Source organism: Bradyrhizobium betae (assembly GCF_004123905.1).
GTDB classification, from domain to species: Bacteria; Pseudomonadota; Alphaproteobacteria; order Rhizobiales; family Xanthobacteraceae; genus Bradyrhizobium; species Bradyrhizobium betae_A.
On the sequence record NZ_MZXW01000042.1, the window covers coordinates 1 to 56,107 of the forward strand.

The following is a 56,107-nucleotide window of genomic DNA, read 5'->3' on the forward strand; positions in this document are numbered from 1 at the left end:
CGTCGCTGATCCATTACCGACACCTCGTTCCAGGGCATGGACGGCCTCCCGAATCGACCAATCCAGCCCAGTTTGATGTGTCAGCTATGTCTCCGAACACCTGTCAGTGATCTGTCCGGTCTAAACACTTGACCGGGCGATCCAGTACGCCGAGACGGCAGTGATTGAGCCGATGGGCCGCGGCGTACTGGATGCCCCGCTTTCGCGGGGCATGACAGCGGAGGTTGGGGCTGCTTTCCGCAAGCCTCGTGCTAATAATTGATCCTCAGCCCCACACCGCCATGAATCGTGTTCCCCACCGGCTGCGGGCCCAGCGTGCCGTTGGCGAACAGATCCACGATCCAGCCCTTCTGCACGCGGAAGCCGAGGCGGCCGCCATATTCGAACCAGCCCTGGTTGCCCATGGTCGGCACCACCGTGCCGTCGCCGGTGACGGTGGCGACGATGCCGCTATGGCCAGCGAAGGACTGCACCCAGCCGCCATTGATATTGGTCTCGATGTTGCTGCCGAACAGATGCGTCCACTGCCCGCCGATCTTGACCAGGCTGGTGCGGTCGGTGCCGGTCGCAATATTGGCGTCGAATGGATTGAATGCGACCGCGCCGTCCGAATAGCCGGAGACGCGCTGCCAGAGCTGCCAGACCTCGATGGACGCTGCGACCTCGTCGCGCGGTGACACGCGGCTCATCCAGCCGGCGCGGCCGTAGACCGCGTAGTTCGAGGCGTTGGTCGAGCCCGTGACGCTGACCGGGCCGAGGCTGGTGTTGTAGCTGCGGGTGTAGCGCGCCTTCTCCCACGGCGTCAGGATGGTGCCGATGTCGAAGAACGGGCGCGACGAGCCCCAGTCCGTGAAGTCGTAGCGCAGCGCGAAGGCGCCGATCGGCGCGCTGGTGATGTGATAGCCGCCCTCGTTGTATTGGGTGTAGGCGATGCCGGCGAGCAGCGACAGATTGTTGGTGAGCTCCTTGCGGCCGTGGATGCCGGCCGAGAACGAGCCGGCCGAGCCGAACGCGCTGATGCAGTCGCTGCAATTGACCTGCTCGTTGACGCCGAGCAGCACCGTGCCGAGCACTCGGTTGGTGATCATCTGGTTGAAGCGCTGGCCCGCGAGGCCGCCGATCGAATTGCCGCTGGAATCCGCGCCGGTCGGGCCCGTCGGTGGAGGCGGTGGATACGGGCTCGGCGAGGGCGACAGGTAGGGGCTCGGCGAAGGAGAGGGCGCTGGCGTGGGTGTCGGTGTCGGCGACGGCGAATAGGTCGGTGACGGGTAAGGCGATGGAGAATAGGTCGGCGACGGATTGGGCGTCGGCCCACCGCACTCGGACTCGCACGTCGCCGCTTGGGCCGCGGTCGGACGGGCGTTGAAGGTAGCAAGCGCAAGCGCAGCCGTCGCGGTCAGTGCGACGGTGAGGACGACTCGCTTGAAGTGAAGTTTCGCCATCGTCACCGCCCGCACAGCATGCCGTCGTCATGAACGGCGGGCGTGGCGGTCGGCGAGGCATCGGCATATTGGTTGACCGAGCACAGCCCGGCACTTGCGGCGCAGTTGGCGGCAAACGTCCAGGGCGGCGTATTGGTCTTGGTGATAGAGACCTTGCCGCCGGTCGAGGTGATCACGGCGGTGTCGCCGGGCTGGGTCAGCTGCACGCACTGGAAGCTCGTCGTGCAGACGCTGGCGGCACCGTCCTGAAGCACGACGACGGAGCGTCCGCGCTGGGAGAGGATGTCGAGCGTGGTGCCACGCACGCCGATGGTTGCGAGCGGCGTCGTGATCTTGTAGGCGGCCTTCTCGGAATGTCCGGTGACGAAACGGAATGCGCCTGTGGTCATGCGGATCGCGACGTCGCGATAGCTGTGCTCGTCGTTGAAGACGGTGCGGTCGAGCTTCAGCGTGGCGCCGGGGCCGAGCGACAGGTTGGTGCTGTCGGCCATGACGAAGCGCGCCGCGCTGTCGGCGCCGGTGCGCACGGTCTCGTCGCGCAGCATGCTGTCGCCGACATTGATCGGCGTGGTGGTCGCGGCCACGCGCGCCACGTCGTTCTGGATCAATACGGCTTCGCCGACGCGTGTCTGCGCCTGCGCGCCTGCACACAATGCGGTCGACAACAGAGTTGGGAAGAGCCAGAAACGCAAATTCATGTCGCAACCGATCGATGTGTCCCTGATCGCGCACGCTTCTGATGTGGTGAATTTATCACAAGCGGTGCGGTACGTGCGCTATGCTTAGTGACAGTTGCGGCAGAATGCGTTCAATGAAAAGTACCGTCTTTGTTTTTCTCCGCGGTGAAGCCAATTTGCCACGCAAAATAGCCCCACAGCAGTCGCTCGAATTGCCTGCGGTTCCGAAGGTGTCGCGGAGCGCAGTGATTGCTGTCGCAATCTTCCTGATCGCGCATCTGGCGCTGCTGATCGGTCTCACCACGCCGGAGAAGTTCGTCTTCGACGAGGTGCATTATGTGCCGGCGGCGCGGCAGATGCTGTCGCCATCGATGTCGCAGCCAATGCTCAATCCGATGCATCCCCCACTGGCCAAGGAGCTGATCGCGACATCGATCGTGGCCTTCGGCGACAACGCGCTCGGCTGGCGCTATCCGGCAACGCTGTTCGGCGCGCTCGCGATCGTCGCGATCTATCTGTGCGGGCTTGCGCTGTTCGCCGCGCAAGGGCCCGCGATCGCGGCGGCGCTGATCGCTGCGTTCAACCAGATGCTATACGTGCAGGCGCGCATCGCGATGCTCGACATCTTTGCGCTGGGCTTTGGCCTGCTCGCGATTGCCGCCTTCATGCATGGATTTCGGAAACAACGCCCGCATGCGTTGTTCGCGCTCGCGGGAGCGCTATTCGGTCTCGCCGCGGCCTGCAAATGGAGCGGCCTGTTTCCACTGGGAGTTTGCATCGCCATCGTCGCGTTGATCCGCCTGATGCAGGGCTGGCGCACGCTATTCGCCGACGCGAAGCCGGACGATTGGTATCGGCCGGATCTCTGGCCCGACCTTCGCGCGGCTCATGTCGCGCTGTGCTTTGCCGTGCTGCCGGCGCTGACATACCTCGCCAGCTTCGTTCCGCTCTATGGATTGTCGCTGCCGGATCTGATCGAGGCGCAGCGCCGGATCTTTGCCGACAACACGACGACTGCGATCGCCGGCCATACCTATATGAGCTCGTGGCCGTCCTGGCCGCTGCTCGCGCGTCCGGTGTGGTTCCTGTTCGACAAAATTGCGGAGGACAACGTCTCGGCGGTCGTCTTCCTCGGCAATCCGCTGGTCGCGTGGCCGGCGCTGCTCGCGCTCGCCGTGGTGCTGCGCGACGTCGTCGTCGCGCGCCGCTGGGATGCGTTCCTGATCGGGGCGTTCTATTTCGGCTCGTGGCTCGCCTGGGCCCTGCTGCCGCGCACGCTTGGCTTCATCTATTACTATCTGCCGGCCGCAACCGTTGCGTCGCTTGCGCTGGTCTATGTGCTGCGACGAGCGGGGCTGCCGCGCTGGCTGCTGTGGGCCTATGTCGGCTTGGCTGCGATCGGCTTCGCGCTGATGCTGCCGATCTCGGCAGCCTTCATCGGCGTGTCGATGCAGAATTTCAACCGGCTGATGCTGTTCCAGAGCTGGATATGACATCGCCGCCTGCCGAGGGAGCGGCAGGCGGCGTGTGTCGTATGGCGATCACGCGAAGATCATTTCGACGCGGTCCTGGTGTCCATGTTCACGACCTGGACGCGGCGGTTGATCGGGTCGGCGCCGTTGGCGGTGTCCTTCAGCTTGGTCTTGCCGTAGCCGACCGTGACGAGATCGGTGCCGGTGAGACCGTAGTTCTGCACCAGGTACTTCTTGATGGTGTCGGCGCGACGCTCGGAGAGGCCTTGGTTGTACTCTTCGGTGCCGACCGCATCGGTGTGGCCGGCGACCACGAAGGTCGAGCCCTTCAGCGCCGGATCGGACAGCGCCTTGCCGAGCGCCTGCACCGACGATACCGAGGTCTTGGCGATGTCGGCCGAGTTGTAGTCGAACTGGATCTCCAGATCGATCTTCGGCTTGGTCGCAGCTAACTCGGCGATCTGCTCGCGCTCGCCCATCGAGAGCGACCGGGTCGAGCGGTTACGCACGGTGTTCAGGAACGTCGCCTCCTTGGCCTGCGCGGTCGGATCGGCCTGCGGACCGACGGACAGGCCCCGAGTCGCGGGCTTCGGCTTCAGCGCGTCCAGGATCTGGCCTGCGGAGACATTGTTGTCGCCGGCCAAGGCCAAGCTCGCCGTCATCGACAGCGCGGCCGTCAGAGTAATCGCCTTCAGTGCAAAGAACTTATTGAAACGGGTCATTGTCATATCCTCGCTGTTACGCCTGATGGCGATTTGATGCTGCGAGCCTAGGGCAGGTTCAAAGGCCCTGATGTGATCCTGGTCACGGTGGCGACGGTGGTGACTGGGCTCAATCCAGCGCATTTCGCCGCGGTTTGGCCGCCCAGCCGGCCCGTAGGGCTTCAGCAGGGATGTGGCCGAATCGGTATCGTCGAGTCTTTTTTGCGGCCAGTTCGATCTGCCGCGATCCCAACGTGATCTAGATCACATTCAGTGTCTGTGGAGGAGATCACACTGGGCGCATCGGTGGTTCTGGATCCGGGGAGAAAGACCATGCGTTTCCTGCTCGCGGCCATGTCCCTCGCGGCCTTCGTCTTCAGCGGCAACGCGGCGCTCGCCGACAAGCGCGTCGCCTTCGTGGTCGGCAACGCTGCCTACAAGAATGTCCCGCAGCTCCCGAATCCCGCGATCGACGCCAAATCGATGGCGCGGGTGCTGCGCAATGTCGGCTTCGATGTGGTCGAGGGTGCGAACCTCACCCGCGACGCCATGACGGCGAAGCTGCTCGAATTCGGCAAGAAGAGCGAAGGTGCCGACGTGGCGCTGTTCTTTTATGCCGGCCACGGCATCGCGGTGAACGGCACCAACTATCTGCTGCCTGTGGACGCCGATCTTAAATCCGAGATGGACGTCAAGCTGGGCGCGGCGATCAATGTCGATCTCACGCTCGAGCAGACCATGGCGGATGCCAAGGTGAAGCTCGTGTTCCTCGATGCCTGCCGCGACAATCCCTTCGCCGCAAAAATCCGTTCGGCCAAGGCGACGCGGTCCGTCAACGTCGCAAGCGGCCTTGCCGAGATGAAGTCGGGCGAGGGCACGCTGATCGCGTTCGCGACCGGTCCCGGCCAGACCGCGCTCGACGGCGAGGCCGGCACCAACAGCCCGTTTACCCGCGCCCTCCTTGCCAACATCGCGTCTCCCGGCCTCGAGATCCAGCAGGCGATGACCAAGGTCCGGGCCCAGGTCAATGACGAGACCAACAAGGCGCAGCTGCCTTGGGGCCACACCAATCTGACCGGCACGGTCTATCTCAATCCGTCCGCCGCGCCGGCGCCGGATGCCGCGGGACCTGCGACCTTTGCCCAGGCCGGCGAAGTCGAGCTCGAGTTCTGGCGCTCGATCAAGGACACCAACAAGGTCGAGGAGCTCAACGCCTACCTCACCAACTATCCGAACGGCACCTTCAAGCCGCTGGCGCTCGCCCGCATTGCCGCGCTCCAGGACGGGCCCTCGACGACGACGCGCAATCTCACCGGCGGAGTCGATCCCGCCACTTTCACGGACGCGGCCGACCAGGTCTCCGAGGACCAGATTGGCCTCGACAAGAACCAGCGCCGCGATGTGCAGCGCCGCCTCACCGGCCTCGGCTTCGATATCAAGGCGACCGGCAAGTTCGACGAGGAGACCCGCTCCGTGATGAAGCGCTGGCAGGCGGCGCGCGGCTATCCCGCGACCGGCTATCTCAACAAGCTCCAGCACAAGGCAATGCAGTCCGAGATCGTCTCCAGCCGCATTGCCACCTCTGACGAGCCCGAGGACGAACCCGCGCGCCGCCGCTCCTCCGGCGGTGGCCGCCGCGCTCACGGTGGTGGCGGCGGTATGGCCGGGCCCGGCGCGGTGTTCGGTCACATGATGGGCGGACTGTTTGGCCGCCGCTGAAATCGGAACCATCGCAAACGATGAGGCGGTCGTTGGGGCCGCCTCATCGCTTCAGAAACCAATGCACATCGATCGTCGCAAAGCCGTCGCCGCATGGCCTGCCTGCGAACAAGCTTTCGGCCAGATGCGCGCCTAGCAGGAGTTCTCGCCACCAATCGTAGACAAGGGGAGCCGAGTTCCGTCCAGTGCCGAGGCCAAGTGACTATCAGCGTGAGTTCTATCGCAATGGCCCGCCGGATCGGACCGTCTCTCTGAACGCCATGCCCATCTATATCGGCGCGGCGATGATCGCTGTGGCGATCCTGCTGTCGACGCTGATCACGGGGCTGACCTCCCGCTATGTCGGCCTCGACGGGCCGACCGACGAGAACATGTGGCTGGTCGACCGTCTCACCGGCAGCGTCTATCGCTGCCAGTCCGAGGGGCGCGGCAAGGCCTCGTGCGAGCCTGATGTCGCCACCGGCAGTGTTGGCGACCGGCCCAAGGCACCGAAGGACGGCCGCTAGGCTCATCCGCTTCGCACCGCAGCAAGAAAAATTTCTTCTCCGCGAAACATTCTCTCTGGAAAAACGTACTAACGCATACCGGCATGGCGCCGGTTTGGTTTTTACGGAGGAGACTTTTCGATGAAGATCTTGCTCACGGCCGCAGCCTTTGTCGCGTTCACCCTTTCGCTGTCCCCTGCATCCGCCGCGATGATGGCGTGCACCAAGGACAACATGATGAAATCCGCTGCCATGATGGGCGGAACGGCCGACACGCCGGCCAAGGTCGCGGCCAACAAGGAAATGGCCATGGCCAACACCGACATGAGCAACGGCAAGATGAAGAGCGCCTGCATGCACTACATGAAGTCGCAAAAGGCCATGTCGATGAAGTAGGCGCGCGGCGCCCATCATCCGGCCGCGCTGTCAGCAGCTGGCAGCGCGGCTTTTTCTTTTGTTGTCTCCGGTCCGCTTCTTTCTCCCGACGCGAATCCCGCTACATTGCATTCCGCAATGTCACGCGCGCCCAAACCGCTTCCGATCACCACGACACAGGCCCGGCAGATCTGGCTCCACGCCCAGAGGCTGGACGAGCGCGCACCGTTCGGGGAGGGCGCGCACGCCGTGGCGGATGCGATCGCCCATCTCGGCTATGTGCAGATCGACACCATCAACGTGATCGAGCGCAGCCACCACCACATCCTGTTCAGCCGCATCCCGTCGTACCGCCGTGCCGATCTGCGCCAGGCCCAGAGCGTCGACAGGAGCGTGTTCGAATACTGGACCCACGCGCTCTCTTATGTGCCGGCCAGTGACTTCCGCTTCTTCCTCCCTGCGATGCGTGAGCACCGCCGCGAGGGGCACAAATGGTACGCCTCGGTGAAGCCTGCCGACACGCGCAAGGTGATGCGGCGGCTGCGCGCCGGCCCGCTGACGATCCGGGATATCGAGGATGACGTGCTCACCGAGAGAGAGCACCTTTGGCAGAGCCGAAAGCCCTCGAAGCGCGCCTTGCAGCTCGCCTTCTACACGGGCGTCGCGACCGTCAGCGAGCGCCAGGGCATGCTCAAGACCTATGACCTGATGACGCGCCATTTCGGCTGGGACAAGCTGCCGAAGCCGGCATCGAGCAAGGACATCACGGCCTATCTGCTCGACCGCGCGCTGCGTTCGCAGGGCGTGGTGAGCCTGGATTCGATTTGCCACCTGGATGCACCGAGCAAGAAGGCGGTGACCGGCCTGGTTGCCTCGCGTGTCCGCCGCGGCGAGCTCGTGCCCGTTGCGATCGAAGGCGCCGGCAAGCAGGAGCATTGGGCTGCGCCCGCGGCGTTGGAGATGCATGAGGTGTCGCCCGATCTGGTCCACATCCTCTCGCCGTTCGATCCCCTGATCATCCAGCGCAAGCGCACCAATCTCATCTTCGGCTACAATCATTTGTTCGAAGCCTATGTGCCGAAGGCCAAGCGCAAGCTCGGCTATTTCGCGCTTCCGGTGCTGGTCGGCGACGAGATCGTCGCCGCGCTCGATCTGAAGACCGACCGGCAGGCAAAGAAGCTGTTGATGCAGAAATGGACCTGGGTCGGGCAGGGCAAGAAAACGGCTGGGCGCAAGGAGCTCAAACAGAAGATCGAGGACGAGCTCGACCGCTTCGAGCGGTTTCAATTGGCGGACTGAGCGTCATCGTCGACCTGCCTGCGGCCCGCCTTCGAGTTCGCCCGCGCCTCGCGCGGCAACATGCGCGTATCGGTCCAGCACTTCGTCGGCCGAATAGCTAGCACGTTGCGCAAACTCCTCCCGCAGGCCCAGCCGCGCCGAGACCTTCAAGCGCTCCGCCGTGGCGGTGGCCATCAGGGGATCGAGGCCCAATTCCCGCAAGCCCGCGGCCACGCCGTCCATTTCCACGGCGCGGCGCTCGGCGTGCAGCACGTCGGAGCGGACGCACATGTCCAGGAATTTGCTGAACTTGGTGGCATCCATCGATGTGCAGAGCCCGCGCATGGTTTCGTCGCGCACGCCGGCGAGAGTCGCGGCGGTCAGTGCTTCCACCAGCAGGGCCTCCATGCCCTTCGTCACCACGCTCCGCAGCATCTTCACGGCGGCTGCCGTTCCGGCTTCGGGTCCCGCCAGCTCGATACGGAAGCCGAGTGGCCTGAAGATGTCCGCGAAGCGCTCGGCGCCGCTGCCGGACGTGTAGAGCGTGACCGCGGCGCCGTAGAGATCGACCGATCCCATCAGGTTCGCATCCGCGAACACGCCGCCGCGCGCCTCGACGGCTTCCGCAACACGCTTCTTCGCGCGCGGCGTCGCCGCGTTGATGTCCACGACGAGAGAGCCGGGACGCACGATCCTGGATATGGCCTCGCCGGTCTCGGCTGCGACGGCAACGACGACCGCGGAAAATATCACGTCCGCGTCGGCCAGATCGTCCAGCCGTTCGACGAGCGTAACGCCGCACCCTGCTGCCAGCGCGCGAAAGGCCTCGGAGTAGGGTGGAGCGTTGGTCTTGCCCTGACAGAAGGCGGCCATCGGTGCCCCTGTCTGAGCCGCGAGACGCGACGCGAAGCATCGCGCGGCCTCGCCAAATCCAACAAAAGCGATTTTGGGTTGTGGCATGGCTGAGATGTCTCCGGACCTGTCCGATGAGGAGGCGGTGCGCCCTGCCACATACTGGCAAGTCCAGCGCCGGAGTCAATGAACCGGTTCATCATAACGCGATCTCTGGCCGAATGGTCTCGCGCATATGCTCAATTAATAGCCAAAAATTAGTGAGAGCGCTTGCTCGAAGCGATGAACCGGTTCATAAAGGGGCATGTCGTTACAGTCACGGCGCCCGCAAACCGTAAAAGTCAGGGACGTCGCCCGGGAAGCCGGCGTCGCGGTTGGCACGGTGTCCCGCGTGCTCAATGACCATCCCACGGTGACCCGCGAGCTGCGCGAGCGCGTCGAACGGGCCATGGCCGATCTCGGCTATGAGGTCGACGTCACGGCGCAGAGCATGCGTGCGGGACGGTCGCGGCTGGTGGCCTGCGCCATTCGCGATTTCGACATCCCGCGCTTCGCGCTGTTCATCAAGGAGGCCGAGGCGGTGTTGCGTGAGGCCGGCTATACCTTGCTTCTGGCGAGCACGACCAATCGCCCGGACGTGGAGATCTCCCTGCTGCGTGCCTTCCGCAGGCGCCGGGTCGACGGCGTGATGATGACGCTGAGCGATGAGGAGCACCGCGACGTGCGTCAGGCGCTGTCGGAGGCTCCGATGCCGGTCCTGCTCATCGACAGGGACTGCGTCGGAGCGCTCGATCGCGTCACCGCCGATCATCGCCAGGGCGCGCGTCTTGCGACGGGGCATCTGCTTGGTCTCGGACACCGTCGGATCGCCATGCTCGTTGGCGATACCAAGGCCTTTCCGTCGCGAAGCCGCCTCGAAGGATTTCGCGAGGCTCATGCAGCGGCGGGCATCGCGCCCGATTCGCGGCTTGTGCGGGACAACGTGCTCTCGAGCGAAGACGCCTACCGGGCGACGGCGTCGCTCATGGGGGGAACGAATACCCCGACGGCTCTCTTCGTCGCGGCGATGGACATGCTTGGCGGCTGCCTGAGAGCGCTGCGGACGATGGGCCTTGCCGTCGGAGACCGGCTCTCGGTGGTCGCCGGGAGCGACTCGGATCTTGCCGAGTTGCATACACCGCCCATTACGTCGATCGAGTGGGATCTGGCGGCCATGGGCCGCCACGCCGCGATCATGCTTTTGGAGCGAATGCGGGGAGACGAGATCGAGCGCGGCCGTGGTCTCACAGTGCCCACGGAGTTGATCATTCGCGGGTCGAGCCGGCCTCCTGCGAATTGAGCTTGCCGCGCCGGCGCGAGATCGGATTTCTCGCAACGCGATCGTCCAGCCAGACGCCGAACGCAATCCCGACCGCGTAAGCCACCAGATTCCACAGCGAGAAGATGCGCCCGAGCAGCAGTGCGCCGGCCGTGGTGAGCCGGAATGCATCGAGCCATGGCGTGTGCACGAGCCGGGAAAGCTCGACCACGACGGCGATGGCCATCGCGATAGCTGCAATCTGCGCCCGCGACAGCCGCGGCAGCAAAACCCCGACCAGCAAGAACACCATCGTCGCCCACAGCAGCGAGCCGCCATACTTCACCACGAAGGCGGGGAGCCCGAGCGGAAAGCCGTACCAGCGCAAGCCCAGTCCGGAGGCGATCACGACCAGCGCGAGTGCGGCGCGGATCAATGAACGCTGCCGCAGCGCAATGGGGTTGACCGGCTGCGCCCCGTGCATCGCTTGCTCCATTGACTCTTTGCCCGTGATGCTGAAAACCCCGGATCAGCTCACAAAAGCAACAACCCGGGGGGAAGCCATGAGCCAGACCACGACCTATGCCGGTTCCACCGGCGCTGCCAAGTCGGAAATCGAGACCTCGACCATTCGCGCCATCTCCTGGCGCCTGATTCCGTTTCTGGTGCTGGCCTACTTCTTCTCCTATCTCGACCGCGTCAATCTCGGCTTCGCCGCGCTGACCATGAACGCGGAGCTGAAGTTCACGCCGCTGATCTTCTCCTGGGGCGCCGGCATCTTCTTCATCGGCTATTTCATCTTCGAGGTGCCGAGCAATCTGGCGCTGGAGAAGTTCGGCGCGAGCCGCTGGATCGCCCGCATCATGGTGACCTGGGGCATCATCTCGGCGCTGATGGCGATGGTGAGCGGTGTCACCAGCTTCTACGTCCTGCGCTTCCTGCTCGGCGTCGCTGAGGCCGGCTTCTTCCCCGGCATCATCCTTTATCTGACCTATTGGTACCCGGCCGAGTATCGCGCCCGCTTCCTTGCCGCCTTTGCCATCGCCGTGCCGATTTCGACCGTGATCGGCGCGCCGATCTCGGGCCTGTTGCTCGGGCTCGACGGTGCCATGGGCCTGAAGGGCTGGCAGTGGCTGTTCATTCTCGAGGGCATCCCCTCGGTGCTGCTCGGCATCGTCACCTGGTTCTATCTCACCGACAGGCCCGAGAAGGCCGACTGGCTCTCGGCTGAGCAGAAGGCCTGGCTCAAGGCGAAGCTCGACGCCGAGATCGCGGCCAAGCAGGCCGTCAAGCATCTGTCGCTCGGCGAAGCGCTGTCCTCGCCGAAGGTGATCATGCTGAGCCTGGTCTATTTCGGTTTCGTCGGCGCGCTCTACGGCATGCAATTCTGGCTGCCGCAGATCGTCAAGGCGTTCGGTCTCACCAATGCGCAGACCGGCTTCGTCACCGCGATCCCCTATGTGTTCGGCACCATCGCGATGATCCTGTGGGCGCGGCACTCGGACGCCACGCGCGAGCGCGTGATGCATGTCGGTGCGCCCATGATCCTGATCGCCATCGCGCTCGCCATCTCAAGCTATCTCACCGACCCCACCATGACGATGGTGGCGCTGACCTTCGCCGCCATCGGCGTGTTCTGCGTCTTCGGCGTGTTCTGGACCCTGCCGACCGCCTGGCTGTCGGGCACCGCGGCGGCAGGCGCCATCGCGCTGATCAACTCGATCGGCAATCTCGCCGGTTTCGGTGGTCCCTATCTGATCGGCTGGGTCAAGGAAGCCACCGGCCAGACCTCGACCGGCTTGCTCGTGCTCGCCGTGCTGCCCCTGATCGCCAGCATTTTGGTCTTCGTCGGCGGCCACGAGACCAAGCACGAGTTTGTGGGCCGGTAAGGAAGCTTTGTGGATGGGCAAAGGCGCGCTCTTCCGCGCCGTGCCCACCATCATCTCCCGGGCCAACGTGGTGGGTACGTTGCGCTTGCCCGCACTACAATCACACCTTCCCGAGGCCTTCCTCGCAATCCTTACCACCCCTTAACGATCACGCTTTCCTGATGACTGACGAATATTGACTTTCATCAGTGATTAGTCGACATTCCTCTCATTGCAGCGGCAGGAGTGTCCTTCGATGTTCGTTCGGTCAGTTTTATCGAGCTATTCCAGGCTCTTTGCAGGTGTCTCACTTGCGTTGATGGCAGCCTCCCTGGCCGGGTGCAATGATACCGTGGCGCAAAAGGCCGAGCCGCCGCGGCCGGTTCTGGTCGCAACCGCGCATTATGATGCCGAGACGCCGGAGCGCAGCTTCGTCGGCACCGTCAGGCCCCGGATCGAGAGTGATCTCGGTTTCCGCGTCGCCGGCAAAGTTGCAAAACGCCTTGTGGAAGTCGGCCAGACCGTCGAAATCGGCCAGCCGCTCGCGACCCTCGACGAGGTCGATCTGAAGCTCCAGGCCGAACAGTCCGTCGCCGAGCAGACCGCCGCGACTGGCGTGCTGGCCCAGGCGGCCGCCGCCGAGCAGCGCGCCAAGGATCTGAAGGCCAAGGGCTGGACCACGGATGCGGCTATGGATTCGAGCCGCGCCGCCGCCGATGAGGCCCGCGCGCGCCTGGACCGTGCCGTCCGCTCGGTCGAGCTCACCAAAAATTCCCTTTCCTACGCGACGCTCAACGCCGACGCCCGTGGCGTCGTCACCGCAACGCTGATCGAGCCCGGCCAGGTGGTTGCCGCAGGCCAAACCTCGATCCGCGTCGCCCGCTTTGCCGAAAAGGAAGCGGTCGTCGCGATCCCTGAGACGCTGGTCGGACGTGCCAAATCGGGCGCCGCCAGCGTCACTCTTTGGTCCGAGCCGGACAAGAAGTACACGGCCAAGCTGCGCGAGATCGCGCCGACGGCAGATCCGGCCACACGCACCTATCTCGCAAAGTTCTCTTTGCCCGAGGCCGACGACAAGGTTGCGCTCGGCATGACCGCGACGCTGACGCTGTCGGACGCCGCGACCGAGCGCGTCGCGCGGCTGCCGCTGTCGGCGCTGTTCAACGAAGGCGGCAAGCCCTCCTTCTACGTCGTCGACGACAACGGCGGTATCACGCTGAAGCCGGTGACGGTGAAGTCCTACGAGAGCAACGACGTCGTCATCACCAGCGGTGTGGAAGAGGGCGCCAAGATTGTCGCCCTCGGTGTGCAGAAGCTCGATCCGGGCCAACGGGTGCGGATCGTCTCGTCGCTGTCCTTCTAAGTTTACGAGTTCGTCGTTGCGAGGAGAGTTTCGGCCCAAGCGCAAATGCTGGGGCTGAAGCGGCGAAGCGATCCAGAACCTGCCCAGCCCCCTGGGTTGCTTCGCTGCCTCGCGACGACGGTTTGAACAGAATGGCTGTCGTTTTTAACAACTGGATCGTCTTTCGGAGAGTGCGATGAAGCGCTTCAACCTTTCGGCCTGGGCTGTCAGCCATCCGACGCTGGTCCTGTTCCTGATGCTTGTGCTCGGCGTCGCCGGCTTCTTCTCCTATCAGAAGCTCGGCCGCGCCGAGGATCCGTTCTTCACGGTGAAGGTGGTCAACGTCTCCGTGCTGTGGCCGGGCGCGACCGCACAGGAAATGCAGGCGCAGGTCGCCGACCCCATCGAGAAGAAGATCCAGGAGCTGCCCTATTTCGAGAAGGTGCAGACCTATTCGAAGCCCGGTTTCACCGCGCTCCAGGTCACCTTCCGCGACTCGACGCCGCCGAAGGACGTGCCCTATCTCTTCTACCTGCTGCGCAAGAAGCTCGCGGACGTGCAGGGCCAGCTGCCCTCCGGCATCCTGGGACCCGTCGTCAATGACGAGTTCTCCGACGTCGATTCCATCCTCTACATGATGACCGGCGACGGCGCCGACTATGCCCAGCTCAAGAAGGTGTCCGAAGGATTCCGTCAGCGCCTGTTGAAGGTGCCGGGCGTGACCAAGGTCGACGTCTACGGCAATCAGGACGAGCGCATCTTCGTCGAATTCAGCCACGCCAAGCTCGCCACCCTCGGCATCACGCCGCAGGCGCTGTTCGATTCGCTCGCCAAGCAGAACAACGTGACGGCGGCCGGCACGGTCGAGACCTCGTCGCAGCGCGTGCCGCTGCGCGTCACCGGCGCGCTCGACGGCGCCAAGGCCGTCGCCGAGACGCCGGTCGAGAGCAACGGCCGCGTGTTCCGTCTCGGCGATATCGCGACCGTCACCCACGGCTATGTCGATCCGCCGAGCTTCGTCGTGCGCCAGGAAGGCAAGGCCGCGATCGGCATCGGTGTCGTCACCGCCAAGGGCGCCAACATCCTCGATCTCGGCAAGGAGGTCGAGAAGGCGACCGCCGAATTCATGAAGGCGGTGCCGCAGGGCGTCGACGTCAAGCTGATTGCCGATCAGCCCAAGGTGGTCGAGCACGCCGTCGGCGAGTTCGTGCACTCCTTCATGGAAGCGCTCGTCATCGTGCTGTTCGTCTCGTTCCTGGCACTCGGCTGGCGCACCGGCATCGTGGTCGCGCTGTCCGTGCCGCTGGTGCTCGGCATCGTCTTCATCGTCATGAACGTGATGTCGCTCGACCTGCACCGCATCACACTCGGTGCGTTGATCATCGCGCTCGGCCTGCTCGTCGACGACGCCATCATCGCGGTCGAGATGATGGTGGTGAAGATGGAGCAGGGCTGGGACCGCATGCGTGCGGCGTCCTTTGCCTGGGAATCAACTGCGTTTCCGATGCTCACGGGAACGCTGGTCACGGCCGCTGGCTTCCTCCCCATCGGCTTTGCCAATTCCGCGGTCGGCGAATATGCCGGCAGCATCTTCTGGATCGTGGCGATCGCGCTGGTTGCGTCCTGGTTCGTGGCCGTGATCTTCACGCCCTATATCGGCGTGATGCTGCTGCCCAACATCAAGGTGCACCACAATCACGATCCGCACGCGGTCTATGAGACCCGCATGTACCGCAGCCTGCGCGCCATCATTCAGTGGTGCGTCAATCATCGCATTACCGTCGTGGCAGCGACCGTCGGTGTCTTCATTGCCTCGATCGTCGGCTTCGGCCACGTCCAGCAGCAGTTCTTCCCGCTGTCGGAGCGGCCCGAGCTGTTCCTCCAGCTGCGTCTGCCCGAGGGCACCGCCTTCAACGTCACCGAGAAGTCCGTGAAGAAGGCCGAGACGCTGCTGAAGGACGACAAGGACATCGACACCTATACCGCCTATGTCGGCCAGGGCTCGCCGCGCTTCTGGCTCGGCCTCAACCCGCAGCTACCGAACGAGGCCTTTGCCGAGATCGTCATCGTCGCCAAGGGTGTCGAGGCGCGCGAGCGCATCAAGGCCAAGATCGAGAACGCGGCTGCCGAGGGTTTCCTGTCCGAGGCGCGGGTGCGCGTCGACCGCTTCAATTTCGGTCCGCCGGTCGGCTTCCCCGTCCAGTTCCGCGTGATCGGCCCCGACGCCAACAAGGTGCGCGAGATCGCCTATCAGGTCCGCGACGTCATGCGGCAGAACAAGAGCGTCAAGGACGTCCAGCTCGACTGGAACGAGCAGTCGCCGTTCCTCAAGCTCGTCGTCGACCAGGATCGCGCCCGCGCCATGGGCCTGACCCCGCAGGACGTCTCGCAGGCACTCGCGCTGCTGATCTCGGGCACGCCGGTCACGACCATCCGCGACGGCATCGAGAAGGTCGGCGTGGTCGCGCGCGCGGTCCCGTCCGAACGCCTCGACCTCGGCGGCGTCGGCGATCTCACCATCACCTCGCGTAACGGCGTGGCCGTGCCGCTCCAGCAGGTCGCCAAGATCGAATATGCCCACGAAGAGCCGATCATGTGGCGGCGTAACCGCGACATGGCGATCACCGTGCGCTCCGACGTCGTCGACGGCGTGCAGGCGCCCGATGTCACCGGCCAGATCACGCCGAAGCTGCAGGCGATCAAGGACAACCTCGAGCCGGCCTACCGTATCGAGCCGGGCGGTGCGTTCGAGGAATCCGCCAAGGGCAACGCCTCGATCTTCATCCTCTTCCCGCTGATGGTCATGGTGATGCTGACGCTGCTGATGTTCCAGCTGCAGAGCTTCTCGCGCCTGATCCTGGTGTTCCTGACCGCGCCGCTCGGCATCGTCGGCGCCTCCTTCGGGCTCAACATTGCCAATGCCCCGTTCGGCTTCGTGGCGCTGCTCGGCCTGATCGCGCTCGCCGGCATGATCATGCGCAACGCGGTCATCCTGGTCGACCAGATCGAGACCGACGTCTCGCACGGTCTCACCCGCCGCGAGGCGATCGTGGAGGCCACCGTCCGCCGTGCCCGTCCGGTGGTGCTGACGGCGCTCGCCGCGATCCTGGCCATGGTCCCGCTGTCGCGCTCGGCCTTCTGGGGCCCGATGGCGATCACGATCATGGGAGGACTGTTTGTCGCGACATTCCTGACGCTCCTGTACCTGCCGGGCCTCTACGCCCTGTGGTTCAGGAAGAGCCTGGATGAGGCCGGCACGCCCGAGCAGCCTGCCGCGCCGCAGCATGGGAGCGATGACCAGCACGCAATTCCGCTTGCTGAAGCGGCTGAATAAGTGAGAAGACTAGCGACGAGCGAGTCCTGATTGATGGCCCTGATTTCGGAACATATCGAAGGCGACACCCGAGACCGCATTCTCGAGGTGGCCGAGCGGCTGTTCCGCCAGATCGGCTATCAGAAGACCACGGTGGGCGACATCGCCAAGGAGCTCCGGATGAGCCCCGCCAACGTGTATCGCTTCTTCGAATCGAAGAAGGCGATCCATCAGTCGGTGGCGCGGAGCTTGATGGGCGAGGTCGAGCTCGAGGCGCAGCGGATCGTGGCGCGACCCGGTCCGGTGCTGGCGCGCTTCCGTGAGCTGCTCACCACCATCCATCGCATGAACACCGAGCGCTATGTCGGCGACAACAAGCTGCATGAGATGGTCGAGATCGCGATGCAGGAGGACTGGGAGGTCTGCGTCGCCCATATGGAGCTGATCACCACGGCGATCGGCCAGATGATCGCGCAAGGCGTGGCCTCCGGCGAGTTCGAGGCGCCGGACCTGCAACTGGCCTCCATGTGCGCCTGCACCGCGATGATGCGGTTCTTCCACCCCCAGATGATCGCCCAGTGCGCCACCAAGCCGGGCCCGACCATCGACCAGATGATCGATTTCGTCATCGCGGGTCTGTCCCCGCGCCACTGACGGGCGGGGAATTTCGCCTTATAAGCTGATCCGACGCTTGGCATATGATGCCGGGCAACGACGGATCAACAAACTCCGTCATTGCGAGCGCAGCGAAGCAATCCAGACTGTCTCCGCGGAGGGATTCTGGATTGCTTCGCTGCGCTCGCAATGACGAAAAGGAAACAGCGCGTGACCGACAAAGACCTTTACTTCTACGAGCCCTCCAAGGGCCACGGCCTCAAGCACGATCCCTTCAACGCCATCATCGCGCCGCGGCCGATCGGCTGGATCTCCTCGCGCGACACCAAGGGCCACGTCAATCTCGCGCCCTACAGCTTCTTCAACGCGTTCTGCTACGTCCCGCCGATCATCGGCTTCTCCTCCACCAACTGGAAGGACACGGTCGAGAATATCCAGCAGACCGGCGAGTTCGTCTGGAATCTCGCCACGATGGATCTCGCCAAGCACATGAACGCCACTGCGGCGCATGTCGGCCCCGAGGTCGACGAGTTCGAGATCGCCGGCCTCACCGCCGTGCCCGGCAAGCTCGTCAATGTGCCGCGCGTGGCTGAGAGCCCGGTCGCTTTCGAGTGCAAGGTGTCCGACATCGTCCGCCTCAAGGGCGCCGACGGCAAGGAAGCCGATGCCTGGCTGACGCTCGGAGAGGTCGTCGCCGTCCATATCGACAAGGCCATGATCAAGGACGGCGTCTACCAGACCGCCGCCGCCCGCCCCATCGTACGCGCCGGCCGTCGCGGCGATTACTTTGAGATCAAGCCGGAAAACATGTTCGAGATGGTCCGGCCGGATTAGGCCGCTCGCCTCTCTCTCCACCGTCATTCCGGGCTCACGCTTCGCGTCCCCCGGAATGACGGTGGGCGCTTATGCACCCATCCTCCCCGGAACTGCCCCCACGCCCTGGCCGTTATGGTCCCGGGGGCGGCCGCCCGGCCGCGTCAATTTTGCCGCCGAAGTGTTCACTTGCCCCGGCCAGTTTCCGCTAAAATGCCCTGTCACCGCGCCGATGCATGAGGTCCGCCATGAGCTTCCGCCGCGACAAAATCACAAAGCCGATCTTCTCCTGGGCGCGCGGCGTGCTGCCGGCGATGTCCGGCACCGAGCGCGAGGCGCTGGAGGCCGGCGACGTCTGGTGGGATGCCGATCTCTTCACCGGCGATCCCGACTGGTCGAAGCTGCTGAGGGTGCCGCAGGCCAAGCTGACCGCCGAGGAGCAGGCTTTCCTCAACGGCCCGGTCGACGAGCTCTGTGCCATGCTCGACGAGTGGAAGATTTTTTGGGAATGGCGCGACCTGCCGCCGGACGTCTGGGCCTTCGTCAAGCGCGAGAAATTCTTCGGGATGATCATCCCTAAGGAGTTTGGCGGCCTCGGCTTCTCGCCCTACGCCCATTCGGAAGTGGTGCGCAAGATCTCGACCCGCTCGATCGCCGCCGCCGTCACCGTGATGGTGCCGAACTCGCTCGGACCCGGCGAGCTCTTGATGCACTTCGGCACCAGGGAGCAGCGGGAGCGCTGGCTGCCGCGCCTCGCGGACGGCCGCGACATTCCCTGCTTCGGCCTCACCAGCCCGGAGGCCGGCTCCGACGCCGCCTCGATGGTCGACACCGGCATCATCTGCAAGGGCACTTTCGAGGGACAAGAGGTCGTCGGCCTCAGGCTCAACTGGCACAAGCGCTACATCACGCTCGGTCCTGTCGCGACGCTGCTGGGCCTCGCCTTCAAGGCCTATGATCCCGATCACCTCGTCGGCCAGCAGGAGGAGCTCGGCATCACCGTCGCGCTGATCCCGACCCATCTCCCCGGCGTCGAGATCGGCCAGCGCCACCTGCCGTCGATGCAGGTGTTTCAGAACGGACCGAACCGGGGCCGCGACGTCTTCATCCCGCTCGACTATGTCATCGGCGGTCAAGAACGGCTCGGGCAGGGCTGGAAGATGCTGATGACCGCGCTTGCCGCCGGTCGCGGCATCTCGCTGCCGTCGCTGTCGGCGGCCGGTGCTGCCTATGCCGCGCGCACCACCGGCGCCTATGCCCGCATCCGCGAGCAGTTCGGCATCTCCATCTCCAAATTCGAGGGCGTCGAGGAGCCGCTCGCGCGTATCGTCGCCACCGCCTATCAGCTTGACGCGGCGCGCCGGCTCACCTGTGCCGCGTTGAACGCCGGCGTTCATCCCGCCGTCATCTCCGGCATCATGAAGCTGCACGCGACTGAGCGGATGCGCATCGCGGTCGACGACGCCATGGACATCCATGGCGGCAAGGCCGTGATCGATGGTCCGCAAAACTATCTCGGCAATCTGCACCGCGCCGTCCCCGTCGGCATCACCGTCGAGGGCGCCAACATCCTCACCCGGAACCTCATCGTGTTCGGGCAGGGCGCGATCCGCGCGCATCCCTATCTGCTCGACGAGATGAACGCGCTGGCCGACACCGACCGCGAGCGCGGCCTCACCGCGTTCGACAAGGCGTTCTGGAAGCATGTCGGCCACAGCTTCAATACCTTGCTACGCGCCTTCGGGCGGAGCTGGACTTTTGGTGCGTTTGCGCTTGCACCCGATGCGGGCGACGCCACGCCGTTCTATCGCCAGCTCTCGCGCTATTCGGCGGCGTTTGCGCTCTGCGCCGACATGGCGCTGCTGACGCTCGGCGGCGCGCTCAAGCGCAAGGAGATGCTGTCGGCGCGCTTCGGCGACATTCTGTCCGAGCTGTATCTGCTCTCCGCCGCGCTAAAGCGCTGGCAGGACGAGGGGCGGCAAAAGGAGGATTTTGCTGCGCTCGAATGGTGCATGGCGACCGGCTTCAAGACCATCGAGAATCGGCTGGCCGAAATCCTTGCCAATCTGCCTAACCGTTTCGTGGCTGCCATCCTCAAGCTCGTGGTCCAGCCGTTCGGCGCCCGCGTGCTCGGCCCGTCCGACCGCGTCGTGCATCAATGCGCAGGCCTCGTGCTGGAGCCCACGGCCGCGCGCGAGCGCCTCACGCCGGATCTGGCCCATGTCAACGACGACGGCGGATTTGCCCGGCTGGAGCGCGCGTTCAAGCTGGTGACGGGTACGGATGCGATCGCCAAGCGCATGCGCGCCGCGCATATAAGCGATTGGAAAGACGCCGTGACCAAGGGCGTGATCACGCAGGCCGAGGGCGAGCAGCTCGCTGCGGCTCATGAAGCCGTCACAAAAGTGATCGAGGTCGACGATTTTGCGCCGGAGGCGCTGTCGCCGATTTACAAGAAAACCGGCGACGTGCATCAGTTCTTCCAGGAACTCGGTGAACAGAGGGCGGCGAGCTGATGGCACGACCGGTTTTCATCGTCGACGGCAGCCGGACGCCGTTTCTGAAAGCACGTTCCGGTCCCGGGCCGTTCACGCCGGTCGATCTCGCCCTGCAGTGCGGACGGCCGCTGCTGGCGCGCCAGCCGTTTTCGCCCACCGATTTCGATCAGGTCATCCTCGGCTGCGTCAACGTCATTGCGGATGAGATGAACCCGGCCCGCGTCGCCGCGCTCCGGCTCGGCATGGGCGAGGACATGGTCGCCTTCACCGTGCAGATCAATTGCGGCTCCGGCATGCAGTCGATCGACACCGCCTACCGCTACATCCGCGAGGGACATGCCGACATGATTTTGGCCGGCGGCACCGAAGCGCTCAGCCACGCGCCGCTGGTCTGGCCGAATTCCGGCGTGCGCTGGTTCGCCGGCCTCGCCACGGCCAAGGGCGTCGCCGCGAAGCTTGCGGCCGCGTTCAAGCTGCGGCCGCGCTATCTCAAGCCGATCATCGGCCTTGAGCGCGGGCTGACCGATCCCATCACCGACCTCAACATGGGCCAGACCGCCGAGGTCGTCGGCCATCTCTTCGGCATTACGCGCGCCCAGTCCGATGCCTATGCCGCCGAAAGCCATCGCCGGCTCGCGCATGCGCAAGGCGCGGGCTTTCTGAAGGGCGAGGTCGAGACCGCGTTCTCCCGCGACGGCAAGTTCTTCGACCACGACGACGGCGTGCGGCCGGACTCCACGGCCGAGACGCTGGCAAAGCTCCGGCCGGTATTCGAGCGCCCATGGGGCCAGGTCACCGCGGGCAATTCTTCGCAGATCACCGACGGCGCCTCCTGGGTGATTGTGGCCTCCGACGCGGCAGTCGCAAAACACAGGCTGACGCCGAAGGCCGCGATCGTCGACAGCCATTGGGCCGCGCTCGATCCCAGCATCATGGGACTCGGGCCCGTGATGTCGGCGACGCCGCTGCTCCAGCGCAACGATCTCACCATCAGGGACGTCGACACCTGGGAGCTGAATGAGGCTTTCGCCACGCAGGTGCTCGGCTGCCTCGCCGCCTGGAACGACGACAAATTTTGCCGCGAGATCCTTGGGCTCGACGGTGCGGCCGGCGAGATCGACCGTGAAAGGCTCAATGTCGATGGCGGTGCGATCTCGCTCGGCCATCCCGTCGGCACCTCCGGCAACCGCATCGTGCTGCATCTCGTCAACGCGATGAAGCGACTCGGCACACGGCGCGGCGTCGCCACCGAATGCATCGGCGGCGGGCTCGGCGGCGCCATGCTGATCGAGGCGGTGTGACCATGGACTCAAAGATCATGACCGCGCTCGGTGACCGCGTGCTGGAGCTCGGGCCCAAGCCTGCGACCGACAGCCCCTACAAGCACTTCAAGCTGACACGCGATGCCGACGGCGTCGCCTGGCTGCTGTTCGATCGCGCCGATGCCAGCGCCAACACGCTCTCGTCCGACGTGATGGAGGAGTTTGACGCAGCGCTCGCGGCGATCGAGACCGAGCGTCCCGCCGGCCTCGTGATCCGCTCCGCAAAGCCGTCCGGCTTCATCGCGGGTGCCGACGTCAACGAATTCCGCGGCGCCAGCGATCCCGAGATGGTGGAGACGCGCATCCGCGCAGCGCACGCCGTGGTCGATCATCTGGAAGCGCTAAAACTGCCGACGGTCGCGGTCATCCACGGCTTCTGCCTCGGCGGCGGGCTCGAGGTTGCGCTGACCTGCCAGTCGCGCATCGCCATCGACGGCGCGCGCTTCGGCTTCCCGGAGGTGATGCTGGGCCTGCATCCCGGCCTCGGCGGCACCGCGCGTTTCACCGCGCTGATCAACCCGACGCAGTCGATGGCGCTGATGTTGACCGGCCGCACCATCGATGCACGCCGCGCCAAATCGCTCGGCCTCGTCGACACCGTGACGCAGGAACGGCATGTCCGTAACGCCGTGAAGGATGCGCTGTTCGGCCGCCTGAAGCGGGCGCGGCCGGGCCTTATGACCCGCGCGGCCAATTTCGGTCCCGTGCGCGGGCTGCTGGCCAAGCGCATGCGCTCGGAGGCGGCGAAGGCCGCGTCCCGTGAGCACTATCCCGCGCCTTACGCGCTGATCGATCTCTGGGAGACCCATGGCGGCAGCAAGGCCGCGATGCTGAAGGCGGAGCAGGCCTCATTCGCCAAATTGATGGTGACTCCGACCGCGCAAAATTTGATCCGCGTCTTCTTCCTGCGCGAGCAGATGAAGAAGGCCGCGGGCAGCGGCAACACCATCAAGCATGTCCACGTCATCGGCGCCGGCGCCATGGGCGGCGACATCGCGGCTTGGGTAGCCGGGCAGGGGCTCCGTGTCTCGCTTGCCGACATGAAGGCCGAGCCGATCGCAGGCGCGGTGAAGCGCGCCGCCGAGCTCTACGGCAAGATCATCCGCAAGCCGACCGAAGTGCGCGACGCCCTCGATCGCCTCATCCCCGACATGGACGGCGAGGGTGTCCGCAACGCCGATCTCATCATCGAGGCGGTGCCGGAAAAGCTCGAGCTGAAGCAGAAGGTCTACGCCGGCCTCGAGCCGAAAATGAAGCCGGGTGCGATCCTTGCGACCAACACGTCGAGTATTCCGCTCCAGGATTTGCGCACCACCTTGGCGCGGCCGGAGCGGCTGGTCGGCCTGCATTTCTTCAACCCGGTGTCGCGGCTGCAGCTCGTCGAGGTCGTCAGCCATGACGGCAACGATGCGCAAGTCTTGAGGGAAGCGCTCGCCTTCGTCGGGGCGATCGATCGCCTGCCGCTCTCCGTCAAGAGCTCGTCCGGATTCCTCGTCAATCGCGCGCTGACGCCCTACATGCTGGAAGCGATGGTGATGCTGGACGAGAAGACTGACCAGCGCCTGATCGATGCGGCGGCCGAACAGTTCGGGATGCCGATGGGGCCGATCGAGCTAGCCGACCAGGTCGGGCTCGACATCTGCCTTGACGTCGGCGACATGCTGCGCACCAAGTTCGGTGACCTGCTGCCGCCGACGCCTGCGTGGTTACGCGAAAAAGTCGCCAAGGGCGAACTCGGCCGCAAGACCGGCAAGGGCTTTTACGCGTGGCGCGACGGTAAGGCCGAGAAGGCGCCGTTGCCCGAGACCGGCCCGCGCGTCACCGACCAGATGATCGACCGGCTGGTGCTGCCGATGTCGAACGTCTGCGTCGCGGCGCTTCGCGAAGGCATCGTCGACGATGCCGATGCGGTCGACGGCGCCATGATCTTCGGCACGGGTTATGCACCGTTCCGCGGCGGTCCGTTGAATTATGCGCGCACGCGCGGGGTGGAGAATGTCGAATCCACCTTGCGCGCGCTGGCCGAACGATTCGGCGGCCGCTTCGCCCCCGATCCGGGCTGGGACAATTTGAAATAGGGGAGTGTCGGCATAGGATGCTATCATGGGTGGTGCAGCCCGGGAGGAGTATCGCCGATGCCGACGATCCCGTTCTTCAAGCATGCGACCCCGCGCGAGATCATCATCACGCGGCTGTGCTGCGGGGCCGATGCTGTCGTGATCCTGTGCTGCGCGGTTTATCTCGTCGGGTGTTACCACGCGGTGGGATTGCGCTGGCCATGGCTGATCGTGGCGCTCCTGGTCGGGTATTTCCTTGCTGACCTCTTTTCGGGGCTGGTGCATTGGGTGGTCGACACCTGGCTCGACGAGAGGATGCTCGGCCGTGGTATCGCGATGACGCGCGAGCATCACACTCATCCTAGCCACGTCCTGCTCTACGAATTCCTCGACCAGTCGTCCCTCGGCGCCGCGCCGAGCGCCGTGGTGGTCGGGAGCGCGGTCGCGGTCACGGCGTTGTTTCCGGTTTCCGCGCTCACCTATGCGCTGATGATCGTCTGGTTCGTGATCGCGACCTGCATGCTGTTTGGCATGAGCTTTCACAATCTCGCGCACTGGCCGGTCCGCCCGCCACTCCTGCGCATGGCGCAAATGCTGCATCTGGTGTGCTCACCCGAGCATCATTGGCGTCACCACCGCGACCACACCATCCGCTATTGCGTTATCAATGGATGGGCCAATTATCCGTGCGACCGTCTCCGGCTTTGGAGCAGGCTGGAATGGCTGGTGACGGCAACGACCGGGCGCGCGCCGCGGGCCGACGATGCGGAGTGGCAACGCAAACTCAACGATACCGGCATCTTGGTCGGGTCCCCGCGGCCGGTTGGATAGCGCGAGCTTGTCTCGTGCCAATGTTGCGCAAGACGGCGCGGCTTTGTATCCAGAGACCAGAGCCGCGGGAGATCAACCACATGACCGACACGCACGTCCACACCCCTATCAGCTCCGATGCCGTGCCCAGCGGGGATCTCTGCATCCGCACGCTGGCGATGCCCGCCGACACCAACGCCAATGGTGATATTTTTGGCGGCTGGCTGCTGAGCCAGATGGACGTCGGCGGCGGCGTGTTCGCCTCCAAGGTCGCAAAGTCGCGCACGGTGACCGTCGCGATCGAGGCGATGAACTTTCGTAAGGCCGTCTATGTCGGCGATCTCGTCTCGGTCTACGCCAACCTTGTGCGGACCGGACGCACGTCGCTCACCGTGCATCTCGAAGCCTGGGCACTCCGTCGCAGGGAGGAGTATCCGTTCCTCGTCACCGACGGCAACTTCACTTACGTCTCGATCGACGATCACGGCCGTCCGCAAGCGATCCGTCGCGACGATCCGCCGATCGCGACGTAACCGCGCGTGGCTCTTCGTCAATCTCACGAAAATTTGCGGCGCACGAAACGCGGCGCTGGTGAGTCAACGCGTCGCGGCTTCGCCAACAACCAGTCATAAAATGGATGAGGTCCGGGCGTACTCAATTGCGTGTCGATTCGGGGCGGAAACCGGCTGATTTACCCGAGGAACTTTCGGGCAGGGACCCGGTTATTTGCCCGCATTGAGGAATCTACGGGCATGCCGGACAGCTACATCATCGAAGTAAATTCAGAGACCGCGGGCATCGTCGTTCGCGGCCAGGGCGGTTACTGTTTCTTCGCCTCGTCCCACCAATTCAATCGCCTCGAAGGCCAGATCTTCCGCAACGCGCGCGAAGCCGAGCGTGCGGCGCGCAAGCTGGTTAACGGCGATGTGAAGGAAGCGGCGTAGTTTCGCCCGTCATTCCGGGGGCGCGCGAAGCGCGAGCCCGGAATCTGTCACGCTGCAGAAATTGCCGATCAAAGGATTCCGGGCCCGCGCCTGTCGGCGCGTCTTGGAATGACGTCGTTGATCACAACTTCGTCGCGGAGCGCGACAACAGCTTCCAGTCGTCGCCCTGCTTCAGCCAGTTCATCAGGATATGAAGGCTGTTTGCCACTTTCTGTCCGCCGGCCATCATCTCGGCCAGCCAGTGGAAACGCACGATCGCGGCGGGGCCGACGATCTTGATGGTCGGGTCCTTGTACGTAATCGACAGGAATTCGGTCTTGCCGTCGGTGGCGTTGGCGACGAAGGCCGCCTTGTCCTCGAGGAAGCCGCTGGAGTGGCTGTAGCTCAGATCATCCGCGCAGAGCGCGCTGAGCGCCTTTGGGTCGGCCGCGATCTGGGCGAGACGAAATGCCTCGACGTTTCTTGCCACCGCCTCGTGGTCCGTCGTGGCGGCATGATCGCGATTCGGTGTCATCGTATCCTCCGTTCTTGGTCTTGCGCCCACTGTTGCAGCCGCACTTGATTTTGTCGAGCGTCATGCCGCAATACCCTGCATCGCGCCAGGTGGAGCGATTTCTGACGTGCAAGGCGCGCACCGGATGAGCGGGATCTCTCCGCGCATTCTGATGGAAATGAGCTCTGGAGAATATCCCCCACCCGACTTCGCTTCGAAGCCACCCTCTCCCACAGGGGGAGAGGGGAAGAGTCATCATCACAACTTCGTCGCGGCCCGCGACAGCAGTTTCCAATCGTCGCCCTGCTTCTGCCAGTTCATCAGGATGTGAAGGTTGGTCGGCACTTTTTTCCCATCGGCCGCCATCTCCTGTTCCGCGACCCAGTGGAAACGCACGATCGCAGCGGGGCCGACGATTTTGATGGTCGGGTCCTGATATTCGATTGACAGGAATTTTGATTTGCCATCGGTGGCGTTGGTGACGAAGGTCGCCTTGTCCTCGACCTTGCCGCTGGAATGGCTGTAGCTGAGATCGTCCCAGCACAGCGCGCCGAGCGCCTTCGGGTCGGCCGCGATCTGGGCGAGGCGGAAGGCCTCGACCTTCTTCGCCACGGCCTCTTCATCCGCCGAGGCCGCCAGCGCGGGTGACGTGAGCGCAAGCGCGGAGACAGCAAGAGTCGAAAGAGCCAGATCGCGTCGGTTGATGGTCATCGTTTCCTCCTTTTTGATCTTGCACGGAGTGTTGCAGCCGCGCGCGACTTTGTCGAGTGCCGCGTGATGGCCATGCACGTGCGTCATTGCGCGATCGAGGCTGTATTGATACGTCTTCCGCATTGATGCGTCGCGCATTCGGGAAAGTACAGAAATGATCGAAGCACTCGGCAAGGCATTGCTGTTCGACATCGACGGCACGCTTGCCAACACCGACCCGCTGCACCTCAAGGCTTTCAACCAGGTGCTGGGGCCGCGCGGCCATGTGTTCGATCACGCGCGCTTCTCCAGGGAGCTGCAAGGTTTCGCCAATGTCGCGATCGGTGAACGCTTTCTGCCCGACGAGGCGCCGGAACGCCGCGCCTTGATCCTCGCGGAGAAGGAGGAAGTCTTTCGCGAGCTCGTGGCCGGGCAGATCGAGCCGCTGCCGGGCCTGATGGCATTGCTCGACCGGGCAGACGCGGCCGGCATTCCCATGGTCGCCGTGACCAACGCGCCGCGCCTCAACGCCGAGCTGTTGCTCTCCGGCCTCGGCATCACCGACCGTTTCAAGGCGCTCGTGATCGGCGACGAGCTGCCGCACGGCAAGCCGCATCCGCTGCCCTATCAGGAAGGGCTGCGCTTCGTCAGCGGCAGTGCGGCGGCCTCCATCGCGTTCGAAGATTCCCGCACCGGCGTGCAGTCGGCGACGGCGGCCGGCATTCCGACCATCGGCATCCGGACCAGCCTCAGCCATGCTGACCTTGTCGCCGCTGGCGCAATCGCCTCCGCCAGCGCCTTCGACGATCCGGACCTGCTCGTGCGTCTCACGGCCGCGATGGCATGGTAAGAGGCTTGTCCGTTAACCGTGATCGGTGCGCGCATTGACCAACGGCGCGAACCGCCGCACCATGCACTGTCCTGACTTGAGGCCATTGCCGTGACCGGATTGACCCATCGCCAAGCCGAAATCCTCAACATCGCGCGCGCCTCGGGCCGCGTCATGGTCGAAGAGCTTGCGCGCCGGTTCGAGGTCTCGGCCCAGACCATCCGCAAGGATCTCAACGATCTCTGCGAGCGCCGTTCGCTCACCCGTATCCATGGCGGCGCCATCATCGCCTCCGGCGTCGAAAACCTCGCCTATGAGGCGCGGCGTTTCGTCGCCGCCGACGAGAAGAAGGCGATTGGCGCTGCCGCCGCCTCGCTGATCCCGAACGGATGCTCGCTCTTCATCAACATCGGCACCACGACCGAGGAGGTCGCGAGCGCGCTCACCTCGCACGAGGATCTCCTCGTCATCACCAACAATCTCAACGTCGCGATGCTGCTCTACCGCCATCCCCGCATCGAGGTGGTGGTCGCCGGCGGCACGGTGCGGCGCGCCGACGGTGCCGTGGTCGGCTCGACCGCGACGCAGCTGATCGGCCAGTTCAAAGTCGACTACGCCATCATCGGCGCATCCGCGATCGACGAGGAGGGCGCGCTGCTCGACTTCGACTATCGCGAGGTGCAGGTGGCCCAGGCCATCATCGCCAACGCCCGCAGCGTCATGCTGGTGGCCGATTCCACAAAGCTCCGCCGCAGCGCGCCGGTGCGCATCGCCCATATCAGCCAGATCCAGACCTTCGTCACCGATCAGGAGCTGCCCGAACGCCTCGCCACCATTTGCCACAGCAAGGGCATCGAGGTGATGGAGGCGTTGCCGAAGGGGGCAGGGGATATGGACGACGTTGCAACGGACCCGCCGCAGGACGCCGCGCCCGAAGCCGCGCCGGTGGTGCGGCTGAGATAGTGCCTTAGGCGTCGCCCCACGGGTTGAGCAGCGGAACACCTGTCGGTTCGAAATCGCCTACGTTGCGGGTGACGATCGTCAAGCCGTGAACAAGCGCGGTTGCCGCAATGAGAGCCTCGCGCTCGGCCCGCGGGTTGGGAACGTGAAGCGCACAACGCTGCGCCACGGCTGTATCGACGGCCAGAATACGGCCTTCAAAGCGAGCCAGAATTTGACTGTCGATCCAGGTGCGCAGGACCGCGCCCTGCGCCGTATCTTTGCGCTCGATCAGGCGTGCGCCAAGTTCAATTTCAAGGATCGAGATGGCGGATATGAAAAAGTTTGCCGCGGGAGTTGCCTTGGCCCAGGCGACGACGTTGCGATGGGCCTTATCAGGCCGCCTCAGCTCGGAAATGACATTGGTGTCCAGCAGAAACATCAGTCGAGATCGGCGGCCTTGAAGATTCCGCCGCCAATGCGAGGCGGATCGAAATCAAAGTCCGTGTCCGGCTGCGCCAAAGCTTCGGCCAGGCTCATATGCCCGCCGGTCAGACGCAAATAATCTTCAATCGTCAGCAGCACGTGAGCCGGGCGACCACGATCCGTAATAAAGACGGGGCCCTGCGATGCTGCTTTTTTTGCGCCGCTGGTATCGTGGTTGAATTCTCGGCTGGTGAGGGTGGTCACCATCGTTTTGCGTCTCCCGGCGACGTGCCCGGTGGGAGGATTATATGTAGGCATGTTGCTACATTCAAGGCATCTGAGCCTTCGCCGAAGCCGTCTGGACCTCCTCCTCCTCAAACTTGCCTGCCGTTTTTTCAATCGTATTGCCCACGGAAAAAGTTCCGGTTTCGCTTGTTGTCGTCTATCTTTCATCTTGCTTTCGTTTTTTGGTGTGATCTAATCAAAAACGAAAGTAGCCACTCGACGGAACGAGTGGTCGCCGGGGGATGCGTCTGTTGGAGCGGATTTTCGACCTCGCCATCATTGGAGGCGGTGTTAACGGCTGTGGCATCGCGCGTGACGCGGTGGGCCGCGGCAACAGTGTTTTCCTGTGCGAAATGAACGATCTGGCGAGCGGGACGTCGTCCTGGTCGACAAAGCTGGTGCACGGCGGCCTGCGCTATCTCGAATATTACGAGTTTCGCCTGGTCCGCGAGGCGCTGATCGAGCGCGAGATCCTCTGGGGCATCGCGCCCCACATCATCCGTCCCCTGCGTTTCGTTTTGCCGCATCACGCCGGTCTGCGCCCGGCCTGGCTGCTGCGTCTCGGCCTCTTTCTCTATGACCACATCGGCGGCCGCCACCTCCTGCCGGCGACCCGTTCGGTCGATCTGCGGCGCGACGAGGTTGGCAAGCCGCTGATCCCGAATCGCTACAGCCGCGCGTTTGAATATTCCGACTGTTTCGTCGACGACGCCCGCCTCGTCGTGCTCAATGCGCGCGATGCCGCCGACAAGGGCGCCGAGATTCGCACCCGCACCCGTGCAACCGATATCAAGCAGTCCAACGGCCTCTGGACCGTCAGCATGGTCAACACGCTGACCGGCGAGCGTTCGCAGATCCAGGCGAAGGCGCTGGTCAATGCGGGCGGCCCCTGGGTCGAGGACGTGCTCGGCCGAGGTGCCGGCGTCAACGCGAAAGCCAAGGTGCGCCTGGTGCAAGGCTCGCACATCGTCGTGAAAAAACTCTACGACCACGACCGCGCCTACATGTTCCAGAACGCCGACGGCCGTATCATCTTCGTGATCCCGTACCAGGACGACTTTACGCTGATCGGCACGACCGATCGCGATTACGACGGCGACCCCGCCAAGGTGAAGGCAACGCCGGAGGAGATCGAGTATCTCTGCAAGGCGGCGAGCGAATATCTGGCCAAGCCGGTGACATCCGACGACGTGGTCTGGACCTATTCCGGCGTGCGGCCGCTCTATGACGACGGCGCCAGCGAAGCCAAGGCCGCAACCCGCGACTACGTGTTCGAGCTCGACACGCCCGGCGGCTCTCCGCTGCTCTCGATCTATGGCGGCAAGATCACGACCTACCGCCGGCTCGCGGAAGAGGCGCTGGAACGGCTTTCGCCCTATCTCCGCAGCGCGAAAGCGCGCGAGGGCTGGACCGGGAAATGGCCGCTGCCGGGCGGCGACATGAATGTATCCGACATCGACGGGCTGATCGCCGAGCTCCGGCGCGGCTATCCTTTCCTCAGCCACGAGCATGCGCGCCGTCTCGCACGGGCCTATGGCACCCGCGCCATCAAGCTGCTTGGTGACGCCAAATCGGCTGCCGATCTTGGCCAGTCCTTCGGCTCCACCTTGACCGAACGCGAGGTCCGCTATCTCATGGCCAACGAGTGGGCCGTCACCGCCGAGGACATCGTCTGGCGCCGCTCGAAACTCGGCCTGCGACTATCTGCCGACGAGATTGCCGCGCTTGACGACTGGATCAGGACCCACGCCGTGTCGCAAAGTCCCCTGCTGGAAGCGGGAGGACGCTCATGAGCGTGACACTCGATCACGTGTCCCGGACCGTCGATGGTATCGAGCACATCCGCGATGTCTCGCTGACGCTTGAGAGCGGCACGCTCAACGTGCTGCTCGGGCCGACGCTGTCGGGCAAGACCTCGATCATGCGACTGCTCGCCGGCCTCGACAAGCCGACGTCGGGCAAGGTGCTGGTCAACGGCAAGGACGTCACCGGCGCCGACGTGCGCAAGCGTTCGGTCGCGATGGTCTATCAGCAGTTCATCAACTACCCCTCGCTCACGGTCTATGAGAATATCGCCTCGCCGTTGCGCGTGCAGGGCAAGCCGCGTGACGAGATCGAGACGCGCGTAGCAGAGGCCGCAAAGCTGCTGCGGCTCGAGCCGTTCCTGAAGCGCACGCCGCTGCAACTCTCCGGCGGCCAGCAGCAGCGCACCGCGATCGCGCGCGCGCTGGTCAAGGGCGCCGATCTCGTGCTGCTCGACGAGCCGCTCGCCAATCTCGACTACAAGCTGCGCGAAGAGCTGCGCGCAGAGCTGCCGCGCATCTTCGAGGCTTCGGGTGCGATCTTCGTCTATGCCACCACCGAGCCGACCGAAGCGCTGCTGCTCGGCGGCAACACGGTGTGCATGTGGGAAGGAAAGGCGCTCCAGATCGGCGAGACCGCCAATGTCTATCGCCGTCCGCAGACGCTGCGCGTCGCGCAGGTGTTTTCCGATCCGCCGCTCAATCTGGTCGGCATCGAGAAGAAGAACGGCTCCGTGCAATATGCCGGCGGCGCGGCATCGCCGGCCTCCGGTCTCTATTCGTCGCTGGCCGACGGCGCCTATCGCGTCGGCTTCCGCGCGCACCAGCTTGCGCTTGCCAATGGCGAGGCCGACCGCCACGCCTTCCACGCCACGGTGACGGTGACCGAGATCACCGGTTCGGAGAGCTTTGTGCATTTGACCCGCGACGGTTCGAACTGGGTGGCGGTGCTGCACGGCGTGCACGAGTTCGAGCCCGGCCAGATGCTGGACGCCGTGCTCGATCCCAACGATGTCTTCGTGTTCGACGCGGCCGATCGCCTCGTCGCGGCACCTGTTACTTGAGGGAGATGCGATATGGCCCGCATTGACCTCGTCGATCTCGCCCACTCCTACGGTGGCAATGATGCGCCGCAGGAGACTTTCGCGCTGAAGCCGGTCACCATGACCTGGCGGCAGGGCGGCGCCTATGCGTTGCTCGGCCCGTCCGGTTGCGGCAAGACCACGCTGCTCAACGTCATCTCCGGCATCATCACGCCGTCGCGCGGGAAAATCCTGTTCGACGAGGTGGACATCACACCGCTGTCGACCCAGAAGCGCAACATCGCCCAGGTGTTCCAGTTTCCGGTGATCTACGACACCATGACAGTGGGACAGAACCTGGCGTTTCCGCTGAAGAACCGTGGCGTGCCGAAGGCCGAGATCGACAAGCGCGTCGCCGAGATCGGCCGCCTGCTCGACCTCGAACCCTATCTGAACCGCAAGGCGACGCGGCTCACCGCCGACGCCAAGCAGAAGATTTCGCTTGGCCGCGGCCTGGTCCGCTCCGACGTCGCCGCCGTCCTGTTCGACGAGCCGCTGACCGTGATCGATCCCGAGCTGAAATGGCAGCTTCGCTCCAAGCTGAAGGCGCTGCATCGCGAGCTCGACCTCACGATGATCTACGTCACCCATGACCAGACCGAGGCGCTGACCTTTGCCGACACCGTTGTCGTCATGCATGACGGCCGCGTGGTGCAGAGCGGCACGCCGGCCGAGCTGTTCGACAAGCCGGCGCATACTTTCGTCGGCTATTTCATCGGCTCGCCCGGCATGAACATCATTCCGGCCGAGGTGAGGGGACGCGAGGCGCGCATCGACGGCCACGTCATCGCGCTCAACCGCGCTTACGACAATCTGCCCGCGGGCGCCAAGATCGAGATCGGCGTGCGCCCCGAATTCGTCGATGCCGTCACGCCTGCGCCCGGCCTGCTCACGTCAAAAATCGAGCGCATCGACGATCTCGGCCGCATCCGCTTCGCGCGCGTGCGCGTCGGTGACGCAAAACTCGCCGCGCGCGCGCCAAACGGCTTCACCAGCTCCGATGGCAGTGCTGGGCTGAAATTCGATCCGGCGCACATCCACGTCTATGCCGACAGCCGTCTGGTGGAGGGAGCCGCCTGATGGACAAGACCGTCAACCAAAAAGCCTGGTTCCTGGTGCTGCCGGTGTTCCTGGTCGTCGCCTTCTCCGCGGTGCTCCCGCTGATGACGGTGGTGAATTATTCGATGCAGGACACGTTCGGCAACAACCAGTTCTTCTGGAACGGCGTCGGCTGGTTCAAGGAGCTGCTCGATCCCTCGACCGATCTCGGCGGCCGCTTCCTCGCCTCGCTCGGCCGAAACCTGTTCTTCTCGATGGTGATCCTCGCGATCGAGGTGCCGCTCGGCATCGTCATCGCACTGTCGATGCCGCGCCAGGGCTGGACGGTCGCGGCCTGCCTCGTGATCCTCGCACTGCCGCTGCTGATTCCGTGGAACGTGGTCGGCACGATCTGGCAGATCTTTGGCCGGCCCGACATCGGCCTGATGGGCTATACGCTCAATGCGATGGGCTTCGATTACAATTACGTCTCCAACGCCATCGACGCCTGGGTCACCGTCATCGTGATGGACGTCTGGCACTGGACCAGCCTCGTCGCGCTGCTCTGCTACGCCGGCCTGAAGTCGATTCCCGAAGCCTATTACCAGGCCGCGCAGATCGACGGCGCCTCGCGCTGGGCCGTGTTCAAGGCGATCCAGCTGCCGAAGATGAACCGCGTGCTGCTGATCGCGGTGCTGCTGCGCTTCATGGACTCGTTCATGATCTACACCGAACCGTTCGTCGTCACCGGCGGCGGCCCCGGCAACTCCACGACCTTCGTGTCGATCGAGCTCGTCAAGATCGCGCTCGGCCAGTTCGATCTCGGCAAGGCCGCAGCACTCTCGCTGGTCTACAACCTCATCATTCTGATCGTCTGCTGGATCTTCTACACCGTCATGACCAATGCGGGCGCCGAACGTAAAGTCCAGGCGGAGAGTGAGCCAGCGGTGGAGCCCAAGCCTTCGTCCGGGCTAAAGCCCGTGCCCGCGCTCAAGCCAAAGGAAGGAGTGGCCTGATGCATTCGATCCCCGGCCGCCGCGTCATCATGGCGCTGTTCCTGATTTTCCTGCTGTTGCCGATCTACTGGCTCGTCAACATGAGCTTCAAGACCAACGCCGAGATCGTCTCGACGATGACGCTGTGGCCGCATACGCCGACGCTGCAGCACTACAAGCGCATCTTCACCGACGAGAGCTGGTATTCGGGCTACATCAACTCGCTGGAATATGTCGTCCTCAACACCATCATCTCGATCTCGGTGGCATTGCCGGCGGCCTATGCGTTCTCGCGCTACCGCTTCCTCGGCGACAAGCACCTGTTCTTCTGGCTGCTGTCGAACCGCATGGCGCCGGCGGCGGTCTATGCGCTGCCGTTCTTCAACCTCTATTCGGCGATCGGGCTGTTCGATACGCCTTGGGCCGTTGCGCTCGCGCATTGCATCTTCAACGTCCCGCTCGCGGTCTGGATCCTCGAAGGCTTCGTCTCCGGCGTGCCGCGCGAGATCGACGAGACGGCCTTTCTCGACGGCTATTCCTTCCCGCGCTTCTTCATCAGGATCCTGGTGCCGCTGATCGCGAGCGGCATCGGCGTCGCCGCCTTCTTCTGCTTCATGTTCTCCTGGGTCGAGCTGCTGCTCGCGCGCACGCTGACCTCGGTGCAGGCCAAACCGATCGCGGCGATCATGACGCGCACGGTGTCGGCGGCGGGCATGGACTGGGGACTTCTGGCCGCTGCCGGCGTGCTCACCATCATTCCGGGCGCGCTGGTGATCTGGTTCGTCCGCAATTACATCGCGAGCGGCTTTGCGCTCGGTCGTGTCTGAGGGAGGCATCAATGGAATCTATTGCATGGATGGCCTGGACGCCGCCGACGGCGATCTTCTTCGCCGCGCTCGCCTCCACCCTCGCGGTCATGACATACCTCGCCGCGGTCTATCCCGAGGCCGAGCGCGTCGGCGTGCTGCGTATTCCGACCACGCGCGGCGATCGCCTGTTCGTCTCGCTGATCACGGCGGCGGTCATTCACCTCTTGTGGATCGCCTTTGTCGGTACTGACGCGCTTGCCTCGCTGCCGATCGGCGAGGACGGTTTTGAGATTTCGAGCCTGTGGCTCGCTTCAGGAATTTCGCTGGCCACGGCCGTGCTCATCTTCCGCACGGTCTGACGCTCGCGAAGGAACGGCCAGATCCGGGGGCAATCCGGGTCTGTATAAAAGTTTGTCGCTGCAACGGAGGAACAACATGCGACAGTTTAGGAGAAGGGAACGTCCATTGACCAAGAATAGCTTCAAGAATGGCTTTCTGACCATGTCCAGCGCCGCCGCAATCATTGCGGTGTCGTTCGCCGTCTCGGCGCCGGTCCGCGCCGCCGACGACGCCGCGATCCAGAAGTGGATTGCGGAATTCCAGCCCTCGACGATCTCGAAGGACGACCAGAAGAAGGAACTGGAGTGGTTCGCCAAGGCCGCCGAGCCCTTCAAGGGCATGGAGATCAACGTCGTCTCCGAGACCATCACGACCCACGAATACGAATCGCAGACGCTGGCCAAGGCGTTCTCCGAGCTCACCGGCATCAAGCTCAAGCACGACATCATCCAGGAAGGTGACGTCGTCGAGAAGCTGCAGACCCAGATGCAGTCCGGCAAGAACGTCTATGACGGCTGGATCAACGACAGCGACCTGATCGGCACGCACTTCCGCTACGGCAGCACGATCGCGCTGTCGGACTACATGACCGGCGAGGGCAAGGACGTCACCGATCCCATGCTCGACGTCAACGACTTCATCGGAAAGTCGTTCGGCACTGCGCCGGACGGCAAGCTCTATCAGCTGCCCGACCAGCAGTTCGCCAACCTCTACTGGTTCCGCTACGACTGGTTCACCAACCCCGACTACAAGGCCAAGTTCAAGGCCAAGTATGGCTACGAGCTCGGCGTTCCCGTGAACTGGTCGGCCTATGAGGACATCGCCGAGTTCTTCACGAACGACATCAAGGAGATCAACGGCGTCAAGGTCTACGGCCATATGGATTATGGCAAGAAGGACCCCTCGCTCGGCTGGCGTTTCACCGACGCCTGGCTGTCGATGGCCGGCAACGGCGACAAGGGCATCCCGAACGGTCTGCCGGTCGACGAATGGGGCATCCGCATGGAAGGCTGCCGTCCGGTCGGCTCCAGCGTGGAGCGTGGTGGCGACACCAACGGTCCGGCTGCGGTCTACTCGATCACCAAGTACCTCGAGTGGATGAAGAAGTATGCTCCGCCGCAGGCTCAGGGCATGACCTTCTCCGAGTCGGGTCCGGTGCCGGCGCAGGGCAACATCGCCCAGCAGATGTTCTGGTACACCGCCTTCACCGCCGACATGGTGAAGCCGGGCATCGCCGTGATGAACGCGGACGGTACGCCGAAATGGCGTATGGCTCCGTCGCCGCACGGCTCGTACTGGAAGGAAGGCATGAAGCTCGGCTACCAGGACGCGGGCTCGCTCACGCTTCTGAAGTCGACCCCGGCGGACCGCCGCAAGGCAGCCTGGCTCTATCTCCAGTTCATCGTCTCCAAGACGGTCAGCCTGAAGAAGAGCCATGTCGGTCTCACCTTCATCCGTGAATCCGACATCTGGGACAAGTCGTTTACCGAGCGCGCGCCGAAGCTTGGCGGCCTGATCGAGTTCTACCGCTCGCCCGCGCGCGTGCAGTGGACCCCGACCGGCAACAACGTGCCTGACTATCCGAAGCTCGCGCAGCTGTGGTGGCAGAACATCGGCGATGCGTCGTCCGGTACGAAGACGCCGCAGCAGGCGATGGATGCACTCGCGGCCGCTCAGGACTCCGTGATGGAGCGCCTCGAGAAGTCGGGCGTGCAGGGCGCCTGCGGTCCGAAGCTGCACAAGAAGGAATCGGCCGAGTTCTGGTTCGCCAAGGCCCAGAAGGACGGCACGATTGCTCCGCAGCGCAAGCTCGCCAACGAGAAGCCGAAGGGCGAGACGGTCGACTACGACACGCTGATCAAGTCGTGGCCGGCGACCCCGCCCAAGCGCGCCTCGCTCCAGTAAGGCAAGGTTCACGCATCGACGAAAGGCCGGGAGCGATCCCGGCCTTTTTTCTTTTTGTGGTGTCGTACGCTGTCTCCCCACCTCATTGCGAGCGCAGCGAAGCAATCGAGGAATCTTTCCGCGGAGGGATTGCTTCGCTGCGCTCGCAATGACGACGGAGGCGCGTCCCCGCGACGCAGGCGGACACCCCCGCTTGACTCCCTGTCATACCGAATTCATAGTTACCATAATGCGATTGAAGTAATCGTATTTCGATTACTTGCGCGAAAGCCGTTGGGCCAGCGTCGGCCCGTTCCGGAGGCTGCTGATGGCATTGATCGAGGCGTTCAAGCGATTGCTGGGCGACGCGGCCGTGCTGACGCGCGAGGAGGACCTCGCGGGCCTTACCGAGGATTGGCGCGGCCGTTACCAGGCGCCGGCGCTCTGCGCGGTTCTGCCGTCCAGCACCGAGCAGGTCGCCGCCATCGTCCTGCTCTGCGTCGCGGACGGCACGCCCGTGCTGCCGCAGGGCGGCAACACCAGCCTGTGCGGCGGCGCGACGCCGACAGGGCAGGCCGCCCGTGATCGTCGCGCTGACGCGCATGCGGAAAATCCGCTCGCTCGATCCCATCAACAACACCATGGTGGTCGACGCCGGCTGCGTGCTTGCGACGATTCAGGAGACGGCCGTGGCGGCGGGCCGGTTCTATCCGGTCAGTCTCGGCGCCGAGGGCTCGTGCCAGATCGGCGGCAACATCGCCACCAATGCCGGCGGCACCGGCGTGCTGCGCTACGGCAATACGCGCGATAACGTGCTCGGCCTCGAGGTCGTGCTGCCGGACGGCAGGATCTGGGACGGCCTCTACGCGTTGCGCAAGAACAACACCGGCTACGACCTCAAGCATCTCTTCATCGGCTCCGAGGGGACGCTTGGCATCATCACCGGCGCGGTACTGAAGCTGCATCCGCTGCCGACGGCGGAGGCTGTGGCTTGGCTTGCGGTCGACAGTCCGCAAGCGGCCCTCGACGTGCTCGGCCTGTTCCAGGCCGCCTGCAATTCGCGGCTCTCGGCCTTCGAGCTGATGAACGCGAAGCAGATCGCGCTCGTGCTCGAGCAGGTGCCGGGTCGGCGTTGTCCGGTCGCGCAAATCGACAGCTGGCACGTCCTCGTCGAACTGTCGGACACCGGCGATGCCGGCGCGCTCGCGGCGACGATGCAGACGGTGCTCGAACAGGCGCTCGAGGCGGGGCTCGTCAGCGACGGCGTGGTCGCCGCGAGCGAGGCGCAGCGCAAGGCAATGTGGCTGGTGCGTCACAGCGTGTCGGAAGCCAACAAGAAGGCCGGTGTCGGCCTCACCTCGGACAGCGCGGTCCCGGTGTCGGCGGTGCCCGCCTTCATCGCGCAGGCCATGAGTGCGGTCCACGCCATCATCCCGGATCTGCCGTTCGTCATCGTCGGCCATATGGGTGACGGCAACGTCCATCTCATTCCGTTCTTCAGCTTCGCGCAGTGGGATGCCCTGGACGATCGCGACGTGGTCTCCGAACGCATCCGCCATGCCGTCAACGATGTCGCGGCCTCGCTCCGCGGCACTTTCAGCGCCGAGCACGGCGTCGGCCGGACGCTGATGGAGCAGATGTCCCGCTACAAGCAGCCGGTCGAGCTCGCGCTGATGCGCGCCGTCAAGCAGGCGTTCGATCCGTCGGGCCTGTTCAATCCCGGCCACGTGCTGCCGCCATCCGCATCGTCACGACCAACCGCAACATCGTCGAGAGGGGACTGAAGCCATGACCCATCGTTCCAAGTTCATTACTTCCCGCCGTCGCCTCCTGCTTGGCGCAGGAGCCGGCACCGTCGCACTCGCCGCACCCTCTGTCTGGTCGCCGTCCCGCGCCGCCGGCAAGCGCATCGTCGTGCGCGACGACGGCGGCATCTACACCAAGGCTTATGGCGCCGTGTACTACCGGCCCTTCACCGAGGCGACGGGGATCGAGGTCGTCGGCGTGCAGGCCAATGCCGAGCCGGTCGCCCAGATCAAGACCATGGTCGACACCAAGAACTACACCTGGGACATGGCCAAGATCTCCTGGCCCGCGATCGAGATCCTGACCACCGGCGCCAAGCAATATCTCGAGAAGCACGGCCTCGAATCCGAGCCGGTCGTCAAGTCGATTCCGGCCGAATATGCGTCGGCCTACGGCGTCGCCACCAACATCTACACCACCGTGCTCGCCTATCGCACCGACGCCTTCAAGGGCCGCAAGGCGCCACAGTCCTGGGCCGATTTCTGGAACGTGGCCGACTTCCCCGGACGCCGCTCGGTGCGCAAGCACCCGTTCGACACGGTCGAGGAGGCGCTGATGGGCGCGGGCGCAGCGACCGCGCAGGTCTACCCTTGCGATCTCGCCAAGGCCTTTGCCGCGCTCGACAAGATCAAGCCGCAGGTCGCGGTGTGGTGGACCAGCGGTGCGCAGGTCGAGCAGATGCTGACCTCGGGCGAGATCGACCTGCTTCCGACCTGGGTATCGCGCGCGCAGTCCGCGCAGGCAGCCGGAGCGCCCGTCGAGATCGTCTGGAACCAGGGGGTCTGGGGCGCCGACAATTGGTCGATCCTCGCCGGCACGCCGAACGCGGATGCCTGCCGCGAGTTCATCAAGTTCGCGTCCGATCCGAAGCGGCAGGCGGCCCTCGTCGAATATTTCCCGGCCGGTCTGACGCAGCCGGAGGCCTTCAACTACATCAAGCCGGAGGTCGCCAAAAACTGTCCGAGCTATCCTGACAACATCAAGGCCGGGCTGAAGATCGACGCGAAGTTCTGGTACGACAACCAGGCCGCCGTCATCGAGCGCTTCAACAGCTGGATCCTGGCTTGACCGGATCAAACCGATCGGGGCGGCCCATGGTCTCGTCGAGCCTGCGCATTCACGAGCTGTGCAAGCACTATGGCGATTTCGTCGCGCTGGCGCCGACCAGCCTCGACGTCGCCAAGGGCGAATTCCTGACGCTGCTCGGCCCGTCGGGATCGGGCAAGACGACGATGCTCAGCCTGATCGCGGGGTTGGCCCATCCCGACGCGGGGCGGATCCTGATCGACGACACCGACGTCACGCATAGTCCTGCCTATGCGCGCGACATCGGCGTCGTATTTCAGAACTACGCGCTGTTTCCTCACATGACGATCGAGGACAACATCGCGTTTCCGCTGAAGATGCGGAAGGTCGCCGACGCCGAGGCGCGCCGGCGCACCGCCGAGGCGCTGGAGACGGTGCACCTGCCGCACGTTGCCAAGCGCTATCCGCGCGAATTGTCCGGCGGCCAGCAGCAGCGCATCGCGCTGGCGCGCTGTATCGTCTATCGCCCCGCGATCATCCTGATGGACGAGCCGTTAGGGGCGCTCGACAAGAAGCTGCGTGACCAGATGCAGCTCGAGATCAAGCGCATCCATCGCGAGCTCGGCACCACGATCGTCTACGTGACCCACGACCAGGAAGAGGCGATGACCATGTCGGATCGCATCTGCCTGATGAACGCGGGCGCGATCGAGCAGCTCGGCACGCCGCAGGATCTCTACTTCCGGCCGCGCTCGGTGTTCGTCGCCGACTTTCTCGGCGAGTCCAACCTGCTCAGCGCCACCGTGCGTGGCGTCGACGGCCAGGGGCTTGACATCGTCCTGACGGCGCAGGCCGCGGCTTCGCGCGCGGTCGGCAACGGCTCCCGTTTTGCTGCCGGAGAGCCGATCAAGGTCATGGTGCGCCCGCAGAACCTCGTGGTGGCCGAGGCGGGCGGCGGCCAGCTGTCCGGCCGGATCATGGACGTGATGATCAGCGGCAGCCTGACGCGGCTCTACATTGCGCCGGAGACGGCGGGCCTGCCGCAGCTCGTTGCCGCGCATCCGACCCGCAGCGGCTCGGCGCCCTACGAGATTGGTCAGCGTCTGTCGCTCGGATGGCATGCGGCGGACGCCGTCGCCATCCACGACGGGGGGATCTGAGCTTGGCCGGCATGCGCGCGATATCGCGAAGGCTGGCCTGGACGCGGGCTGCGATGGGCGCGCCGCTGGTGTTGCTGCTCGTGCTGTTCCTGGTCTATCCCGTCGGCCAGTTGCTGCTGCTCAGCGTCTACGGCGACAATGGTTTCACGCTCGCGCCCTATCGCCAGCTCTTTGCCTCATCGGTCTATCTCGACGTTCTCCTGATCACGCTGAAAATATCGCTGGCGACCACGCTGGTCTGCGTCGTCGCGGGCTATCCGATCGCCTATCTGATCTCGGTCGTCGGCAAGGAGCGCAAGGCGACGCTGCTGTTCTGGGTGCTGCTGTCGTTCTGGACCAGCTTCCTGGTCCGCGCCTTCGCCTGGATCGTGCTGCTCGGCCGCAACGGCGTCATCAACAAGACGCTGATCTCGCTCGGCATCATCTCGAGCCCCGCCAGCCTGCTCTACAATTTCGGCAGCGTCCTCGTCGGCATGGTGAATGCGCTGCTCCCGCTCGCCGTGCTGACCATGCTCTCGGTGATGGAGAACATCGACCGCACCTTGCCGCGCGCGGCCGCAACGCTCGGGGCGCGGCCGGGCATGGCGTTCTGGAAGATCTATTTTCCGCTGTCGCTGCCCGGCGTCGCCGCGGCGGGGATCATGGTGTTTGTCACCGCGATCGGCTTCTTCATCGTGCCGGCGCTGCTCGGCGGGCGCCGCGAGACCATGATCACGCAGCTGATCATCGACCAGGTCCAGCAGACCATGAACTGGGGTTTTGCCGGCGCGATCTCGGTGCTGCTGCTGGTCGTCGTCCTCGTCGTCTTTGCCGCCTATGACCGGCTGCTCGGCCTGTCGACCATGACCGGCGCATCTGCACCGCGCAACGCGGCGCCGTCCCGTTTGTCGGGGCCGGTCCAGAAGGCGGGCGATGCGCTCCTCGCGCTGCTCGGCGCGATCTCCGACCGCATCCTTCTGCTGCTGCCGTCGCGCCGTCGCGACCGCAATCCCGATCAGGCCGGCATGGGTTTGCAGGCCTTCGTCTGGACCATGCTGCTGATCATCAGCGCGCCGACCATCCTGATGATCCCGCTGTCGTTCGGCACCGGCGGCCTCAACTGGCCGCCGCAGGGCTTTACCCTGCATTGGTATGAGACGGTGTTGAATTCGCCGCTCTGGACCCAGGCCGTGCTGCGTTCGCTGCTGGTCGGAATCGGCACCGGGGTGCTCGCCATGCTGATCGGCACGCCGGCCGCGTTCCTGCTGGTGCGCAGCGAGATCCCAGGCAAAGCGGCTTGGCTCGCCTTCATCCTGTCGCCGATCGTGGTGCCGCGCATGATCATCGCGGTCGGCCTGTTCTACGTCTTCGCGCAGATGGGCCTCGTCGGCAGCGCCGTCGGCCTCGTTCTCGGCCACACCGTCGTTGCCGTGCCCTACGTTGTGATGACCATGATGGCCGTGCTGCGCAATTACGACACCCGGCTCGACCATGCCGCGCAGAGCCTCGGTGCGCGCCCATTCGCGACGCTGCGCTACGTCACCTTCCCGATTCTCGGCGCCGGCATGATGTCGTCGTTCCTGTTCGCCTTCGCGACCTCGTTCGACGAGCTCACCATCGCGCTGTTTGCGACCGGTGGCCTCAACGCGACACTGCCCAAGCAGTTCTGGGACGAGGTGACGCTTCAGGTCTCGCCCGCGATCGCCGCCGTCTCGACCTGCCTGTTCGTTTTCATGGGGCTGCTGATCTTCGTCGCCGAACGCCTGCGCCGGCGTGCTGCCGCGAGATAGCCGTCCCGCTTCCCAACCAGAGGTTCTTCATCATGCTCACTGCCAATCGCCTCCAGGGCCTGTTCCCGGCCATTCCGACCCCGGTCAAGGCCGACGACACCATCGATGCCGGCGCGGTCGCGGCGATGTTCACCTGGCTCAACAAGCAGGGGATCGACGGCGTGGTGCCGCTCGGTGGCACCGGCGAATATGGCGCGCTGGCCCGCGCCGAGCGCATCAAGATGGCGGGCCTGTCGGTGAAGGCGATGGCGGGCAAGGGCCCGGTCATTGCCGGCGTGCTCGACACCGGTTTCCACGATGCCCTTCAGGCCGGTCGTGAATTCGCAGCCGAGGGCGTGGACGGCCTGCTCGTGCTTACGCCATACTACACCAACCCGACTCAGGCCGGCATTCGCGACTATTTCTTGCGCTATGCCGATGCCTCGCCCGTGCCCGTCCTGATCTACGAGATTCCCTATCGCACCCGGATCGCGATCGAGCCCAAGATCCTGCATGAGCTCTCCAGGCATCCCAACATCATCGGCATGAAGGCCTGTAACCTCGACATGTATCATTTCCTCCAGGTCGTGGCGGGCGTCGACGAGAGCTTTGCGGTGCTGAGCGGCGAGGACAGCCTGTTTCCGCTGCATCTGGCGGCGGGCGCGAAGGGCGGCATCATCGTCACCGCGTGCCTATTGCCGCGCGCCTGGCGCCAAATCTACGAGGCTGCGACGGCCGGCAAGACCGCCGAAGCCCTCAGCCTCCATCGCAGGCTGATTCCGCTGATGAACATGGCGTTTGCCGAGACCAATCCGGGACCGATGAAGGCGGTGATGGATCTCGTTGGCGTCGAGGCGCCGCGTATGCTGGCGCCGCTGGTGCAGCCCGCCCCGGCGCTGGTCGCGTCCCTCCGCGCCGAGCTCGGCCGGCAGCTGGCGATCTCGGAAGGGCTTGCTTGAGAGGATGGCAGCATGGCGCGTAGCAGCCGGGGCGGGACTGGCCGCACCGTGAAGGCCGCGAAGAAGAGCGGTGAGGACGATGCAGAGAAGGGTGCCGAGCAGCGCTCGTCGCTGTTCGTCGGCTCGACGGAGAAAGCGTTCCAGGTCCTGCATGCCTTCGACGGACCGCAGCGCCACATGACGCTGGCCGACATCGCGCGCGCGGCGGATCTCGACCGCAGCGCCACCCAGCGCCTGGTCTACACGCTGGAGACACTCGGCTATCTCAAGCGGATCGAGGGTACGCGCAATTACGGCCTGACCTCGAAGGTGCTCCAGTTCTCGCACAGCTATCTCAAGGCCAACGACCTGATCGACCGGGCCTCGCCCTATCTGCTCGAGATCAGCCGCAATCTCGGCGAGACGACCAATCTGCACGAGCTGGATGGCCACGAGGTCGTCTTCGTGGCACGCTTTCCGGGTGCCCACCTCATCAACATCGACATCGTGATCGGCAGCCGGTTGCCGACCTTCTTCACGGCGTCGGGCACCGCGATCCTGTCGGCACTGCCCGAGGAGGAGCGGCTCGATCTTTTGAAGCGGACACCGCTCGCGCCGCTGACGCCCTTCACGGTGACCGACCCGAAGGCGCTGCTGGAGCGCGTCCGCGTGGCGGCCCAACGTGGATATGCCGTCATCATGAACGAGACCGTCATGGGCGACATCTCGGTCGCCGCTCCCATCATCGACGAGCACGGCCGTGCGGTAGCGGCGATCAACATCTCGGTGCCGACGACGCGATGGACCAAAGAGCGCGCCGAGGCCGAGCTGGCGCAGCACGTCCACGTCGCGGCGACCTCGATCTCGAAGTCAAAGTTCAACCGCTACGCCGCCTGAGGGCGGCTGCGGGCAACAAAAAAGGCCGGGAGCGATCCCGGCCTTTTTATTTGCGAGTTTGGTGTGCTGTTTCAACGCCGTCATTGCGAGCGAAGCGAAGCAATCCAGAATCTTTCCACGGAGGCAGTCTGGATTGTTTCGTCGCATCAGTGCAAAATTGCTTCGCAATTTTGTCACGGGCTCCCCGCAATGACGAGGAGGGAGCGCAGCTACTCCGCCGGCTCAGCCGCGAGCGCCGGATAGTCCGTATACCCCTTCGCGCCGCCGCCGTAGAACGTGTTCTTGTCCCAGTCGTTCAGCGCCGCGCCTGCCTTCAGGCGCTCGACGAGATCGGGGTTGGAAATGAACGGCTTGCCGAAGGCGATGAGATCGGCCGCGTTCGCGTCCAGCACCTTGGTGGCGAGATCAAAGTCATAGCCGTTGTTGGCGATGTAGGCGCCGGCAAAGCGCTTGCGGATGCCCGCATAGTCGAACGGTGCGATGTCGCGCGGGCCGCCGGTGGCGCCCTCGACGACGTGGAGATAGACCAGCTTCAGCGCGCTGAGGCCGTCGACGATATGGTTGTACAAGGCTTGAGGGTTTGAGTCTGAGATATCGTTGGCAGGCGTCACCGGCGAGATGCGGATGCCGGTGCGATCGGCGCCGGCTTCAGTCGCGACGGCCTTGGACACTTCCAGCATCAGCCGCGCGCGGTTCTCGATGGAGCCGCCATAGGCGTCGGTGCGCTTGTTGGTGCCGTCCTTGGCGAATTGCTCAAGCAGATAGCCATTGGCACCATGAATCTCGACACCGTCGAATCCGGCTTCGAGCGCATTCTTCGTGGCGCGCTTGAAGTCGTCGATAATCCCTGGAATTTCGGAGAGCTCGAGCGCGCGAGGCTCGGAGACGTCGGCAAAGCCGCCGTTGACGAAAGTCTTGCCCTTGGCGCGGATCGCGCTCGGCGCCACAGGCGCTGCGCCATTGGCCTGGAGATCGACATGCGAGATGCGGCCGACATGCCAGAGCTGGATGAAGATCTTGCCGCCGCGCTCATGCACCTGGTCGGTGACCTTGCGCCAGCCCGCGACCTGCTCCTTGCTGTAGATGCCGGGCGTGTCCTGGTAGCCCTGACCCTGCTGCGAGACTTGGCTTGCTTCGGTAATCAGAAGTCCTGCGGAGGCGCGCTGGGCGTAGTAATCGGCGGCGAGCGCGCCGGGTACGAATGTGCCGGGAACGGCGCGGTTGCGCGTTAGCGGCGCCATCACGAGGCGGTTGGCCAGCGTGATCGGGCCGAGCTTATAAGTCTCAAGCAATTTGGTCGAACGGCTCATGGGATGCTTCCAGGCGATGAGAGGTCCGGAACACTTGTGCATCGCGGCAATCAGCGCAAGGGACGAGCCATACGGAAAGTGCAGGCGAGCTACGCGGCAAGGACCGCGTAGCATAATTCATGTGCAATCCCGGCTACGGCAGCGCATTTCTGCTGCTGTCGCCGTGCGATTTGACAACTCAGTTCTGGCCCATGAAATCACGCTTGCCGATCTCGACGCCGTTGTGGCGCAGAATGCCGTGGGCGGTCGCGGCGTGGAAATAGAAGTTCGGCAGCGAGAACGCGCTGAGGAATTGCTGGCCCTTCAAGGTGGTGGTTTTGTCCGGCCCGGTCGGGAAGGTGACGTCCTTGGTATCGGCGCCCTCGAACTGCTCCGGCTTGAACGACTTCACATAGTCGATGGTCTTGGCCAGTCGCTGCTTCAATTCCGCAAAGTTGGTTTCGGTGTCGGGGTTCGAAGGCACTTCGCTATGGGTTAGCCGCGCGCAGCCCTTGGTGGCGAAATCGCTGACCAGCTGGATCTGCTTCGACAGCGGCAGCATGTCCGGGAAGAGGCGGGAGCCGAGCAACACGCTCGGGTCGATCTTTTTCGCCGCGCAATGCGCCTCCGCTTTCGTGAGCAGGCCGGTGAGGCTGTTCAGCATTTGCAGGTACGCAGGGGCGACGGCGTCGTAGAAGGACATGTGATGCTCGCTTGAATGGGTGGGAAATCTCAGGAGAAACCTGAGCCACTCACATGGGAGCCTCATGGAAAAATACAATCGCGGAAGCAGTGCGTGCAGTGCGAAAATTCTACCGCATCGGCTGGTGGTGCTGTCGCCGCCACATTCTCGCGGTCATCGCCGCCACAACCTCCGGTGTCATCGCCCGGCTTGACCGGGCGATCCAGTATTCCAGAGGCGGCTGTGATTGGACCTCGACGCCGCGGCGTACTGGATGCCCCGCTTTCGCGGGGCATGACTACGGATAGATTATTTATCGGATTGTCGCCGCCGGCTGCGCCTGCGCGGTGCCGCCGCGCATCCGTGCCAGCAGCTCGGCGGTCGGCCAGGAATCCGCCGGCAGGCCATATTTGATCTGCATCGCTTTCACCGCGGCGCGGCTCTGCTGGCCCAGCACGCCGTCGACCTTGCCGACATTGAAGCCGGCCTGGACCAGAAGCTGCTGCAATTGCTTGAGCTCGTTGAACGGCAGCTGCGCGACCGGTGTGGTCGGCTTGCGCATCGGCGCGGCGCCCGCGATGCGGGTGGCGAGATAGCCCGCGGTGGTCGAATAGATCAGCGAGTTATTCCACTCGGTATAGGCCGCGAAATTCGCATAGGCCATGAAGGCCGGACCAAAACGTCCCATCGGCAGCAGCACGGAGGAGGCAAGATTGTCGTTCGGCAGCGGCCGGCCGTCGGGATAGGTGACGCCAAGCTGGCTCCATTTCGAGCGCGGCAGCTGCACCGTGAGGTCGGTCTGATCCCACGGCAGGTTCTGCGGCACCTTGATCTCCTCCAGCCACGGCTCGCCGCGCCGCCATTTCAAGCCGTTGGCGATGTAGTTCGCGGTCGAGCCGATCACGTCGTTCTCGCTGCGCAGGAGATCGCGCCGGCCGTCGCCGTCATAGTCGACGGCGTAGTTGACGTAGTGCACGGGCAAAAACTGCGTCTGCCCGAGCTCGCCGGCCCAGGAGCCGACCATCTCGTCGGGTGTGAGATCGCCGCGGTCGATGATCTTCAGCGCGGCGATGGTCTCGTTCACGAACATCTCCGAGCGCCGGCAGTCATAGGCCAGCGACACCAGCGATTTCAGCGTCGGCAGATTGCCCATGTTGATGCCGAAATCGCTCTCCAGCCCCCAGAACGCAGCGATCACTGCCGGCGGCACGCCATATTCCTTTTCGGCGCGCGCGAATGCTGCCGCGTGGGCCTTGATGTGCTGCTGGCCGTTCTGCATGCGATAGGGCGCGGCCATGCGGCCCGCAAATTCGGTGAAGAGCTGGCCGAACACGCGCTGGCCGCGGTCGCGATTGACGATGCCCTGGTCGTAGACGAGGTAGGGCGATGCCTCCGAGATCGTTCGCTGCGAGACGCCGGCAGCCACCGCCTGTTGCTTCACGTCGGCGAGGAAGCGATCGAAGCTCGCCCCGTTATGGCACGACGCCGCGCGCGGCGAGGGGACGGTGGTCCTGGGTGCGGCGGACTTTGTCGGGGGCGGTACGAACTGGGCGGAGGCGGGAAGGGCGAGCGTGAGCAGAGCGGCGGCCGCGATCGCAAATCGGGTCTGGAGCATGGGGTTTCCGGAGGGAGGAGACGCTTGGATTCTTGACGAACTTTAATGGAATGATCGGATTCAAACCAGTGCCGCGGCCCCGCGACGCACCTTGAAACCTTGCGGCCGGGCCGGGGTCATCCCTACCTGAGGTGTGCCGGCCAAAGGTTTGCCCGCGGCCGCCCCTGGGAGACGGCCATGAACTATCTTCGGACCGCAATGCTGCTCGCAGGCCTCACCGCCCTGTTCATGGGCGTGGGCTATCTGATCGGCGGTGCCGCTGGCGCCATGATCGCGCTTGTCATTGCCGCGGCGACCAATCTCTTCACCTACTGGAACTCCGACCGCGCGGTGCTCTCGATGTACGGCGCCCATGAGGTCGACCGCGCGAGTGCGCCGGAACTGGTCGGGCTCGTGGCCGAGCTTGCGGGCCGCGCCGGTCTGCCGATGCCGCGCGTGTTCGTGATGGACGAGGCACAACCGAACGCGTTCGCGACCGGGCGCAATCCCGAGAATGCCGCGGTGGCCGTCACCACCGGCCTGATGCAACAGCTCAGCCGCGAGGAGCTTGCCGGCGTGATCGCGCACGAGCTTGCTCATGTCAAAAATCACGACACGCTGCTGATGACCATTACCGCGACCATCGCCGGCGCGATCTCCATGCTGGCGCAGTTCGGCATGTTCTTCGGCGGCCACCGCGACAACAACGGCCCGGGCATCGTCGGCTCGATCCTGATGATGATCCTGGCGCCGCTCGGCGCCATGCTGGTGCAGATGGCGATCAGCCGCACCCGCGAATATGCCGCGGACGATCTCGGCGGACGCATCGTGGGACAGCCGATGTGGCTGGCGTCGGCGCTGCTGAAGATCGAGGGCGCCGCGCGTCAGGTCCCGAACTTCGAGGCGGAGCGCAATCCCGCGACCGCGCATATGTTCATCATCAATCCGCTGTCGGGCCACGGCGTGGACAATCTGTTCACGACCCATCCCTCGACGCAGAATCGGATCGCGGCGCTCCAGCAGCTTGCAGCCGAGCTCGGCGCGCAGGCGGCGCCGTCGGTCGGCGCCAACGAGAACTATCCGCCGCAAGGACCGTGGGGCCGGTCGTCGTCTGGTGGTCCTTCTCCAGGTCCTTCCCGCGGTCCTTGGGGCTGATGGAACCCGCGGGGATTTGCGCGGGCTTTGTGACCTGGCGCACACAGGATCGTCGCGGCCGGTGTTAACACCTCGGCGTGACACTTCCTTCGAAAGGGGATGCGTGGCCGGCCCTCCGCCTGCCACCGTCGGAGATGACCAAAACTGCCGTACCATTGCTGATCGTCCTCGGCGTGCTCATTGGCCTGTCCACGCACACGGTCGTCAATTGCGGGGACGAGGACGAACCCGACATCTGCTCGGCCGTGATCGGCTTCTCGCCGCTCCGGGGCTCACTGATCGCCTTTGCCTATGAGGGGCGCGGGCGGATCGCGATGCGCCACGGCGACTTCAGGCGGGCGATCGCCGATTTCGACGAGGCCATCCACCTCAATCCCAACCGCGCCCAGCTCTATCGCGACCGCGCGCTGGCACGCCGGCAGAACGGCGACCTCGCGCTCGCCATCGAGGACTATGACGAGGCGATCGCGCATGAACCCAGGCTGGCCGCGCCCTATCACCAGCGTGGTCTGGCGCTCGCCGCCACCGGCGATCTCGATCGCGCGATCCTGAGCTACAACACGGCGGTCCGCCTCGACCCGTCCGATCCGCAGGCCCGCCTCGACCGCGGCCTCACGTTCCTCGCCCGCGGCCAGGCCGACGATGCCCGTGCCGATTTCGAGGCCGCGCTGGCGCTGCCGGCCGGCAAGGATGCGCGCACGCGCGAGGCGGCGCGCGCAAAACTCGCCGAGCTCACGAGTGCCGAGCCGCGGCGGTGAAAGGTGTTCTCCCTCGCCCCGTTCTTACGGGGAGAGGTGAAGGCACCTCGCGGGCTACTTCGCCTTCTTGGCTTTCGCTTTCTTCGCAGCTTTTTTCACCGGCTTCTCCTTCACCTTCTTCTCGACCTTCACCGCGACCGGCGTGCTGGCGGCGAGGCGCATGGCGCGGGCGTAGCTGTCGGCGACGTTGTCGGCGGACATCTGCAGGCGCTTGGCGGCGGCGGTGGCCTGCTCCAGCGTGGCCTTGGCCAACATCTTGAAGCGGTCGCCCGTCTCCTTGCTCTTGGCCTTGGCCGCGAGGCCGCTGAAGCGATCCCGCCGCTCCTTGGCGCGGGTCATCAGGCCCGTCTGCAGCTGTCTGGCCAGTTGCCGGATCACGACATCCAGGTCGGCGTCCGCCATGTTGTTCTATCCTCTTGAAAACAGGTATCGATGCGGGCGGGACTATGCAGATCGGGCCCCACCTTGGCAATTCCCGGCGGGGCGTCATCCGCAGCTTCCGGTCCCCAAAACAAAAAAGCCGCGCATTTTTCGCGCGGCTTTTGCGGTGGGTTGGCGGGCGCCTTATTTCAGCGAGGCAACCGGGCCGCTCGAGGCTGCCGGGTCGGGGTCGAAGCCGAACACGCCGACCAGATATTTGTAGTAATCCGGCATCTTCTCCTTGAGCGCCTCGCGCGACTTCGGATCGTGGAATTCGCTTTTTCCCGCCAGGAAGATGCTGGCGGTCACGGCGAAGAATTCCATGGGATTCTTCATCGCATAGGCTTCCTTGGGCAGGAGATCCTTGGACTTGGCATAGGCGTAATAGGTGATCACGCCCTTGTTGGCGTAGCCGTCCGGCAGCAGCCGCGCGTGATAGGCGTGAAGCAACTCGTGCAGCAGCACGGCTTCCTTCTCGTAGCGCATCATGTCCGGGCGCAGCATGATCACGCCGAGCCCCGAATCGACCGCGAGGTCGACGGCGTTCGGATTGCTCCAGCGCTGCTTGCCTGGATCCCAGACGGTCAGCGTCCGCGGAGCGGTGCGCTGGATGTCCGGCGTCACCCGGCCGTAGCACGCGGTCGCAGCGCCTTCATCGAGGCAGGCCAGCTCGCTCGCGACGATCGGAACGGTGTGGAAGAAGCGCAGCACGCGGGGCGAGAGGCCGGAAGCCTCGACCACGTCGATCTGCTGCTTCAGGTTCTCGGTAAGCTTGTCGACATCCTTGCGGTCGCGGTTCTCGGAGATGTCGAACATGTAGCCGCGATAGCTCTGGAACCCCGGCGGCAGCGCTTGCGCGGCCTCGCCTGACGCATCGAGCGATCCGGCATTGGATGGATTGGCAAAGAGCGCGCCGACGATGGTCGCGGTCAGCAGCAACGCAATGCGCATGATGAACCCCCTGATGTCACTTCGCGCGGCAGGATAGGCCGCCGTTGTTTGCGAAAAGTGAGTGGGGCGAGACTAAGGCTGCGATGTTGAGGTGTGCTTAACCGTTGGTTGCAGATCGCGGAGGCGGATTAGGGGCGGGTTAACCAAGCGTGGATCGGCGGCGCGGTTCGGCGTAACATCCGCTCCGGGCACCAGGCCCGAAAGTCAGACAGCCGGTAGGAGGATGCCATGTATGCCGCCATCCGTCAGGCCAAGGCGAAAAGCGGGAGCGCGGAAGAGCTGGCGCGCCGCATCAAGGACGGCGCCGTTCCGATCATCAGCGACGTCGACGGTTTCCGCGCCTATTACGTGGTCTATGCCGGCGACGACACGGTGACCGCGATCTCGATCTTCGACAAGTTCGAGCAGGCGGAGGAAGCGAACCGGCGCGCCATCGCCTGGATCGAGAAGAATCTCGGCTCGCTGCTGGCAGGGCATGCGAGTGCCGCCGCGGGACCGGTGATCGTGCATACGCTGGCGTGAGCCCTTCGTCATTGCTGGCGACGAAACAATCCAGGCTGTCACTGTGGCAACCGTCCGGATTGCTTCGCTTCGCTCGGCGGCTCCTCAGCTGCCACGCAACGTGTTGCTAATTCTCGTCACGACACCGTCCCACTGCCGCTTCTCGGCTGCGGGATAGTTGATCAGCACGCAATGGACGTAATGACCGGAGAAGTTGCAGCGGTTGTACCAAATGGCATCGTGCTTGATGCTCGATACCACGAAGAAGCGAGGCGTGACGCGTTTGTAGATGATGCCGGGCGGCGGGTTCTTCCGGGCCAGGAAGCTGGCGGGGGACTCGCCGGTCGCCGGCACCGCCTGCACGGTCAGATCGGCGCTGCCGTCGGCCGAGCGGAGCCGTCGCCCGTAGCCGTCCGGCTTTCCGGAGTCCTCGGTGAAAATGGAGGTTGGAATGTCCACCGCGGTCCCGGTTTCCGGAATGCGGTAGGTGCTCCAGCTCTCGGCGTGCGCAACCGCGGAGGTGCAAAGCACATAAACGATCGCGGCAAAGCCCGTCTCCACTCTCATCCTTCACCTCATCATGTCCGTGGAGCGAGCTGTAGCTCCATCAGTGCGATCCGCTGCAGCACCGTGACATCGCGTTCGCCTGTACTGGCTGTACGGAGGATGGACTGAGCAAGCGCATCGACATGCATCGCATGGACTGGCTCGGGCAGGGTTGCGACCGCAGCCCGCAGTGCTGCGGTCATGATCGCGATCACGTCAGGAGCAAACGCCGCATTTGAAAAGTTTTCCATGTCCCGGATCGGCGGTGAGTACGCCGCGCCGCCTTTCTATCGATGCAACGTCGGGAAAAACCGGAAGTTCCCACGCAAACGGACAAGCGCGTCTTCCTCACAACTCCCTTGCATTCGAGAATGCGAAACTCGACACCCTTCTCGTCGTCTCGTCCAAAATCAGCGTGCGCGTGATCGGCGGCTCGGCGCGCTGGGCGCAGTTTTCGCGTTCGCAGAGGCGGCAGTTGACGCCGATCGGCGTGCCCTCGGTTTTCTCCAGATCGATGCCGGCCGCATAGACGAGGCGGGCGGCGTGGCGGATCTCGCAGCCGAGGCCGATGGCGAAGCGCGGCTGCGGCAGTGGATGCGGCGCCACGGGCCGGCGCACCATCTGCGCGATCGAAAAATAGCGCGTGCCGTCCGAGAGCTCGATCACCTGCTTGAGCAGGCGATCCGGCGTGTCGAAGGTCGAGTGCACGTTCCACAGCGGACAGGTGCCGCCGAACTTCGAGAACGGGAAGGTGCCGGAGGAGAAACGCTTCGAGACGTTGCCGGCATTGTCGACCCGCAGCAGAAAGAACGGAATGCCGCGCGCGTTCGGCCGCTGCAATGTGGTGAGCCGGTGGCAGACCTGCTCGAAGCCGGAATTGAAGCGCTGCGCCAGCACGTGGATATCGTAGTTCAAGGCTTCGGCCGCGGCGAGGAAAGCCGGGTAGGGCATCATCACGGCCGCTGCAAAATAATTGCCGAGCGTGATGCGGAACAGCCGCCGCGGCGCATCGTCGAGCGGGCCGGCGCGGCCGATGATGGTCTCCAGGGCTTGCGCGCATTCGCCCAGGCCCAGCTGGAAGGCAAGCTGGAACGCGCGGCCGGCCGGGTCGACCAGCTCCGAGATCAGCAACTGGCGGCGGTGGCGGTCGAAACGCCGCAACGTCTCGCGCATCACGTCCACCGGCATGATGCGGGTCTGGATCGAATGTTTTTCGCGCAGCCGCGCCGCCAGCGCCGCGTAAAGCCCCTCGGCCGGCACGTTCAGTTCATCGCGAAGGGTCTCCGCGGCCTGCTCGAGCTCCGGAAAATAGTTGCGGTTCGCCTCGATCAGCTCGCGCACGCGCTCGACCGGATTGGCCTCATAGCGCGTGCCGACGTCGCGGTCGGCCATTTGCGCGGCCGCCAGCGTCTCGCCCTGCCGGGCCTCGGTATAGGCGGCATAGAGCCGTTGCAGCGCATGGGTGACGCCGGGGCAGAGTTCGGCGAGGTCGCGCAGTTCCTGCTTGGGAACATCGATCTGGCGGAATAGCGGATCGGAGAAGATCTCGTTCAGCTCGGCGAAGAACCGGTCCTCGTCGGCGGTGGCGAGATCGCGCAAATCGAGGTCATAGGTCTCGGCCAGCCGCAGCAGGATTTGCGCCGTCACCGGGCGCTGGTTGCGCTCGATCAGGTTGACGTAGCTCGGCGAGATCCCGAGCCCCTCGGCGATCTGGGTCTGCGACAGGCCCAATTGCTGCCGGATCCGCCGGAAGCGCGGGCCGACGAACAGTTTCTTCCCGGACTCAGCGGGCATCTCTAGGTCTCCACAGGCATCAAGGACAGGCTTGCTGACCTATAAATTTACAAACATTACAAAATTACATCTATTACATGTTTTGATGTTACATGACATCACCATTCGAATACAAGGCCTCTATACGAACTTCCTGTTCTCGCGTTTAGCTCCTGACACGCATTTCGCGATGCACTGTCAAAAATGTCGATGAGAAGGCCGCCCGCCTTGTCGTCAGCGAAAAGGATCGAGCACATGAACTACCAGCCCCGTGGCATCAACACCCTCCAGGGTCCGGCGTCGTACCAGAGCGAGGTCGATGCGGCCCAGGCGCTCCTCGAGACGCAGCCGACCTGGAACGGGGTGGCGGCCGAGGCCGTCGCACGCATGCGCCTGCAGAACCGCTTCAAGACCGGCCTCGACATCGCCCGCTACACCGCGGCGCTGATGCGCAGCGACATGGCCGCCTATGATGCTGATCCCACCAAGTACACGCAGTCGCTGGGCTGCTGGCACGGCTTCATCGCCCAGCAGAAGCTGATCTCGGTCAAGAAGCATTTCGGCGGCAAGACCGATCGCCGCTATCTGTACCTGTCCGGCTGGATGATCGCGGCGCTGCGCTCCGAGTTCGGACCGCTACCCGACCAGTCCATGCACGAGAAGACCTCGGTGCCGGCGCTGATCGAAGAGCTCTACACCTTCCTGCGTCAGGCGGATTCCCGCGAGCTCAACGACATCTTCCGTCTCCTCGACAAGGCGCGCAAGGAAGGCGACAAGACCCGCGAGAAGGAGCTGATCGAGAAGATCGACAACTTCCAGACCCACGTCGTCCCCGTCATCGCCGACATCGACGCCGGCTTCGGCAACGCCGAGGCGACCTATCTGCTCGCCAAGAAGATGATCGAAGCGGGCGCCTGCGCGCTCCAGATCGAGAACCAGGTCTCGGACGAGAAGCAGTGCGGCCACCAGGACGGAAAGGTCACCGTGCCGCACGAGGTCTTCCTCGCGAAGATCCGTGCCTGCCGCCACGCGTTCCTCGAGCTCGGCATCGACGACGGAATCGTCGTGACCCGCACCGACTCGCTCGGCGCTGGTCTCACGCAGCAGATTGCCGTCAGCCACAAGCCCGGCGACATCGGCGACCAGTACAACAGCTTCCTCGATTGCGAGGAAATCACGCCCGAGAACGCCCGCAACGGTGATGTCATCATCAACCGCAACGGCAAGATGATGCGTCCGAAGCGCCTGCCCAGCAATCTCTACCAGTTCCGCGCCGGCACGGGCGAAGACCGCTGCGTGCTCGACAGCATCACCTCGCTGCAGAACGGTGCCGACCTGCTGTGGATCGAAACCGAGAAGCCGCATATCGAGC

Annotated in this window: 52 protein-coding genes and 2 pseudogenes (1 of these 54 cut by a window edge); 37 read left to right on the top strand and 17 right to left on the bottom strand. The window is 64.4% G+C overall.

Features of this window, described 5'->3' with window-relative positions:
- Positions 1-251: 251 nt before the first annotated feature.
- Both B5V03_RS30680 and B5V03_RS30685 read right to left on the bottom strand, forming a co-directional pair.
- A complete protein-coding gene (locus tag B5V03_RS30680) occupies positions 252-1,442 on the bottom strand; it encodes a hypothetical protein (RefSeq protein ID WP_164988400.1) in 1,191 nt (396 codons plus the stop codon).
- A 2-nt stretch (positions 1,443-1,444) separates the two neighbouring features.
- Positions 1,445-2,140, bottom strand: a complete 696-nt coding sequence (locus B5V03_RS30685) for a FecR family protein (RefSeq protein ID WP_129274139.1) — start codon at positions 2,138-2,140, stop codon at positions 1,445-1,447.
- A gap of 80 nt (positions 2,141-2,220) precedes the next feature.
- On the opposite strand from B5V03_RS30685, the gene B5V03_RS30690 reads away from it, so the two are divergent.
- Positions 2,221-3,612 (top strand): phospholipid carrier-dependent glycosyltransferase, encoded by a 1,392-nt coding sequence (locus B5V03_RS30690; protein WP_129274140.1) that lies wholly within the window; start codon positions 2,221-2,223, stop codon positions 3,610-3,612.
- 59 nt (positions 3,613-3,671) lie between these two features.
- On the opposite strand, the gene B5V03_RS30695 is transcribed toward B5V03_RS30690, so the two are convergent.
- Positions 3,672-4,313 (bottom strand): OmpA family protein, encoded by a 642-nt coding sequence (locus B5V03_RS30695; RefSeq protein WP_129274141.1) that lies wholly within the window; start codon positions 4,311-4,313, stop codon positions 3,672-3,674.
- A 312-nt stretch (positions 4,314-4,625) separates the two neighbouring features.
- Here B5V03_RS30695 and B5V03_RS30700 point away from each other — a divergent pair, with 312 nt between their 5' ends.
- The 4 genes from B5V03_RS30700 (at position 4,626) to B5V03_RS30715 (ending at position 8,170) form a co-directional block, all read left to right on the top strand.
- Positions 4,626-6,011 carry a caspase family protein gene (locus B5V03_RS30700; RefSeq protein WP_164988401.1) on the top strand — a complete coding sequence of 462 codons (1,386 nt, stop codon included), beginning with the start codon at positions 4,626-4,628 and terminating at the stop codon, positions 6,009-6,011.
- A gap of 260 nt (positions 6,012-6,271) precedes the next feature.
- The gene (locus tag B5V03_RS30705; RefSeq protein WP_129274210.1) at positions 6,272-6,517 is read left to right on the top strand and encodes a hypothetical protein; all 246 of its coding nucleotides are present in this window, start codon (positions 6,272-6,274) and stop codon (positions 6,515-6,517) included.
- A gap of 120 nt (positions 6,518-6,637) precedes the next feature.
- A complete protein-coding gene (locus B5V03_RS30710) occupies positions 6,638-6,892 on the top strand; it encodes a hypothetical protein (RefSeq protein WP_129274142.1) in 255 nt (84 codons plus the stop codon).
- Positions 6,893-7,009: 117 nt separating this feature from the next.
- The gene (locus tag B5V03_RS30715; protein WP_129274143.1) at positions 7,010-8,170 is read left to right on the top strand and encodes a winged helix-turn-helix domain-containing protein; all 1,161 of its coding nucleotides are present in this window, start codon (positions 7,010-7,012) and stop codon (positions 8,168-8,170) included.
- 3 nt (positions 8,171-8,173) lie between these two features.
- Here the strand turns inward: B5V03_RS30715 and B5V03_RS30720 are convergent, their stop codons facing one another.
- Positions 8,174-9,109 (bottom strand): NAD(P)-dependent oxidoreductase, encoded by a 936-nt coding sequence (locus B5V03_RS30720; protein ID WP_129274211.1) that lies wholly within the window; start codon positions 9,107-9,109, stop codon positions 8,174-8,176.
- A 196-nt stretch (positions 9,110-9,305) separates the two neighbouring features.
- Here B5V03_RS30720 and B5V03_RS30725 point away from each other — a divergent pair, with 196 nt between their 5' ends.
- Positions 9,306-10,340, top strand: a complete 1,035-nt coding sequence (locus B5V03_RS30725; protein ID WP_129274144.1) for a LacI family DNA-binding transcriptional regulator — start codon at positions 9,306-9,308, stop codon at positions 10,338-10,340.
- Here the strand turns inward: B5V03_RS30725 and B5V03_RS30730 are convergent.
- Positions 10,306-10,782: a DUF2809 domain-containing protein gene (locus tag B5V03_RS30730; RefSeq protein WP_164988402.1), complete on the bottom strand. Its 477-nt coding sequence runs from the start codon at positions 10,780-10,782 to the stop codon at positions 10,306-10,308. The two genes, B5V03_RS30725 and B5V03_RS30730, sit on opposite strands and share 35 nt — an antisense overlap.
- A 79-nt stretch (positions 10,783-10,861) precedes the next feature.
- Between B5V03_RS30730 and B5V03_RS30735 the strand changes: the two genes are divergently transcribed.
- The 11 genes and pseudogenes from B5V03_RS30735 to B5V03_RS30790 all read left to right on the top strand — a co-directional run bounded on the left by B5V03_RS30735 (position 10,862) and on the right by B5V03_RS30790 (position 25,880).
- Positions 10,862-12,187 (top strand): MFS transporter, encoded by a 1,326-nt coding sequence (locus B5V03_RS30735; RefSeq protein WP_129274146.1) that lies wholly within the window; start codon positions 10,862-10,864, stop codon positions 12,185-12,187.
- A 235-nt stretch (positions 12,188-12,422) separates the two neighbouring features.
- Positions 12,423-13,529 carry an efflux RND transporter periplasmic adaptor subunit gene (locus B5V03_RS30740; protein ID WP_129274147.1) on the top strand — a complete coding sequence of 369 codons (1,107 nt, stop codon included), beginning with the start codon at positions 12,423-12,425 and terminating at the stop codon, positions 13,527-13,529.
- Between the two features lie 175 nt (positions 13,530-13,704).
- Positions 13,705-16,842 (top strand): efflux RND transporter permease subunit, encoded by a 3,138-nt coding sequence (locus B5V03_RS30745; protein WP_129274148.1) that lies wholly within the window; start codon positions 13,705-13,707, stop codon positions 16,840-16,842.
- Between the two features lie 33 nt (positions 16,843-16,875).
- Positions 16,876-17,475 (top strand): TetR/AcrR family transcriptional regulator, encoded by a 600-nt coding sequence (locus B5V03_RS30750; protein WP_129274149.1) that lies wholly within the window; start codon positions 16,876-16,878, stop codon positions 17,473-17,475.
- A 171-nt stretch (positions 17,476-17,646) separates the two neighbouring features.
- The gene (locus tag B5V03_RS30760; RefSeq protein ID WP_129274151.1) at positions 17,647-18,270 is read left to right on the top strand and encodes a flavin reductase family protein; all 624 of its coding nucleotides are present in this window, start codon (positions 17,647-17,649) and stop codon (positions 18,268-18,270) included.
- 227 nt (positions 18,271-18,497) lie between these two features.
- Positions 18,498-20,765 (top strand): acyl-CoA dehydrogenase, encoded by a 2,268-nt coding sequence (locus B5V03_RS30765; protein WP_164988403.1) that lies wholly within the window; start codon positions 18,498-18,500, stop codon positions 20,763-20,765.
- Positions 20,765-22,048: an acetyl-CoA C-acetyltransferase gene (locus B5V03_RS30770; protein WP_129274153.1), complete on the top strand. Its 1,284-nt coding sequence runs from the start codon at positions 20,765-20,767 to the stop codon at positions 22,046-22,048. The genes B5V03_RS30765 and B5V03_RS30770 overlap by 1 nt, the downstream gene beginning before the upstream one ends.
- A gap of 2 nt (positions 22,049-22,050) precedes the next feature.
- A complete protein-coding gene (locus B5V03_RS30775) occupies positions 22,051-24,147 on the top strand; it encodes a 3-hydroxyacyl-CoA dehydrogenase NAD-binding domain-containing protein (protein WP_164988404.1) in 2,097 nt (698 codons plus the stop codon).
- A 57-nt stretch (positions 24,148-24,204) separates the two neighbouring features.
- Positions 24,205-24,828: pseudogene (locus B5V03_RS30780) on the top strand (fatty acid desaturase CarF family protein); the annotation flags it as partial.
- 209 nt (positions 24,829-25,037) lie between these two features.
- Positions 25,038-25,469 carry an acyl-CoA thioesterase gene (locus tag B5V03_RS30785; RefSeq protein WP_129274156.1) on the top strand — a complete coding sequence of 144 codons (432 nt, stop codon included), beginning with the start codon at positions 25,038-25,040 and terminating at the stop codon, positions 25,467-25,469.
- Between the two features lie 219 nt (positions 25,470-25,688).
- On the top strand, positions 25,689-25,880 hold the full coding sequence (locus B5V03_RS30790) for a hypothetical protein (protein ID WP_129274157.1): 192 nt from the start codon (positions 25,689-25,691) through the stop codon (positions 25,878-25,880).
- A gap of 121 nt (positions 25,881-26,001) precedes the next feature.
- Here B5V03_RS30790 and B5V03_RS30795 read toward each other — a convergent pair whose 3' ends face one another.
- Entirely contained in the window at positions 26,002-26,394 is a 393-nt protein-coding gene (locus tag B5V03_RS30795; protein WP_129274158.1) for a nuclear transport factor 2 family protein, read from the bottom strand.
- A 237-nt stretch (positions 26,395-26,631) separates the two neighbouring features.
- Positions 26,632-27,084, bottom strand: coding sequence for a nuclear transport factor 2 family protein (locus B5V03_RS30800; RefSeq protein ID WP_129274212.1), 453 nt, complete (start codon positions 27,082-27,084; stop codon positions 26,632-26,634).
- A gap of 154 nt (positions 27,085-27,238) precedes the next feature.
- Between B5V03_RS30800 and B5V03_RS30805 the strand changes: the two genes are divergently transcribed.
- Entirely contained in the window at positions 27,239-27,913 is a 675-nt protein-coding gene (locus B5V03_RS30805) for an HAD family hydrolase (RefSeq protein WP_129274159.1), read from the top strand.
- A 90-nt stretch (positions 27,914-28,003) separates the two neighbouring features.
- The gene (locus tag B5V03_RS30810) at positions 28,004-28,855 is read left to right on the top strand and encodes a DeoR/GlpR family DNA-binding transcription regulator (protein WP_129274160.1); all 852 of its coding nucleotides are present in this window, start codon (positions 28,004-28,006) and stop codon (positions 28,853-28,855) included.
- A gap of 4 nt (positions 28,856-28,859) precedes the next feature.
- Here the strand turns inward: B5V03_RS30810 and B5V03_RS30815 are convergent, their stop codons facing one another.
- Together B5V03_RS30815 and B5V03_RS30820 are read right to left on the bottom strand one after the other, a co-directional pair.
- Entirely contained in the window at positions 28,860-29,273 is a 414-nt protein-coding gene (locus tag B5V03_RS30815; RefSeq protein ID WP_129274161.1) for a type II toxin-antitoxin system VapC family toxin, read from the bottom strand.
- On the bottom strand, positions 29,273-29,524 hold the full coding sequence (locus tag B5V03_RS30820) for a type II toxin-antitoxin system prevent-host-death family antitoxin (RefSeq protein WP_129274162.1): 252 nt from the start codon (positions 29,522-29,524) through the stop codon (positions 29,273-29,275). The genes B5V03_RS30815 and B5V03_RS30820 overlap by 1 nt, the downstream gene beginning before the upstream one ends.
- Before the next feature lie 260 nt (positions 29,525-29,784).
- Here B5V03_RS30820 and glpD point away from each other — a divergent pair, with 260 nt between their 5' ends.
- From glpD to B5V03_RS30885, 14 genes and pseudogenes are all read left to right on the top strand, one after another.
- Positions 29,785-31,335, top strand: coding sequence for a glycerol-3-phosphate dehydrogenase (gene glpD, locus B5V03_RS30825; RefSeq protein WP_129274163.1), 1,551 nt, complete (start codon positions 29,785-29,787; stop codon positions 31,333-31,335).
- On the top strand, positions 31,332-32,408 hold the full coding sequence (locus B5V03_RS30830) for an ABC transporter ATP-binding protein (RefSeq protein ID WP_129274164.1): 1,077 nt from the start codon (positions 31,332-31,334) through the stop codon (positions 32,406-32,408). The genes glpD and B5V03_RS30830 overlap by 4 nt, the downstream gene beginning before the upstream one ends.
- A 12-nt stretch (positions 32,409-32,420) precedes the next feature.
- A complete protein-coding gene (locus tag B5V03_RS30835; protein WP_129274165.1) occupies positions 32,421-33,506 on the top strand; it encodes an ABC transporter ATP-binding protein in 1,086 nt (361 codons plus the stop codon).
- Positions 33,506-34,480 (top strand): carbohydrate ABC transporter permease, encoded by a 975-nt coding sequence (locus B5V03_RS30840; protein WP_129274166.1) that lies wholly within the window; start codon positions 33,506-33,508, stop codon positions 34,478-34,480. The genes B5V03_RS30835 and B5V03_RS30840 overlap by 1 nt, the downstream gene beginning before the upstream one ends.
- The gene (locus B5V03_RS30845; protein ID WP_129274167.1) at positions 34,480-35,286 is read left to right on the top strand and encodes a carbohydrate ABC transporter permease; all 807 of its coding nucleotides are present in this window, start codon (positions 34,480-34,482) and stop codon (positions 35,284-35,286) included. The genes B5V03_RS30840 and B5V03_RS30845 overlap by 1 nt, the downstream gene beginning before the upstream one ends.
- Before the next feature lie 11 nt (positions 35,287-35,297).
- Positions 35,298-35,627, top strand: a complete 330-nt coding sequence (locus tag B5V03_RS30850; protein ID WP_129274168.1) for a DUF2160 domain-containing protein — start codon at positions 35,298-35,300, stop codon at positions 35,625-35,627.
- Between the two features lie 142 nt (positions 35,628-35,769).
- Positions 35,770-37,512, top strand: coding sequence for an ABC transporter substrate-binding protein (locus B5V03_RS30855; protein WP_164988409.1), 1,743 nt, complete (start codon positions 35,770-35,772; stop codon positions 37,510-37,512).
- Positions 37,513-37,819: 307 nt separating this feature from the next.
- Positions 37,820-38,002: pseudogene (locus B5V03_RS42800) on the top strand (hydroxyacid dehydrogenase); the annotation flags it as partial.
- Between the two features lie 70 nt (positions 38,003-38,072).
- Complete coding sequence (locus tag B5V03_RS42805; protein ID WP_283811551.1) at positions 38,073-39,275, top strand: FAD-binding oxidoreductase; 1,203 nt, start codon at positions 38,073-38,075, stop codon at positions 39,273-39,275.
- 4 nt (positions 39,276-39,279) lie between these two features.
- Positions 39,280-40,365 carry an ABC transporter substrate-binding protein gene (locus B5V03_RS30865; RefSeq protein ID WP_129274170.1) on the top strand — a complete coding sequence of 362 codons (1,086 nt, stop codon included), beginning with the start codon at positions 39,280-39,282 and terminating at the stop codon, positions 40,363-40,365.
- A gap of 26 nt (positions 40,366-40,391) precedes the next feature.
- Positions 40,392-41,483: an ABC transporter ATP-binding protein gene (locus B5V03_RS30870; RefSeq protein ID WP_129274171.1), complete on the top strand. Its 1,092-nt coding sequence runs from the start codon at positions 40,392-40,394 to the stop codon at positions 41,481-41,483.
- An 11-nt stretch (positions 41,484-41,494) separates the two neighbouring features.
- Entirely contained in the window at positions 41,495-43,252 is a 1,758-nt protein-coding gene (locus B5V03_RS30875) for an ABC transporter permease subunit (RefSeq protein ID WP_129274213.1), read from the top strand.
- Positions 43,253-43,284: 32 nt separating this feature from the next.
- Complete coding sequence (gene dapA / locus B5V03_RS30880) at positions 43,285-44,190, top strand: 4-hydroxy-tetrahydrodipicolinate synthase (RefSeq protein ID WP_129274172.1); 906 nt, start codon at positions 43,285-43,287, stop codon at positions 44,188-44,190.
- A gap of 12 nt (positions 44,191-44,202) precedes the next feature.
- The gene (locus B5V03_RS30885; RefSeq protein WP_129274173.1) at positions 44,203-45,066 is read left to right on the top strand and encodes an IclR family transcriptional regulator; all 864 of its coding nucleotides are present in this window, start codon (positions 44,203-44,205) and stop codon (positions 45,064-45,066) included.
- A 209-nt stretch (positions 45,067-45,275) separates the two neighbouring features.
- Here the strand turns inward: B5V03_RS30885 and B5V03_RS30890 are convergent, their stop codons facing one another.
- From B5V03_RS30890 to B5V03_RS30900, 3 genes are all read right to left on the bottom strand, one after another.
- Positions 45,276-46,376: an alkene reductase gene (locus B5V03_RS30890; RefSeq protein ID WP_129274174.1), complete on the bottom strand. Its 1,101-nt coding sequence runs from the start codon at positions 46,374-46,376 to the stop codon at positions 45,276-45,278.
- A 178-nt stretch (positions 46,377-46,554) separates the two neighbouring features.
- Positions 46,555-47,058, bottom strand: a complete 504-nt coding sequence (locus tag B5V03_RS30895; protein WP_129274175.1) for a DUF1993 domain-containing protein — start codon at positions 47,056-47,058, stop codon at positions 46,555-46,557.
- Between the two features lie 292 nt (positions 47,059-47,350).
- Positions 47,351-48,652, bottom strand: a complete 1,302-nt coding sequence (locus B5V03_RS30900) for a lytic murein transglycosylase (RefSeq protein ID WP_129274176.1) — start codon at positions 48,650-48,652, stop codon at positions 47,351-47,353.
- Positions 48,653-48,829: 177 nt separating this feature from the next.
- Between B5V03_RS30900 and htpX the strand changes: the two genes are divergently transcribed.
- On the top strand, positions 48,830-49,786 hold the full coding sequence (gene htpX / locus B5V03_RS30905; protein WP_129274177.1) for a zinc metalloprotease HtpX: 957 nt from the start codon (positions 48,830-48,832) through the stop codon (positions 49,784-49,786).
- Positions 49,787-49,920: 134 nt separating this feature from the next.
- Complete coding sequence (locus B5V03_RS30910) at positions 49,921-50,544, top strand: tetratricopeptide repeat protein (RefSeq protein ID WP_206736208.1); 624 nt, start codon at positions 49,921-49,923, stop codon at positions 50,542-50,544.
- 54 nt (positions 50,545-50,598) lie between these two features.
- Here the strand turns inward: B5V03_RS30910 and B5V03_RS30915 are convergent, their stop codons facing one another.
- Positions 50,599-50,946 (bottom strand): hypothetical protein, encoded by a 348-nt coding sequence (locus B5V03_RS30915; RefSeq protein ID WP_129274179.1) that lies wholly within the window; start codon positions 50,944-50,946, stop codon positions 50,599-50,601.
- Positions 50,947-51,108: 162 nt separating this feature from the next.
- Positions 51,109-51,915: a hypothetical protein gene (locus B5V03_RS30920; protein ID WP_129274180.1), complete on the bottom strand. Its 807-nt coding sequence runs from the start codon at positions 51,913-51,915 to the stop codon at positions 51,109-51,111.
- A 228-nt stretch (positions 51,916-52,143) separates the two neighbouring features.
- Here B5V03_RS30920 and B5V03_RS41760 point away from each other — a divergent pair, with 228 nt between their 5' ends.
- Positions 52,144-52,437 (top strand): antibiotic biosynthesis monooxygenase, encoded by a 294-nt coding sequence (locus B5V03_RS41760; RefSeq protein ID WP_164988405.1) that lies wholly within the window; start codon positions 52,144-52,146, stop codon positions 52,435-52,437.
- An 84-nt stretch (positions 52,438-52,521) separates the two neighbouring features.
- Here B5V03_RS41760 and B5V03_RS30930 read toward each other — a convergent pair whose 3' ends face one another.
- The 3 genes from B5V03_RS30930 to B5V03_RS30940 form a co-directional block, all read right to left on the bottom strand.
- The gene (locus tag B5V03_RS30930; RefSeq protein ID WP_129274181.1) at positions 52,522-52,983 is read right to left on the bottom strand and encodes a hypothetical protein; all 462 of its coding nucleotides are present in this window, start codon (positions 52,981-52,983) and stop codon (positions 52,522-52,524) included.
- An 11-nt stretch (positions 52,984-52,994) separates the two neighbouring features.
- Positions 52,995-53,213, bottom strand: a complete 219-nt coding sequence (locus B5V03_RS30935; RefSeq protein WP_129274182.1) for a hypothetical protein — start codon at positions 53,211-53,213, stop codon at positions 52,995-52,997.
- 97 nt (positions 53,214-53,310) lie between these two features.
- Entirely contained in the window at positions 53,311-54,756 is a 1,446-nt protein-coding gene (locus tag B5V03_RS30940) for a helix-turn-helix domain-containing protein (protein WP_129274183.1), read from the bottom strand.
- A gap of 234 nt (positions 54,757-54,990) precedes the next feature.
- Here B5V03_RS30940 and B5V03_RS30945 point away from each other — a divergent pair, with 234 nt between their 5' ends.
- Positions 54,991-56,107 carry the 5' portion of an isocitrate lyase gene (locus B5V03_RS30945; protein WP_129274184.1) on the top strand. 518 nt of this gene lie beyond the right edge of the window, so only the first 1,117 of its 1,635 coding nucleotides appear in the window; the start codon lies at positions 54,991-54,993; its stop codon lies off the right edge, out of view.

Excerpts from the sequence above, each read along its gene's own strand:
- B5V03_RS30805 (WP_129274159.1), top strand. The coding sequence starts at position 27,239 with ATGATCGAAGCACTCGGCAAGGCATTGCTGTTCGACATCGACGGCACG.
- glpD (WP_129274163.1), top strand. The coding sequence starts at position 29,785 with ATGCGTCTGTTGGAGCGGATTTTCGACCTCGCCATCATTGGAGGCGGT.
- B5V03_RS30735 (WP_129274146.1), top strand. The coding sequence starts at position 10,862 with ATGAGCCAGACCACGACCTATGCCGGTTCCACCGGCGCTGCCAAGTCG.
- B5V03_RS30875 (WP_129274213.1), top strand. The coding sequence starts at position 41,495 with ATGCGCGCGATATCGCGAAGGCTGGCCTGGACGCGGGCTGCGATGGGC.
- B5V03_RS30895 (WP_129274175.1), bottom strand. The coding sequence starts at position 47,058 with ATGTCCTTCTACGACGCCGTCGCCCCTGCGTACCTGCAAATGCTGAAC.
- B5V03_RS30715 (WP_129274143.1), top strand. The coding sequence starts at position 7,010 with ATGTCACGCGCGCCCAAACCGCTTCCGATCACCACGACACAGGCCCGG.
- B5V03_RS30785 (WP_129274156.1), top strand. The coding sequence starts at position 25,038 with ATGACCGACACGCACGTCCACACCCCTATCAGCTCCGATGCCGTGCCC.
- B5V03_RS30885 (WP_129274173.1), top strand. The coding sequence starts at position 44,203 with ATGGCGCGTAGCAGCCGGGGCGGGACTGGCCGCACCGTGAAGGCCGCG.
- dapA (WP_129274172.1), top strand. The coding sequence starts at position 43,285 with ATGCTCACTGCCAATCGCCTCCAGGGCCTGTTCCCGGCCATTCCGACC.
- B5V03_RS30800 (WP_129274212.1), bottom strand. The coding sequence starts at position 27,084 with ATGACCATCAACCGACGCGATCTGGCTCTTTCGACTCTTGCTGTCTCC.
- B5V03_RS30795 (WP_129274158.1), bottom strand. The coding sequence starts at position 26,394 with ATGACACCGAATCGCGATCATGCCGCCACGACGGACCACGAGGCGGTG.
- B5V03_RS30935 (WP_129274182.1), bottom strand. The coding sequence starts at position 53,213 with ATGGAAAACTTTTCAAATGCGGCGTTTGCTCCTGACGTGATCGCGATC.
- B5V03_RS30900 (WP_129274176.1), bottom strand. The coding sequence starts at position 48,652 with ATGCTCCAGACCCGATTTGCGATCGCGGCCGCCGCTCTGCTCACGCTC.
- B5V03_RS30890 (WP_129274174.1), bottom strand. The coding sequence starts at position 46,376 with ATGAGCCGTTCGACCAAATTGCTTGAGACTTATAAGCTCGGCCCGATC.
- B5V03_RS30725 (WP_129274144.1), top strand. The coding sequence starts at position 9,306 with ATGTCGTTACAGTCACGGCGCCCGCAAACCGTAAAAGTCAGGGACGTC.
- htpX (WP_129274177.1), top strand. The coding sequence starts at position 48,830 with ATGAACTATCTTCGGACCGCAATGCTGCTCGCAGGCCTCACCGCCCTG.
- B5V03_RS30770 (WP_129274153.1), top strand. The coding sequence starts at position 20,765 with ATGGCACGACCGGTTTTCATCGTCGACGGCAGCCGGACGCCGTTTCTG.
- B5V03_RS30750 (WP_129274149.1), top strand. The coding sequence starts at position 16,876 with ATGGCCCTGATTTCGGAACATATCGAAGGCGACACCCGAGACCGCATT.
- B5V03_RS30840 (WP_129274166.1), top strand. The coding sequence starts at position 33,506 with ATGGACAAGACCGTCAACCAAAAAGCCTGGTTCCTGGTGCTGCCGGTG.
- B5V03_RS30870 (WP_129274171.1), top strand. The coding sequence starts at position 40,392 with ATGGTCTCGTCGAGCCTGCGCATTCACGAGCTGTGCAAGCACTATGGC.
- B5V03_RS30740 (WP_129274147.1), top strand. The coding sequence starts at position 12,423 with ATGTTCGTTCGGTCAGTTTTATCGAGCTATTCCAGGCTCTTTGCAGGT.
- B5V03_RS30820 (WP_129274162.1), bottom strand. The coding sequence starts at position 29,524 with ATGGTGACCACCCTCACCAGCCGAGAATTCAACCACGATACCAGCGGC.
- B5V03_RS30830 (WP_129274164.1), top strand. The coding sequence starts at position 31,332 with ATGAGCGTGACACTCGATCACGTGTCCCGGACCGTCGATGGTATCGAG.
- B5V03_RS30850 (WP_129274168.1), top strand. The coding sequence starts at position 35,298 with ATGGAATCTATTGCATGGATGGCCTGGACGCCGCCGACGGCGATCTTC.
- B5V03_RS30685 (WP_129274139.1), bottom strand. The coding sequence starts at position 2,140 with ATGAATTTGCGTTTCTGGCTCTTCCCAACTCTGTTGTCGACCGCATTG.
- B5V03_RS30690 (WP_129274140.1), top strand. The coding sequence starts at position 2,221 with ATGCTTAGTGACAGTTGCGGCAGAATGCGTTCAATGAAAAGTACCGTC.
- B5V03_RS30865 (WP_129274170.1), top strand. The coding sequence starts at position 39,280 with ATGACCCATCGTTCCAAGTTCATTACTTCCCGCCGTCGCCTCCTGCTT.
- B5V03_RS30680 (WP_164988400.1), bottom strand. The coding sequence starts at position 1,442 with ATGGCGAAACTTCACTTCAAGCGAGTCGTCCTCACCGTCGCACTGACC.
- B5V03_RS30720 (WP_129274211.1), bottom strand. The coding sequence starts at position 9,109 with ATGCCACAACCCAAAATCGCTTTTGTTGGATTTGGCGAGGCCGCGCGA.
- B5V03_RS30700 (WP_164988401.1), top strand. The coding sequence starts at position 4,626 with ATGCGTTTCCTGCTCGCGGCCATGTCCCTCGCGGCCTTCGTCTTCAGC.
- B5V03_RS30790 (WP_129274157.1), top strand. The coding sequence starts at position 25,689 with ATGCCGGACAGCTACATCATCGAAGTAAATTCAGAGACCGCGGGCATC.
- B5V03_RS30705 (WP_129274210.1), top strand. The coding sequence starts at position 6,272 with ATGCCCATCTATATCGGCGCGGCGATGATCGCTGTGGCGATCCTGCTG.
- B5V03_RS30815 (WP_129274161.1), bottom strand. The coding sequence starts at position 29,273 with ATGTTTCTGCTGGACACCAATGTCATTTCCGAGCTGAGGCGGCCTGAT.
- B5V03_RS30745 (WP_129274148.1), top strand. The coding sequence starts at position 13,705 with ATGAAGCGCTTCAACCTTTCGGCCTGGGCTGTCAGCCATCCGACGCTG.
- B5V03_RS30845 (WP_129274167.1), top strand. The coding sequence starts at position 34,480 with ATGCATTCGATCCCCGGCCGCCGCGTCATCATGGCGCTGTTCCTGATT.
- B5V03_RS30910 (WP_206736208.1), top strand. The coding sequence starts at position 49,921 with ATGACCAAAACTGCCGTACCATTGCTGATCGTCCTCGGCGTGCTCATT.
- B5V03_RS30920 (WP_129274180.1), bottom strand. The coding sequence starts at position 51,915 with ATGCGCATTGCGTTGCTGCTGACCGCGACCATCGTCGGCGCGCTCTTT.
- B5V03_RS30730 (WP_164988402.1), bottom strand. The coding sequence starts at position 10,782 with ATGCACGGGGCGCAGCCGGTCAACCCCATTGCGCTGCGGCAGCGTTCA.
- B5V03_RS30940 (WP_129274183.1), bottom strand. The coding sequence starts at position 54,756 with ATGCCCGCTGAGTCCGGGAAGAAACTGTTCGTCGGCCCGCGCTTCCGG.
- B5V03_RS30710 (WP_129274142.1), top strand. The coding sequence starts at position 6,638 with ATGAAGATCTTGCTCACGGCCGCAGCCTTTGTCGCGTTCACCCTTTCG.
- B5V03_RS41760 (WP_164988405.1), top strand. The coding sequence starts at position 52,144 with ATGTATGCCGCCATCCGTCAGGCCAAGGCGAAAAGCGGGAGCGCGGAA.
- B5V03_RS30915 (WP_129274179.1), bottom strand. The coding sequence starts at position 50,946 with ATGGCGGACGCCGACCTGGATGTCGTGATCCGGCAACTGGCCAGACAG.
- B5V03_RS30695 (WP_129274141.1), bottom strand. The coding sequence starts at position 4,313 with ATGACCCGTTTCAATAAGTTCTTTGCACTGAAGGCGATTACTCTGACG.
- B5V03_RS30765 (WP_164988403.1), top strand. The coding sequence starts at position 18,498 with ATGAGCTTCCGCCGCGACAAAATCACAAAGCCGATCTTCTCCTGGGCG.
- B5V03_RS30930 (WP_129274181.1), bottom strand. The coding sequence starts at position 52,983 with ATGAGAGTGGAGACGGGCTTTGCCGCGATCGTTTATGTGCTTTGCACC.
- B5V03_RS30835 (WP_129274165.1), top strand. The coding sequence starts at position 32,421 with ATGGCCCGCATTGACCTCGTCGATCTCGCCCACTCCTACGGTGGCAAT.
- B5V03_RS30855 (WP_164988409.1), top strand. The coding sequence starts at position 35,770 with ATGTCCAGCGCCGCCGCAATCATTGCGGTGTCGTTCGCCGTCTCGGCG.
- B5V03_RS30775 (WP_164988404.1), top strand. The coding sequence starts at position 22,051 with ATGGACTCAAAGATCATGACCGCGCTCGGTGACCGCGTGCTGGAGCTC.